This window comes from Pseudoalteromonas sp. 1CM17D (assembly GCF_023161805.1).
GTDB lineage: Bacteria > Pseudomonadota > Gammaproteobacteria > Enterobacterales > Alteromonadaceae > Pseudoalteromonas > Pseudoalteromonas atlantica.
Map to the genome: position 1 here is coordinate 1 of NZ_JALNTP010000019.1, position 40,779 is coordinate 40,779.

General features: G+C 41.1%; 35 protein-coding genes and 2 tRNA genes. 7 read left to right on the forward strand and 30 right to left on the reverse strand.

Going from position 1 to position 40,779, the window contains the following annotated elements; translation table 11 throughout:
- The 12 genes from MSC25_RS19700 to MSC25_RS19755 form a co-directional block, all read right to left on the reverse strand.
- Nucleotides 1–72: transfer RNA gene (locus MSC25_RS19700), tRNA-Lys, on the reverse strand.
- A 219-nt stretch (nucleotides 73–291) separates the two neighbouring features.
- Entirely contained in the window at nucleotides 292–1,041 is a 750-nt protein-coding gene (gene ybgF / locus MSC25_RS19705) for a tol-pal system protein YbgF (RefSeq protein WP_004587278.1), read from the reverse strand.
- Between the two features lie 13 nt (nucleotides 1,042–1,054).
- The gene (pal, locus tag MSC25_RS19710; protein WP_004587277.1) at nucleotides 1,055–1,597 is read right to left on the reverse strand and encodes a peptidoglycan-associated lipoprotein Pal; all 543 of its coding nucleotides are present in this window, start codon (nucleotides 1,595–1,597) and stop codon (nucleotides 1,055–1,057) included.
- Between the two features lie 36 nt (nucleotides 1,598–1,633).
- On the reverse strand, nucleotides 1,634–2,992 hold the full coding sequence (gene tolB / locus MSC25_RS19715; RefSeq protein WP_004587276.1) for a Tol-Pal system beta propeller repeat protein TolB: 1,359 nt from the start codon (nucleotides 2,990–2,992) through the stop codon (nucleotides 1,634–1,636).
- 9 nt (nucleotides 2,993–3,001) lie between these two features.
- A complete protein-coding gene (gene tolA, locus MSC25_RS19720; protein ID WP_248444402.1) occupies nucleotides 3,002–3,928 on the reverse strand; it encodes a cell envelope integrity protein TolA in 927 nt (308 codons plus the stop codon).
- Nucleotides 3,929–3,932: 4 nt separating this feature from the next.
- Nucleotides 3,933–4,364, reverse strand: a complete 432-nt coding sequence (gene tolR / locus MSC25_RS19725; protein WP_004587274.1) for a protein TolR — start codon at nucleotides 4,362–4,364, stop codon at nucleotides 3,933–3,935.
- On the reverse strand, nucleotides 4,351–5,055 hold the full coding sequence (gene tolQ, locus MSC25_RS19730) for a protein TolQ (RefSeq protein ID WP_004587273.1): 705 nt from the start codon (nucleotides 5,053–5,055) through the stop codon (nucleotides 4,351–4,353). The genes tolR and tolQ overlap by 14 nt, the downstream gene beginning before the upstream one ends.
- A gap of 1,278 nt (nucleotides 5,056–6,333) precedes the next feature.
- Nucleotides 6,334–7,341 carry a Holliday junction branch migration DNA helicase RuvB gene (ruvB, locus tag MSC25_RS19735; protein WP_004587272.1) on the reverse strand — a complete coding sequence of 336 codons (1,008 nt, stop codon included), beginning with the start codon at nucleotides 7,339–7,341 and terminating at the stop codon, nucleotides 6,334–6,336.
- A gap of 7 nt (nucleotides 7,342–7,348) precedes the next feature.
- A complete protein-coding gene (ruvA, locus tag MSC25_RS19740; protein ID WP_004587271.1) occupies nucleotides 7,349–7,966 on the reverse strand; it encodes a Holliday junction branch migration protein RuvA in 618 nt (205 codons plus the stop codon).
- A 2-nt stretch (nucleotides 7,967–7,968) separates the two neighbouring features.
- Complete coding sequence (ruvC, locus tag MSC25_RS19745) at nucleotides 7,969–8,493, reverse strand: crossover junction endodeoxyribonuclease RuvC (protein WP_004587270.1); 525 nt, start codon at nucleotides 8,491–8,493, stop codon at nucleotides 7,969–7,971.
- Nucleotides 8,494–8,621: 128 nt separating this feature from the next.
- Nucleotides 8,622–11,123, reverse strand: coding sequence for an FtsX-like permease family protein (locus tag MSC25_RS19750; protein WP_121637291.1), 2,502 nt, complete (start codon nucleotides 11,121–11,123; stop codon nucleotides 8,622–8,624).
- Entirely contained in the window at nucleotides 11,113–11,826 is a 714-nt protein-coding gene (locus tag MSC25_RS19755) for an ABC transporter ATP-binding protein (protein WP_248444418.1), read from the reverse strand. Before MSC25_RS19755 ends, MSC25_RS19750 begins: the two co-directional genes overlap by 11 nt.
- Here MSC25_RS19755 and MSC25_RS19760 point away from each other — a divergent pair, their 5' ends adjacent.
- The 3 genes from MSC25_RS19760 to MSC25_RS19770 all read left to right on the forward strand — a co-directional run bounded on the left by MSC25_RS19760 (nucleotide 11,827) and on the right by MSC25_RS19770 (nucleotide 13,102).
- Complete coding sequence (locus MSC25_RS19760; protein ID WP_024032180.1) at nucleotides 11,827–12,450, forward strand: arylesterase; 624 nt, start codon at nucleotides 11,827–11,829, stop codon at nucleotides 12,448–12,450. It abuts the gene before it with no gap.
- A gap of 161 nt (nucleotides 12,451–12,611) precedes the next feature.
- Nucleotides 12,612–12,688 (forward strand) — tRNA-Pro (locus MSC25_RS19765).
- A 90-nt stretch (nucleotides 12,689–12,778) separates the two neighbouring features.
- Nucleotides 12,779–13,102, forward strand: coding sequence for a DUF2845 domain-containing protein (locus tag MSC25_RS19770; RefSeq protein WP_054983647.1), 324 nt, complete (start codon nucleotides 12,779–12,781; stop codon nucleotides 13,100–13,102).
- Nucleotides 13,103–13,160: 58 nt separating this feature from the next.
- Here MSC25_RS19770 and MSC25_RS19775 read toward each other — a convergent pair whose 3' ends face one another.
- The 3 genes from MSC25_RS19775 to MSC25_RS19785 form a co-directional block, all read right to left on the reverse strand.
- Nucleotides 13,161–13,409, reverse strand: a complete 249-nt coding sequence (locus tag MSC25_RS19775) for a hypothetical protein (RefSeq protein WP_248444403.1) — start codon at nucleotides 13,407–13,409, stop codon at nucleotides 13,161–13,163.
- A gap of 165 nt (nucleotides 13,410–13,574) precedes the next feature.
- Nucleotides 13,575–14,957, reverse strand: a complete 1,383-nt coding sequence (locus MSC25_RS19780; RefSeq protein ID WP_248444404.1) for a cyanophycinase — start codon at nucleotides 14,955–14,957, stop codon at nucleotides 13,575–13,577.
- A gap of 360 nt (nucleotides 14,958–15,317) precedes the next feature.
- Nucleotides 15,318–17,825 carry a UvrD-helicase domain-containing protein gene (locus MSC25_RS19785; RefSeq protein WP_248444406.1) on the reverse strand — a complete coding sequence of 836 codons (2,508 nt, stop codon included), beginning with the start codon at nucleotides 17,823–17,825 and terminating at the stop codon, nucleotides 15,318–15,320.
- Nucleotides 17,826–18,122: 297 nt separating this feature from the next.
- Here MSC25_RS19785 and MSC25_RS19790 point away from each other — a divergent pair, with 297 nt between their 5' ends.
- The 3 genes from MSC25_RS19790 (at nucleotide 18,123) to MSC25_RS19800 (ending at nucleotide 20,348) form a co-directional block, all read left to right on the forward strand.
- Nucleotides 18,123–18,707, forward strand: a complete 585-nt coding sequence (locus tag MSC25_RS19790; RefSeq protein ID WP_096739826.1) for a hypothetical protein — start codon at nucleotides 18,123–18,125, stop codon at nucleotides 18,705–18,707.
- Nucleotides 18,708–18,771: 64 nt separating this feature from the next.
- A complete protein-coding gene (locus MSC25_RS19795) occupies nucleotides 18,772–19,686 on the forward strand; it encodes a M14 family metallocarboxypeptidase (protein ID WP_248444407.1) in 915 nt (304 codons plus the stop codon).
- A gap of 251 nt (nucleotides 19,687–19,937) precedes the next feature.
- On the forward strand, nucleotides 19,938–20,348 hold the full coding sequence (locus tag MSC25_RS19800; protein WP_064386531.1) for a hypothetical protein: 411 nt from the start codon (nucleotides 19,938–19,940) through the stop codon (nucleotides 20,346–20,348).
- A gap of 18 nt (nucleotides 20,349–20,366) precedes the next feature.
- Here the strand turns inward: MSC25_RS19800 and ccoG are convergent, their stop codons facing one another.
- From ccoG to MSC25_RS19850, 10 genes are all read right to left on the reverse strand, one after another.
- On the reverse strand, nucleotides 20,367–21,749 hold the full coding sequence (gene ccoG, locus MSC25_RS19805; RefSeq protein ID WP_248444409.1) for a cytochrome c oxidase accessory protein CcoG: 1,383 nt from the start codon (nucleotides 21,747–21,749) through the stop codon (nucleotides 20,367–20,369).
- A gap of 144 nt (nucleotides 21,750–21,893) precedes the next feature.
- Nucleotides 21,894–23,312: a sigma 54-interacting transcriptional regulator gene (locus MSC25_RS19810; protein ID WP_024032193.1), complete on the reverse strand. Its 1,419-nt coding sequence runs from the start codon at nucleotides 23,310–23,312 to the stop codon at nucleotides 21,894–21,896.
- A 57-nt stretch (nucleotides 23,313–23,369) separates the two neighbouring features.
- The gene (locus MSC25_RS19815; protein ID WP_248444411.1) at nucleotides 23,370–24,689 is read right to left on the reverse strand and encodes an AarF/ABC1/UbiB kinase family protein; all 1,320 of its coding nucleotides are present in this window, start codon (nucleotides 24,687–24,689) and stop codon (nucleotides 23,370–23,372) included.
- Nucleotides 24,690–24,804: 115 nt separating this feature from the next.
- Nucleotides 24,805–25,362: a DUF1439 domain-containing protein gene (locus MSC25_RS19820; RefSeq protein ID WP_248444413.1), complete on the reverse strand. Its 558-nt coding sequence runs from the start codon at nucleotides 25,360–25,362 to the stop codon at nucleotides 24,805–24,807.
- Nucleotides 25,363–25,455: 93 nt separating this feature from the next.
- Entirely contained in the window at nucleotides 25,456–28,137 is a 2,682-nt protein-coding gene (locus MSC25_RS19825; RefSeq protein ID WP_248444414.1) for a DUF349 domain-containing protein, read from the reverse strand.
- The gene (locus tag MSC25_RS19830) at nucleotides 28,127–28,408 is read right to left on the reverse strand and encodes a DUF1315 family protein (protein ID WP_004587239.1); all 282 of its coding nucleotides are present in this window, start codon (nucleotides 28,406–28,408) and stop codon (nucleotides 28,127–28,129) included. The genes MSC25_RS19825 and MSC25_RS19830 overlap by 11 nt, the downstream gene beginning before the upstream one ends.
- A gap of 1 nt (nucleotide 28,409) precedes the next feature.
- Nucleotides 28,410–28,736: a hypothetical protein gene (locus MSC25_RS19835; protein ID WP_004587238.1), complete on the reverse strand. Its 327-nt coding sequence runs from the start codon at nucleotides 28,734–28,736 to the stop codon at nucleotides 28,410–28,412.
- A 59-nt stretch (nucleotides 28,737–28,795) separates the two neighbouring features.
- Complete coding sequence (locus MSC25_RS19840) at nucleotides 28,796–30,463, reverse strand: AGCS family amino acid carrier protein (RefSeq protein ID WP_004587237.1); 1,668 nt, start codon at nucleotides 30,461–30,463, stop codon at nucleotides 28,796–28,798.
- A gap of 158 nt (nucleotides 30,464–30,621) precedes the next feature.
- Complete coding sequence (locus MSC25_RS19845; protein ID WP_248444415.1) at nucleotides 30,622–31,749, reverse strand: M14-type cytosolic carboxypeptidase; 1,128 nt, start codon at nucleotides 31,747–31,749, stop codon at nucleotides 30,622–30,624.
- 317 nt (nucleotides 31,750–32,066) lie between these two features.
- The gene (locus tag MSC25_RS19850) at nucleotides 32,067–33,509 is read right to left on the reverse strand and encodes a glyceraldehyde-3-phosphate dehydrogenase (RefSeq protein ID WP_248444416.1); all 1,443 of its coding nucleotides are present in this window, start codon (nucleotides 33,507–33,509) and stop codon (nucleotides 32,067–32,069) included.
- Nucleotides 33,510–33,683: 174 nt separating this feature from the next.
- Between MSC25_RS19850 and MSC25_RS19855 the strand changes: the two genes are divergently transcribed.
- Entirely contained in the window at nucleotides 33,684–34,484 is an 801-nt protein-coding gene (locus MSC25_RS19855) for a DUF2989 domain-containing protein (protein ID WP_004587234.1), read from the forward strand.
- A gap of 89 nt (nucleotides 34,485–34,573) precedes the next feature.
- Here MSC25_RS19855 and ihfA read toward each other — a convergent pair whose 3' ends face one another.
- The 5 genes from ihfA to MSC25_RS19880 form a co-directional block, all read right to left on the reverse strand.
- Complete coding sequence (gene ihfA / locus MSC25_RS19860) at nucleotides 34,574–34,873, reverse strand: integration host factor subunit alpha (protein WP_002960690.1); 300 nt, start codon at nucleotides 34,871–34,873, stop codon at nucleotides 34,574–34,576.
- Nucleotides 34,874–34,875: 2 nt separating this feature from the next.
- Nucleotides 34,876–37,263, reverse strand: a complete 2,388-nt coding sequence (gene pheT / locus MSC25_RS19865; RefSeq protein ID WP_248444417.1) for a phenylalanine--tRNA ligase subunit beta — start codon at nucleotides 37,261–37,263, stop codon at nucleotides 34,876–34,878.
- A 15-nt stretch (nucleotides 37,264–37,278) separates the two neighbouring features.
- Nucleotides 37,279–38,259, reverse strand: coding sequence for a phenylalanine--tRNA ligase subunit alpha (gene pheS, locus MSC25_RS19870; RefSeq protein ID WP_004587232.1), 981 nt, complete (start codon nucleotides 38,257–38,259; stop codon nucleotides 37,279–37,281).
- 82 nt (nucleotides 38,260–38,341) lie between these two features.
- On the reverse strand, nucleotides 38,342–39,052 hold the full coding sequence (gene hda, locus MSC25_RS19875; protein ID WP_004587231.1) for a DnaA regulatory inactivator Hda: 711 nt from the start codon (nucleotides 39,050–39,052) through the stop codon (nucleotides 38,342–38,344).
- Nucleotides 39,052–40,107, reverse strand: coding sequence for a DUF2066 domain-containing protein (locus tag MSC25_RS19880; RefSeq protein ID WP_024032198.1), 1,056 nt, complete (start codon nucleotides 40,105–40,107; stop codon nucleotides 39,052–39,054). Before MSC25_RS19880 ends, hda begins: the two co-directional genes overlap by 1 nt.
- Nucleotides 40,108–40,779 lie beyond the last annotated feature (672 nt).

Consider the following 40,779-nt stretch of genomic DNA (forward strand, 5'->3'; position numbering starts at 1 on the left):
GGGTCATGATGGACTTGAACCATCGACCAATGGATTAAAAGTCCACTGCTCTACCAACTGAGCTAATGACCCGCTCTTTTTGCCGCATTTTGAGTGGGGTAACCATTCGTTTGCTGCGGGCGCTTATAATACTTATTTATAAAATGAGTGCAACCGAAAATGTCTCTTTTTTTCAGTTTTTATGCCTAGGTGAGCAAAATTAAAGCGTTTGTGCTCAAACTACATGCAAATACAAGATTCGCCGAGTATTTCTATGTAGTTTGAGCTTTAAATACACCGCTTAAATGCGTCCTAATTAGCTAGACGCTCGGTTGCAAGTTTTGCAGCAGTTGTACTTGGATATTGGTTAATTAGATCACCCAATATTTTTTGTGCCTCTTGATTCAGGCCTTGCTCTTGTAAAAGCGTGCCTAACTTTAACATGGCATCTGGTCGTTTATTTGAGTTAGGAAACTCATTAACCACAACTTTAAAATGCTCACTTGCTTTTACACCATCATTTTTAATGGTCAGCAACTGCCCAAGCCAATAATGTGCATTAGAGGCATACACAGAATTAGGATAGGTTGTTAAAAATGTTTGAAACTCAGGAATAGCTTGGTCGTAGCGTTTATCTTTCATTATTAGCGCTACTGCACGCTCATACGCTTCGTTTTCAGATAAGTCACTGCTATAGGTTTGTGCGTCGCTCGATTGCGTGTAATCGGTTGCAGGCGCAGCAGCGGGTTGTGTATACGCTTGGCTTACGCGGTTTTCTATTTCTTGATAAAGCTCACGCTGGCGCTGAAGTACTTTTTCAAGTTTATAACTTTGCTCTTCAGTAACACCGCGAATTTGGCTTACTTCATCTTGAAGTAGATTAAGTTGTTGCTGTAATTCAACTTGTAATAAGTTTCGCGACTGCATCATGTTTTCTAGTGACGCTAAACGCTTCTCTATGCTCGACTGTGAACTTGCAGCTTCTGAAACAGGAGCGGGAGCAGCCAAAACTTGGGTGCTCCCGCTCAATATCATGGCTGCCAAAATAATTTTCGGCTTCATAATATCTCTTATCTTAGTAAACTAGTACCGCACGGCGGTTTTTAGCGAAAGCTGACTCAGTGCGAGATTTAACCATTGGTTTCTCTTCACCGTAGCTAACTACTGACATTTGGCTAGCAGAAACACCTAAGCTTTGTAGGTATTTTTCTACAGCTTGGCCACGGTGCTCACCTAGTGCAATGTTGTACTCAGGTGTACCGCGCTCATCAGCGTGACCTTCAATTAATACTTTTACTGAAGGGTTCTGAACTAAAAACTCAGCATGTGCACGAAGTAATTCTGCGTACTTGTTCTCAACAGTTGCTTTGTCAAAGTCAAAGTAAATAATTTGTTCTTGACGAAGCGCTTCATACTTTTGACGAAGTTGCTCTTCTGCTTGTTGTTCAGGTGAAATTGTTGCTACTTCAACTGTATCCGTGTTTGTTGATTGCTCAACTGCACTTTGATTTGATTGGTTAGCTGCGCCTTCATCAATATCTGAAGATGAGCTACAAGCGGCTAATGTCATTACTGGCACAGCGATTAGCAGGCCTTTAAGTACTTTGTTAAGTTGCATTGAGTAGATTCCTATTTTTGAGTAAACCAGCAAATATTACTGTAAATATGGCGACCAAGCTGGCGCCTTTACTTGTCCGTCTAGCACGGGTAAACGTGCTTTAAAGCGACCGTCCATCGATACCAGCGCGAGTACCTGTTTATTATTATGAAGCGTGCTATAAATGATCATCGAACCGTTTGGCGCTATGCTCGGTGATTCATCAAGGCGAGTTCGCGTTAATACTTGAAACGCGCCTGTAGCCAGCTCTTTCTTAGCAAGATGGTACTGCCCGTTGGTACGGTTAACCATCACTAATTCTTTACTGTCTGGCGTTATAGAACCCGCTAGGTTCATATCGCCGTCGAAGGTCAATCGTTGTGACCTACCAGTTCTTAAATTTAACTTATAAATCTGGGCATTACCACCCCTTTCAGATGTAAACACAATATCCTGGCCATTTGGATACCAAGATGGTTCAGTATCTATACTACGGTGGCGTGTAAGGCGTGTTTCTTTACGGGTTGCTAAATCTAAAACGTAAACTTCGGTTGCACCTGTTTTATCTTTAGAAAGCACCAATAACATTTTTTTGCCATCTGGTGAAAACTGCGGTGCACCGTTAATACCGCGGTAACTAGTGATCAGCTCACGCTTACCTGAGTATAGGTCTTGAATGTAAATTTGGCTTTGGCGGTTTTCAAACGTAACATACGCAAGCTTAGTACCATCTGGTGACCAAGCTGGCGACATTAACGGCTCTTTTGAGCGCAATAATACTTGCTCGTTAAAGCCATCGTAATCGGCAACCACTAATTGGTATGGCTTAGCTTGGTCTTCACGTACGATTACATAAGCAATTTTAGTTAAAAACGCGCCTTTTTCACCGGTTAGCTTTTCATATACTACATCGCTTATGCGGTGTGAATAACGGCGAAAGCCACTTTCACCAATTACGCTTTCGCGAGCTTCTAAAATATGATCTTGGCTTTTTACTAGTTTACCGCTGCTCATCATTTGAGTTTGGCCACCGGTAATTTGCCCACGAATAACATCAACTAATTCGTAGCGTACTAAGTAACGCCCATCAGTTTGCTGCTCTACCTCGCCTACTACAACCGCTTCTACACCTTGGTTTACCCATGCTGCGTAGTCAATGTCGCCATCTTTATTAGGAAGCTGTGGCATTTGTGCTACATCTACCGGTTTAAACTTACCACTGCGCATTAAATCGGCAGCAATTACATCGCTCAATTTTTGTGGAATTGGGCCAACACCGTTGTATTTAAAAGGCACGATGGCAATAGGACGTGCGCCGTCTACACCTTCAGTTATTACAATTTCAAGTGCCGCATTTGCTACACCCTGAAATCCTAATAATATAACTACAAAGGCTATTTTAATTTTGCTGAACATATCATTCCTTTAAAATTCTGGCTTGATTGTTAAATTAATATTCTTAAGTTGCTCGAATACGTCTTTGTCTTTAGATACAGGTAATGTATCGGCCATGCGCACAGCTCTAAGTGCAGCTTCACACACTAGCTTATCACCCCCTAACGATTTAACTTGCGTTACTAAACCATTAAACCCAAGACGAATATTTACTCGACACTGTTGGTTTTTCATTTTTTCATCAATCAGTAAGTTTTGCTGAATGCGCGCCATAATTAAAGCACGGTACTTATCAACTTCGCTTACTACTTGCTGTTGGCGTATTTTACTACGTGCAGCCTGCTCTTTAGCAAGTTGTTCTTGTAACATTTGCTCTTGCAGCGCTTGCTGACGTTTACGCTCAGCCTCTTTTGCACGCTCTTTAGCTTCTGCTTCACGCTTTATACGCTCTGCTTCGGCTTTTTTTAGTGCCTCTTCTTCTGCTTTGCGTTTATCTGCAGCAGCTTTAGCGGCGTTTTCAGCCTCTTGCTTTTGCTTTTCAGCTTGTTTTGCTTTAGCACGCTCTTTTTGTTCAATTTCGCGCGCTTTTTTAGCTTCAGCCTCAGCTTGTGCTTTTTCTTTCTCTTTTGCTTTGCGCTGTTGCTCTAGCTTTTTAATATTACGCGCTTCGGCTTCACGCTGTTTACGCGCATTGGCGGCTCTGCGTTCTAAGTCGCGAATGCGTTTATCTTCAGCGCGTTTTTTAGCATCTTCTTTTTTTTGTAGCTCAGCAATTTTTTGCTCAACTTGTTTTTGATCAACAGTGACCGCCGAAACCGCATTATCAGGCTCAGGAATAGCCGAATTAAGAGTCACTTCCATTACTTTAGGTGCCGGTGGGTGTATATTTGCAGTTGCCCACAAAAAGCCCCCTAAACCTAAATGTAAAAGTACTGACTTGATTATAGAACTATTCATGTTACTACTGTGTCCCCTCAAAGGATTCTGTCATTAAACCCACAGATGGTACGCCAGCATTCTTTAAAAAGTCCATTAATAACAACACTTCTTGGTAAGAAACCTTACCAGAGCCTTTAATCATTACTGGTACATCAGGGTTTTTCATTAGCTGAAGCTTAATAACCGCGGCCACATCAAGTGCTTCCATTGGCTCCTCTGGATCAGTGCCTATGCTTACATAGTACTTACCTGCCGAGTCAATTGAGGCAATAATAGGCGGCGTGTCTTTAGTATCAACTAAATCCGACTCTTCCATTTTTGGTAAATCAACTTTTACACCGTGAGTAATAAGCGGTGCTGTTGCCATAAATATAATTAGCAATACCAACATTACATCAATGTAAGGTACTACATTAATTTCTGCGACCGGACGGCGCTTCTTACGCTGATACATTCGCTTTAGCCTCTATTTGGGTAGCTGCTTGACGGTGTAAAATATTGGCAAATTCTTCCATAAAGTTGATGTAGTGTGATTCTAGTTTTTCAACTTTATTAGCAAAGCGGTTATACGCAATAACAGCCGGAATAGCCGCAAATAAGCCCATTGCCGTTGCAATAAGTGCCTCAGCAATACCTGGCGCTACCATTTGTAATGTTGCTTGCTTCACTTCACCAAGTGCAATAAAGGCATTCATAATACCCCACACCGTACCGAATAAGCCGATATATGGGCTAATTGAACCCACTGTCGCTAAAAACGATAAGCTCGATTCTAGTTTTTCAATTTCACGTGACAGTGCCACACGCATAGAGCGATGCGTACCTTCCATTACAATGCCAGCACTTTGAAAGGTGTTCTTTTTATGGCGTGCAAACTCTTTAAAGCCTGATGTAAATAACGCTTCAATACCATGAGATTGACCGCTACGTGATGAGATTTCGTTGTATAGTTTGCTTAAGTCGATACCTGACCAAAATTTTTGTTCGAATTTTTTTGCATCAGACAAGGCGTCGCTAATTGCTTTTTTGCGCTGAAAAATAATTGCCCATGACATAACAGACATTGCTACTAGCGCTAGCATTACTAACTGCACAAGCAAACTGGCTTCTAGAATTAGATCTAAAAAATTAAGCCCTGATCCCACGTTAAACTCCTAAATAATTTCAAAAAACGTCAATTTGGTTATTTTGTGTAAATAAGACCATTGTAACGGCCATAAGTTGCATCTAGTGTATCGAGTCAAGGGTTTACTGACAACGATATTGCTATGAATTGGCAACAAAAAACGTTAAACATACGCTTAATCGCTTGTTTGTTTCTAAAACGCGACTACCGCGTTTAGTAAAACACAACTTAATACTACAAAAGTGCGTAAATATACGCAGTAAACTTAATAAAACGCACCGTTTATTCATAAAAAGTGCATAAGCACGCAAAAGTAATTCAAGCCACTTTGCATGTACTAATATAACTAATACTGTAACAATACAGTTCAGACCAGTTATTTATTAATTTTCAGACACTTATAAAATTAACGAATAATTAACGTACAAGATTTGAACAACAAAAAAATTCATCAGATTAGTTTTTCTTATCTGAAATTTTAAATTTTCTAGTTTGAACAAAAAATACTTATTCCGTATTATTCTCCCATACCGAGCTTACGCACTGAATGAAACATTTTTCATTAAGCCAAGTTCTTAGTAATAGGATTTTTAATCGTATTACATTGTTTTACTCTTTTTGGATAAAACCTGATTAAGTAAAACGTAGTTCCCTGGATTACTTCCTTCAACTTGTTGTTTGCCCGCATTATATGCGGGCTTTTTTTTGCCTAAATTTTACCGCCAACTTGGCATATAACCGGTATAAATTACACAATCTGTTTAATTGCCAACGGTGTATTTACTATCTTTTTTTACCAATTCGTATTATTAAATTATCTACTTTCAGTAGAAAGCATGTTTATAACAAGGTAAAACTTATTAACACAATTAGCGCCACGTCTAATCTCTTATGTTGCTACTGCTTTAAAGCTAACTGGTTTTAATGGTACGCAGCATAGCCACGCCAGTCTTAACGTTAAGTGAATTACAAAACGATTTTAATTTATTGGTTACATTTGCAACAAAGTGGATGAAAGCTGAGTAAGTTTTAAAAAATTATACAAATTTTCTTAATTAAGTGAGCTATGTTGAGGCTGGAAAAACGTGTTGATAGCTAGGCAAAAAATTCGCTATTTCGTTGTTCTTGGCAATTGCTCCAGCATTGCTATACCTTCTACATGCAGTCGTAAATGAGAGTTTTTAACGCAGGTAGCGACACGTTTGCCTCGCAAAATGATTAAGTGTTATTGCAAATTGGTATTACATTTAACAGAGGAAGTAGCCCGCTACATTTACTGTAACAGGCTAAAGAGGGGTTAATCTTGTTTTGGGAGTAAACCAAAGTGATGATACGCATTGTCAGATACAATTCGCCCGCGCGGTGTGCGCTGTATAAAACCTTGCTGAATTAAAAAAGGCTCTATTACATCTTCAATGGTTTCTTTTTCTTCGCCTATGGCGGCGGCTAAATTATCTAGCCCTACAGGCCCACCCATAAATTTTTCGATAATGGCAAGTAAGTATTTACGGTCCATGTAATCAAACCCGCTTTTATCTACGTCAATCATATCAAGGGCAAGCTCGGCAACGGAGGCGTTTACTGTACCATCTGATTTTACTTGCGTGTAATCGCGCACACGGCGCAATAAGCGGTTAGCTATACGCGGTGTGCCTCGTGAGCGTTTTGCAATTTCGGTAGCGCCATCGTCGCACATTTGTAAATCTAGGTAATGTGCAGAGCGCCCCACTATATGCGATAAGTCAGCTACCGAGTAAAACTCTAAGCGCTGAACTATACCAAAACGGTCTCTAAGTGGTGAGGTAAGTGAGCCTGCGCGTGTTGTCGCGCCAATAAGCGTAAACGGCGGTAAGTCTAATTTAATAGAGCGTGCAGCGGGGCCTTCACCAATCATAATATCGAGTTGGTAATCTTCCATTGCGGGGTAAAGTATTTCTTCAACTTGTGGGCTGAGTCTGTGTATTTCATCAATAAACAGCACATCGCCTTCTTCAAGGTTGGTAAGTAATGCAGCAAGGTCGCCGGCTTTTTCAAGTACTGGGCCTGAAGTGGTTTTAATACTTACATTAAGCTCATTGGCAACAATATTAGCAAGCGTGGTTTTACCTAAGCCCGGCGGGCCAAATATTAATAGATGATCTAGCGCTTCACCGCGGCTGCGCGCTGCCTCTATAAATATTTCCATTTGCTGCTTAACATGCGGCTGACCTTTGTAGTCGGCTAAAAGCTTGGGCCTTATTGCGCGGTCTATGGTGTCTTCGTTGGTTTTTTCGCTCGCGTCAATTAAACGATCAGCTTCAATCATGGGTTACTCACAACATTGATTTTAAAGATTCTTTAATAAGAACCTCAGTAGACATATCGGGTTTACTTACCGATTTTACTGCTTTTTGCGCCTGTGGCAATTTATAACCAAGCGCGACAAGTGCCGATACGGCATCGTCTGCAGCATTATTGGCAATTGTTGCATCGCTAGGAGGCTCTATAACGGCATTATCGCTATATGGCGTAAATAAGTCGTTACCCCAATCTTTTAAGCGGTCTTTCATTTCAAGCACTAAACGCTCAGCGGTTTTTTTACCCACACCCGGTAATTTAACCAATGTTGTGGCATCTTCGTTGTTTACGCAACTAACAAATTGTTGCGCCGACATGCCCGACAAAATAGCTAGGCCTAGTTTAGGACCCACACCATTTGCTTTTAATAGTTCTCTAAAAAGCGCGCGCTCGGTTTTATTATTAAAGCCAAATAATAGTTGTGCGTCTTCGCGTACTACAAAGTGTGTGTACACTATGGCGTTTTCGCCAATATTGGGTAAGTCGTAAAAACAGGTCATGGGCATTTGTACTTCGTAGCCTACGCCGCTTACTTCTAATAAAATTTCAGGCGGTTGCTTTTCAACTAAAGTGCCATTTAAACGGCCAATCATATTTATTTCCTTAAACGTCCTCTAACGGTTTTGCTTGCGCTACCCGCTAGTTTTATTAAATTTTGTTCTGAGTGCGCATGGCAAATTGCAATGGCAAGCGCATCGGCCGCATCGGCTTGCGGTGTGCCAGGTAATTTTAAAATATTTTTTACCATGTGTTGCACTTGCGATTTATCGGCGCCGCCATTGCCTACCACGGCTTGTTTAATTTGCCGTGCTGAGTATTCAAATACGGGTAAGTCGGCCATAGAGGCTCCCACTATGGCGGCTCCTCGGGCTTGGCCAAGTTTTAGCGCGGCATCCGGGTTATGCGCCATAAATACTTTTTCTATGGCAAAGGTTTCGGGGGAGAACTGCTCTATTATTTGCGTGATCCCTTGGTAGATCATTTTTAATCGTATGGGGAACTCATGCTCGGCTAATTTAATACACCCGCTTCCTAAATAGGTAAATTTAGCGCCTTGATGCGCAACCACACCATAACCGGTTAAACGCGAACCTGGGTCTATCCCTAAAATAATGGCCAAACAGCACACTCATTATTGTTATTTTTCAATAACGGTAATAATGCCAGAGCACTGTATAAATTACCAGTGGCGAGTAAAAACAAAAACGCCCGCAACTTAGTGCGGGCGTTTAGCGTTAAAAGTATAGCTTAGGCTAAAGCACGTACTAAGCCTTGGGTATTTTGTTTAAGTTTACGGGCAATCATAAAGTAGCCAAGCGCGGCTACAAACACCCCGCCCGACACAGGCCCTATTAGCCAAATTGTTGGGTGCAACTTACCGGCTAAGTCAAACATTTGCTGCTGAACAATCAGCAAGGCTACATCACTAAATAATGCAGCTACAAACCCGGCTAAGCCACCTAATAGCAAAAACTCATAAAGCGTCGCATTTTTTATTAGCCGCCCTTTGGCGCCTAACGTTCGCAGTATTACTATTTCTTGCATTCGCTCGCCAAGGCTCGCTTGCACCTGAGATATAAGCACTAATGCGCCACACAAAACCACAATAGCAAGCACAAAGCCAATAGCTAACGACACCTGCTCAATGGTTGATTGTATTTGCTTAACAAAGTTATCTACATCGATGGCGGTAATGGTTGGATAAGTGCGCAGTAACTGGCTAAACGCTTTCTTTTGCTCTGGCTCTATACGCACAGATGAAATATACGTTGCCGGAAAATCTTTTAGCACATCGGGGCTTAAAATAATAAAAAAGTTAGGTTTTAGCGTCGCCCAATTTACTTTACGCACACTGGTAATTTTGGCATCAAATGATTGCGCACCAATTAAAAATGTTAAGGTGTCGCCTATTTCTACGTCTAGGCGCTCCAACATAGACTCCTCAACCGATGCCTCACCCACTGCGCCTTCGCCAAACCACTGCCCTTGCACAATTTCGTTTTGGGCTGGCACATTTTCAAGCCAGGTTAGATTAAGCTCACGGCCAATGCCTGAACGCGCTTCTTCATCTTTTTTCTCGTTATCTTGCAACGACACTTTACGCGCCACAAGCTCGCCATTTACCGCATTTACTCGCCCACGAATGGTTGGATAAAAATCCGAAACTAAAATATCGTTCTCTGCTAGGTAATTATTTACAGGCTCAAGTTCGTTTTGCGTAATATTAACTAAAAATGCATTAGGCGCATCGGCGGGTAATTGAGACTGCCAATCTGAGATCATGTCATTTTTAAGCACAATCAAAAACAATAGCAATTTTATCGCCAAAGAAAAGCTAATAAGCTGCACCGCATTTACGTTGGCACGCTTTTGTATAGAAGCAATAGCTAACGACCAACTGTTGCCTGGTTTTAAGCCTAATTTACGGCCACCCCCAAATATTAGTTTTGAAATAACAAACAAAACCGCAATCAAAGCAAGCGTGGAGACAAATAAAATAAGCGTTATTTTAATGTTGTTACTAAATAACCACATTAATAAAAACACCGTAAGCGCGCTTAAACCTAAGTGCACACGGCTTACCGCTAGTCTGTCGCCTAAATTACGGCGCAATACTCTAAGCGGTGGAATATCAAATAAATCAAGCAGTGGCTTAATAGAGAACATAACTGCACATATAACGCCTGTGCTAATGGCCACCAGCCAAGGTTTAAATCCGGCGGCAGGTAAGCTCATATCCATGCTTTTTGCTAAATAACCAGTGGCTATTTCTTGTAAGCCGTAGCCTATGGCTAAACCCACAATAACCGCTAAAGCACACACCATGAGTAAGTGCATAAAATATATTTTACGAATTAATGCACGGCTTCCGCCAAGTGTTTTCATCATTGCTACAGGGTCGTATTGGCGCTCACAATAACGCTTTGCCGACACAGCAATAGCAACCGTAGCCAAAATAATGCCCAGCAAACCGGCCAGTAATAAAAAGCTTTCTGCACGGTTTAAGCTATTTGATATAGGCGACTGCCTATCTTTTACGCCATACCAACGTTGGTTTTCCGCCATTTGCGGCTTTAACCATTCATAAAACCGCGTTATATCTGATTCATCGCCTGCATAGAGTTGGCGATAATTTACTCGGCTGCCAGGTTGAATAACCTCAGTTTTTGCAACATCAGCAATATTTATAAGCACTCTGCGGCTGCTCGAAAATACATTAAACGGCGCATCTGGCTCTTCAACCACCACTTTTTCTACATTAAATACTGCTGCGCCCAGCTCTACTTGGCTGCCAATATCAATATTTAAGCTGTAAAAAACCGATTCACTTAGCCACACATTGCCAGGCTTCGGGCCGCCCTGCGCTACTTGTGTTTCGCCAAGCAATGATGATTTAACTTTTAACTCGCCTTTTAACGGGTATTCGTTAGACGCCGCTTTTACCGAGGTAAATTGCATCTCGTCGTTGGCAAATAACATAGTGTCAAAGTAGATCATTTGCGCAGTTTGTAAGTTTTCTTGTTTGGCCTTGCTAATAAACGCCGTATCTAGCTCATGGGCGCTTGCCAATACTCTATCTGCAGCAATAAACGCGCTACTTTTTTGCGCTATGCTTTGTGCTATTCGCTCAGTGACCATAGACAGTGTAAGCACCGTTAATACCGCCAGCGCAATGGCGGCACTAATTACCGTTAGTTCGCCGCGGCGAAATTCACGCGCAAATAATTTAAGTGCTAACTTAGCCCACATTCGCTACGTCCTCTTTTGAGTTTTTAACTAAGCAGCCCGCTTCAATTTGTACAATATGCTGGCACTTTTGCGCGAGTGCTTCATCGTGAGTTACTAAAATTAGCGTTGTGCCGTGCTGCTGGTTTAAATCAAATAATAGTGACTCCACCATTTTGCCGTTTTTACTGTCTAAATTTGCAGAAGGCTCATCGGCAAATAAAATTTTAGGTGTGCCTATAAAGGCACGGGCAATGGCTACACGTTGCTGCTCACCACCAGAGAGTTGCGATGGGTAATGGTCAATACGATGGCTCAGCCCCACTTTTTCTAATAGGGCAAGAGCTTGCTCTTTGGCATCGCTTTCGCCAGCAAGCTCTGCCGGCAGCATCACGTTTTCAAGTGCCGTTAAGCTTTGTACCAACATAAAAGATTGAAATACAAAACCTACTTTTTCTGCACGCAATGCCGCGCGTTGCTCTTCATCTAATTTATGTAGCGGCTCGCCATCAAGGGTAATTTCACCACTGCTGGCGGTATCTAGCCCCGCTAATAAACTTAATAACGTGGATTTTCCTGAGCCAGAGGTGCCAACAATAGCTACTGACTCGCCATGCTTGACATTAAAGCTGATGTCGCTGAGGATGGGCAACTGACCTTCGAAGGTAGAAACTACTTTAGACAAACCATTTACTTGAATAATATTTAATTGAGAAAGCGCTGACATATGACTCATTCAATCCTACGTTTTGTATTCGTTTTATTTTTAGTTATCAAACCACTTAGTGCGGCGGCCGACAACACGATTTTAATACTTGGAGACAGTTTAAGTGCAGCCTATGGGCTTAAACAAGAGCAAGGCTGGGTTAAATTGTTACAAGATAAATACGATGCAGAGCAGCGTAATATAGAGCTAATTAATGCCAGTATTAGTGGCGAAACTACCGGTGGCGCTTTACGCAGGCTAGATGCCTTACTAGCGCAATACCAACCAAGCCATGTACTTATTGAGCTTGGTGCTAATGATGGTTTACGTGGTTTTCCGGTAACAAAAATGCAGGCCAACTTAACGGATTTAATCGAAAAAAGCCAAGCTGAAAATGCCATGGTCGCGTTAATGGAAATTTACATTCCCCCTAATTACGGGCCGCGTTACAGTAAAATGTTCACTGACAGTTTTACACAAGTAAGTGAAAAAACAAATGCTCATTTACTTAACTTTTTTATGCTTAATGTGGCAGATAAGCCAAACTTAATGCAAAGAGATCAATTACATCCAAATAAAGAAGCACAACCGCTGATACGCGATGAAATGTATGACTCGATCAACCAATGGTTAAATAAAGATTAGCCCGCCTTGTTTGGTGGCTTAACATGCGCTGCACGGCATGTGCTTACTAAGGGCGATACGCCCTTAGCTTAAAGTTTTTTAGCTCATTTGCACAATAAACACGCAAACAAACAATCACTTATTGATTTTTAATAAAATATACGTACTATTGCAAACAACGTCGGTATGTAGCGCAGCTTGGTAGCGCACTGTCATGGGGTGTCAGGGGTCGCAGGTTCAAATCCTGCCATACCGACCATTTAACCTCCTCTTTATTTCTTTTTCACTGTCATTTTTCTGTATTACCTTGTATACCTAGCATTAAATACTATGTGTTTAAGGATGACTTATGAAAAAACGTATTGTGTTTCCTCTGCTTTTATCTCTTTTTATTTCAAGCTTTGCGTTTGCTCAGGGTAGTTTTCGACTTAAAAACGGAAATCTATTAAGTGTGGGTAAAACTAAATCTGACATTGTAGCTGTAGTGGGCGCACCACTTTATAAAGATGTGCTTAATGAAGCTGTTGATATTGGTAATGGCGACAAATTAGTTAAAACAGAAGAGTTTACTTATAAACTAAAAGGCTCAATTGGTGGGATGTATATTGTATTGATCCGTTTTGAAAATAATATTGTGACCAGTATTAGTTCAAAACAAGTCGACAGGCTTTAAATATTTTAGAGTTAGTTTTAAGCAGTTAAAAGCGCCATACGGCGCTTTTTAGTTTTTATTAGTGTGTACGCCCTACGGCGTTACGCACCATGTCTTTACCGTTTTCAAATACCTCGGCTGTTATGCCACGCGCCAGTAATAACTGTTGTTTGTCGTCAAATACTGCAACAAAATGGCTGCCGTCTTTATTGCTTGTAGCCATACCTACACCCGATACACCTTTTAAGCCTAAGCCGCCGTTTTCTACCATTACTAAAAAGTTTTCTACCTCTGCTAGGTTGTCGATTATGTCGTGCTCGTTATTCATAAATTGCTCTTTGTAAAATCTGCTTGGTTAATGCCTATTCGCAAAACGTAACCACTAAATTAAGCGAATAGGTATAAATTACTTGGGCGCTATTTTATAGCCCATTAAAATAAACATAAACCTTTGTATCGGGTTATTAAGTACATTTAGTACTAGCGCTTAAGGTTAAAAGCGCTCTACATTCAGTGACAAATTACTTAACGCGCAACCATACGGCAGGGTATTAACGCGGTAATAATGCGTATTTTTTGTAGCAGTTAAATTTATCAAAAGGTCATCTTGTTGCCCTACCGCACTTTGCTCTTGGCTTAGGCACATAGCTTGCGTAAGCGAGCGAAGTTTTGAATCGGTTAAAATATTGGCAAAACGCTGCACCGGTAAAGGTGGTATTTTAATAGGCGCTAATGCTTGGCTAATGGTGCGCTCGCTAAGTTCAAACCCGGCATTAGTAATATCTATTACACTGCGAGCAGGCCAGTACGAGTAGTTATAGCTGTTTGCTTTTTGCTGTGTACTTAAATGCGCAACGCCACTTTGCCCTATTACGGTCATTAAATTTCCTTTGTTGGATTTAATAACAACGAGGGCTGTGTTTTCATCAATACCAAAACCGTGCTTAATATCACCGTTTTTTTGCTTAACGATGTTTAATGTACTGGCTAGGTTTAGCGTTTGATTTTGCTCACTAAAGCGGGTACTCAGTGGCCCATAGGTAAACGTGTTTAACCCGTTAAGTGCATTAGGCTGTGGGGCAAGCTTTGCTTTTAATACCGCTTCGCTTTGGTGCCGTGAGAGATAGACGTTTTCGCTTTGTATTTTGCTTCCTGCACCTAGCCCTACAATAACAGGGCGAGTTTTAAGCGCGTTAGTCCAAGGGTAGGCAGTATTATTTTCATCATACAGTGCTTTTAAAGCATTTTTAGCCGTGCCGTCGCTAAATAAAACACCGGTGCTGGTGTTTATTAAATTAACTAACGCCTCAACCCCATTATTACAAAGTGTTTGCTCAGCCTTTATGAGCTCAGGGTATACATTGCTGCGATTATACAGGTTCATTTGTGAGTGACGCAGCGCCGGTAAATCACTACAGGTATTGTTAGTAATTGCTTTAGCAAGTGCAGGTGTAAGCGGCAACCATTGGCTGGTTACACCTTTTGGTAAAAGTGTTTTAAGCGCCTCTACCTGTGCGTATGGGTCGCGCTGGGCTGCGCTAATAATTAATAAGGTAGGTGTTGGGTTAGCAACCTTTAAGCTCCCCGCTATAAATTGCAATATGCCGTTGCTTTGTGGCTCAGCTTTTGGGGTGGTGTTTGCATGAGGTTGTTCGAGCATATCAAACACAAAGTTAAACTCTTGCTTTGTTAGGTTATTGAGTTGCTCGTTGTTTATATCTCGCCATTGCCAAAGCAGCTCACTTTTAGAGACTGCGTTTGCATTTTTGCTACTAAGAGCACGTAAGGTATTTAAAACATTTGCTTGGTTATTTGTATTGTTAGTCGGCCAATTTAATTTTATTTGCTCAAGGTTAGCATTGGTTACCTTAAACACGCTTTGTGACTTTGAGTTATTTTGCGTATTGCAACTTTGCGCTGCATTAGCACTGCAACTATTAATTGTACTACCGGCTAAAATAAGGGTTTGATCTTACTGCTGGGCAGCCCCTTTAAATGAAAATAAAGTAAATAATACGAGCATAAAGCTCACTCGCTTAGTAAAAAAAGCACGGGTACGCATAACGCTCTCAAAAATGATCTAAATAGGCGTTAAGTTTAACAGCATGTAATGGCAGGCTAAATAGTAAATGTAAATCGTCAATGTTTGCGACACATGGCATTAGTGTATAAAGCTAGTTACAAAAGCGCGATGTGCGTTTTACGCAGCCAATACTCTTACATTTAATCATTAACCTTACTTATTGTGCTTACTCTGTTTTACAAACAAATTAGAGGCTATATCAATAGGGTAATTATCGTTTATTAGCTCGCTAATAAATTCAGAACACGCAGATGGCGGAGCAATTAAATAGCTTTTATGCTTAGCGCGCGTGATCCCTACGTACAATAAACGTCGCTCCTCTGAATGATTAAAGGTATCTGGTGCGGGCAATAATGCCTCAACAAGTAAATTGCCAGGGTTATTGCTTGGAAAACCTAACTTGCCCTGCTCAAAACCTATAATAATACAGTAATCGGCCTCCAGTCCTTTAGAGCCATGCAGTGTCCAAAAGTGCAGTGGGTTAGCAAAGTTGTTACCTGCTAAGTGCTGCTCGACCTCATTAAGCATAAACCGATAACGGCTCAAGACGGCAATACTGGCTGTGTTATTATTTTTATTAATTGTGGCTATAGTTTGCTGCACTTTTAGTGCTACTGACTTTTTACCTTGGTGTAAATCGTCAAGTAACACAACTTGAGGGGTGCTTACTTGCGTATGTGTGGTGATGTGCTTTTTATATTGTTCAGGGTTTTGCATTACAAAGCGCCCCGCTACCTCACTAATACTGTTGTTATATCTAAACGTTTTTTGCAATAACGTGAGTGAGTGACTGCCTATTAAATCGTTAAACTGCGTGGTGAGCGCCAAATTACCGCCTGAAAACCGATAAATAGCCTGCCAATCATCGCCAACCGCAGTAAAACAAGGTTGCGGACCACTCTTTATTAACGTATTTAAAAACGCCATGCGTGCGCATGAAATGTCTTGAAATTCATCAACTAAAATATGGTGCCAAGGCAAACTTACCTCCCCCGATTTAACCGCCTGAGCTGCGCTTGCAATCATGTCGTCAAAATCAATAGCATCTTGCTCTTTTAATTTTTCGTAGTATGCACGCTGCATTGCCACCAATAATGTTGCATAACTTTTATGATTTATAATGCCACTTTTAGCTATTCGCGCTGCTATTTGAGTGTTTGATAACTGCTCACCCCGTATTGCGCTTAGGCAGTTTAAGTACTTATTTATATTTTGCTTTAACAGCCCTGTTGCAGATAAGCGGTCGTACACTGCCTGGTTATCTACGGGGTTAATGTTCACTTTATGTTTTTGTAGTTGTGCTTTTAAACGCTGCTCAAGCTGAGCTTCTTGCCAGTTATAATGAAATGTTTGCACCAACGCATGCCCATGTTTTTTATGGTGCGCGCGTACATATTTAATATGCTCGCTATTGTGCAAGTTAGCCGCGTGCTGCACTGAATTACCTTGCCTATCTGTCACAAAATGTGCCAAGTAAACCTGGTGCTGTGGCAAGTAAAAATCGGCGGTGTCATCATTTTGGTAAGTGTGTTCAATACCATACATATAAAGCCAGTTGGCAATTAATAAGTGCTGATAACTGCTTACTTTTAGCCCCGATAAGGTGTGATAGGTTTGTGCTTTTAAGGCGGTTTTAGTTGCGGTTCTAGTTTCGGTATTGAGGCTATCAGTAGGTTCGTACAGGGTATCAACAAAAGTTTCACAAAAACGTGAGTCTGTTTTTAGGGTATTACTAAGCCACTGTGTAAACCATTTATTAAGCGCCATAGCATCGTTTGCAAAAGGCGATAAGCTACGTGTTTTATTAGCGCTTTGCAGTAACTTAAGCCCCAGCGCATGAAAGGTTAAAATAGTAGGCGGCGTAACGTTTAAATTTGCTTGCAGCGCCCTTAAATTAAAGCGTTGATTTAATTCGTTTGCCGCATTTTTATTATAAGCAAGTATCAATATTTGCTCGGGCTTTACACCACCGTGGGCAATTAAATCCAGGGCCTTTGCAACCATTACTGAGGTTTTGCCAGTGCCTGCGGCCGCTAGCACTAAATTTTTGTCGTTATTGCGTATAACAGCAAGGCGTTGATCGTGTGTAAGCGGGTTTGATTCAACCACATTATAGAAGTCGGCTCTTGCCGTTAGTGTTTTTTGCTCATAACTTTTACGTAGCTGCTCTGTGGCATGCGCTACTGTTGGTGAGCTACTTAAAATAGTCAAAAACTTAATATTAATGGCCGATAAATGCTGCTGCCATAGTGCAGGTATTGCGCCGTACTGCTGTGCCAGTGAAAACACCGCCGATTTTAATAACGGCACGTTTGAGTCGCGAAGATACTCGTTTGTTGCATAACGTTTTACAAGCGTTTTTGCTGTATTCACTTTTTCTTCTAGGTGATTGGCAAAAACGCTGTTTAGCTGCTCACTAAGCGTTTGAGCCTGCTGTTTATTTAAAAAGCTAATTACCGTTTTTTTATTATGGTTGAGGGTTATTTTCCCGCTAAACAGGCCTTTTTTAAATTGTGTAAAATTAGTAAAGTCGCTAATTAAATAGGCGCGTGAAGTAGTATTTTTAAAATGTATAACGAGTGAACTTTGCTTAATAGTAACGGTGTTAATACGCGTAAAAAAACGTCCTAACCAGCTTGGAGTGGCAATAAACTGCGCCATAAAACCTTGAATAAACTAAAATTAAAAATAAATTTTATCACAGTTTAAACGCCAAGGCGCGCCGCGCCTTAAAAGTGGCAGCCTGGTTAACCAAAGCATGTACAAGCAGGCCTCATAAATAGCCCAAAGGCTGTGTACATTGGGTGTTTAAACTGCGGTAAACTCCTCCTAAAACAATCAACAGGCCTTAAGTATTTACTCTAAACAGGTGTTTAAATTTGCTTAAACTTTACGTTTGAATATTGAACAAATTGCACTATTGGTTTAATGTGAAGCTTTTATTAAACGAGAAATAATATGGATTTAACTAAGGAAGAGTTAAGTTTTATTTCGTCTGTTGTAGGCAGTAACAAGGACAATACAAACGATAACTCGCAGCTTAGCTTAAAAACGGCTTTGCCAGATACACTAAAAGGTTTGTTGTCTCACGCTAAATTAACCATGTTAGCTGAGGTGGGCCATTATCAGTTGTGGTTTCCGCTTGAGTTTAAGCTCAACGATGACGGCTACTTAAACCCCGTACTGAGTGCGCCTGAGGTAATTGATACCGAAGGTGTAGACAGAAGCTGGCGTTATTCAGACCTGCATTTACAAAGCGAGCGCTTTTATGTGCTTTCGCTCTCTAGCAGTGGCGTGCTATTAAAGCCGCGCGATCATCGCTATAGCCTTACCCACGCGCAACATATCACGTTTAAGCTACCCAATAAGAAAAAAGTCACTCTACTTATAGATTTAGTCCGTAAAACTAATTTAGGCTATGCCGCTAAAATTATCAGTATCAAAAGTGGTAAAGAGGCATTACGTGAGTATTTATTTGAAAAACATAAACGCGAAAACGCCACCTTGTACGAAAACACGGCTAGTGTAACTGAGCATTTCTAGTTGCAGGCTGTTAATTGCAGCGATAAGCTAACGCCTTTATAAAGCGACAAGTTAAAGGCACACAATGAGCGACACTTTATACCCAATTGGTACCCCTAATAAACCATGGAACGACAGTGATAAAGCAGCATGGTTACAACTTCAACAAAAAAAGCGCGATTATAACCAGCTCGTAGTAAGTAAAATTACCCAGCCTAATGAGTTCTTAGATGTAGAGCAGTACGGCGAATTAAATTATTCGCCGCTTAGCTTTGCACTTTATTTATTTAAAAGTAAAAATTGGCAAAGTGATCGCCCTACCGTGTTAATTACTGGGGGTGTGCACGGCTACGAAACAAGTGGCGTTATGGGTGCGCTGGCATTTGCTCAAAGCGCTGTTGCACCTTATACAACGCGTTTTAACTTTATTATTGCACCTTGTATTAGCCCGTGGGGTTTTGAAACCATAAATCGCTGGAACCCAGAAGCAATTGATCCAAATCGCTCTTTTTACGATAACAGCCCTGCCCAAGAATCTGCATCTATAATGAAATATGTAGCCTCGCTTAACACTGAGTTAGTTGCGCATATTGATCTGCACGAAACCACAGACACAGACAACAGTGAATTTAGACCCGCTTTGGCGGCGCGCGATGGTAAAATTAACACCAACTGGAACATACCAGATGGTTTTTATTTAGTGGCTGATAGCAAAAAACCAGCACCTGATTTTCAAAAAGCCATTTTAAATAGTGTTGAGAAGGTAACGCACATTGCCCCCAGTGACGAAAACAATCAATTAATTGGTGTACCACAGGAGCAATTTGGCGTTATAAATTACGCCGCTCGCGAATTGGGCTTATGCATGGGCTTTACTAATGCCCCTTATGTAACTACAACCGAAGTATACCCAGATAGCCCAAGTGCCTCAGATGAGCAGTGTACTCAAGCGCAAGTTGCTGTTATTACCGGCGCGTTAGATTATTTAAAGTCACTTTAGTGGCTTTTAATACCCATGTGCAATAATACTTAATCATTTTGCGGGGCTAAACGTGTCGCTACCTTCGTTACAAAATGCTCATTTACGACTGTATGGATGCAGAAGGTAGAGCAATGCAGGAGCAATTACCTAGAACAACTAAATAGCGGATTTTTTGCCAAGCTATCAACATGTTTTTCTAGCCTCAAGAAAGCTAACTTAATTAAGCAAATTGGTATAAGTTATAAACTAATTTAAATTAGGAACCTACGATGAAGTATAAAAATAAGCATGCCGAGGTAACTTTATCCGTTGAGGGCAATATAATTATTGCCCAATTTAGCGGAAATTTAGACCTAGAGCTATTGGCCAACTTTAAAACCGCCCTTTTTGATAAAGTGGCTGAATTTGAAGGTAAGCAATGGGGTTACATAAGCGACTCATCGTGTGTACTTGCAGCTACGCCCGATGCAGAGCAAGAAATGGTAGCCATAAGCACACATATGCAGCACACTAACTGCTTGATAAGTGCATTTGTCCTCACCTCCCCTATTGCTATAAGCCAAATGCAGCGAATAATGCAAAACGCTAAACGCGATGTAGATTTTAACCAATGTTTATTTGATAACCTAGATGCTGCAAAACGTTTTATTTCATCGCAATTAAATAATGGCGTGAGCTAACTTTAGCCCAAGCCATTGCTAGTTTTTATAAAACTGACTTGTTTTAGTAATCCCTATGTCAGGGTTTTCTACGGCGGTAATCACAAAGCTAACTGGGGTCACTTTTGTTGCTATGTCGTAGCCATCGGCGGTGACTGTCAGCGGAACTTTTTTCATCACTCCTGGCAATACCAAAATAGAGCTTGGCGCACTAAGTGTGGCCACAGGTAGGCCTTCAATGGCTACGCCGTAGTGCAATGGCTGCTGGGTTTTATTAATAATAGTGAGTGTGTATGGGTTTTCTACCAAGCCTTCATAATTTACACGGTATAAAGCGTTTCTGTCGCGCAGTACCGATGCCTCTATTGGCGTACGTTGTAATACCCACGCAACCATAGAAATAATTAATACCCCTGTTAATACACCATACCCCACTAATTTAAGCCTAAATGGATTGGTTTTTTTACCTTCTAGCTGTTTTTCGCTGGCGTATTTAATTAACCCTTTTTGATAGCCAAATTTATCCATAGTGTCGTCACAGGCATCAATACATAAGCCACAATTTATACACTCGTATTGCAAGCCGTTACGAATATCTATGCCCGCGGGGCATACCTCTACACATAAATTACAATCAACGCAGTCGCCTAAATTAAGGGCTTTAGGATCAGCTTTGCGTTTACGAGGGCCTCGGTTTTCGCCGCGCTTTGCATCGTAGCTCACTACCAATGTATCTTTATCAAACATCACCGATTGAAAGCGAGAATACGGACACGCCACGTTACACATTTTTTCGCGTAAAAAGCCGGCATTTCCATAAGTACAAAATGCAAATAAAAACACCCAAAAGCTGGTAATGCCCGACCACTGTAAGGTAAACATTTCAAGGTATAAACTTTTAGCGGGTATAAAATACGCCATAAACGACGTTGCAGTAAGCAGCGATATAACAAGCCACGCAGCATGTTTTGTTATTTTTTTACGCCACTTTAATGCACTCCATGGCGATTTATCTAACTTTATACGCTGATTACGAGTACCTTCTATACGTTGCTCAACCCAACTAAACATTAACATCCAGATTGTTTGGGGGCAGGTATAGCCACACCACACGCGGCCAAGCCAATTCGTGACAAAAAACAAAGCAAACGCGCCTACCATAAATAACAGCGCTAAAATCATAAAGTCTTGCGGCAGCAAGGTTAAACCAAAAATAGTAAACTTTTGCGTGGCTACATCAAGTAGTACGGCTTGCTCACCTTTGTATTGAATCCAAGGAATGGCAATAAACATAAGCATAAGTAACCAACCAAGGTTACGCCGTATTTGTTGGTAAAAGCCTTTTTGCTCACGAATATAAATAGGCCCTGGTGTGTTATAGGGCTTGATGATCATATCTTCTTCTTTAATATCAAACTTCATAGTAGCTACTTAATAGTGACGGTATTAATGCTGCTTTTGCAACTTTCAGACCAAGCTGAAACTTTAATTAAGTAATTGATATTAAATATATTTATAAATTAGCAATAAAATTCATTCGCGATATTTAACGAATACCGCGATATATCACGTATTTTTGCTTATTCCTAGTTTGCGCATTTTTGAGCGCAAAGTGCTCTCGGGCAAGCCTAATTTGCAAGCAGCGCCTTTATCGCCAGATATTTGCCACTGTGACAATTCAAGCACCGCAATAATGTGCTGTTTTTGCGCCTCTGCAAGCGTAAGTGATGTATTTACAGCTGTGCTTGCATCGCCATGCAATGGCTGACTCAGTTTAAGGACAGTATGTTTAGTTAAAATAGCTTCGCGCTCTAGTACGTTTTGTAACTCGCGAATATTACCAGGCCAATCATAAGCTTGTAGTTGGCTAATCGCTTTTTTACTCACCCCTTTTATTTGCTTTGCTAAGCGTTTATTTAGTTGAGTAATTAAATTGGTGCATAAATAAGGAATGTCTTCTTTGCGCTCTTTAAGCGCTGGCACTTTAATAGGAAACACATTAAGGCGGTAATATAAATCAATTCGAAAGGTGCCCTTTTGCACCATTTGCCATAAGTCGCGATTGGTTGCTGCCAATACTCTAATATTTACCTTAAGCGTAGTACTACCGCCAACCCGTTCAAACTCTTGCTCTTGTAATACCCGTAGCAATTTACTTTGCGCTTCTAATGGCAGCTCAGCAACTTCGTCTAAAAACAGTGTGCCTTTGTCGGCCAGTTCAAAGCGGCCTTTACGTCGCTCGTTTGCACCGGTAAACGCACCGCGCTCGTGGCCAAATAATTCAGACTCTAACAAGCTTGGCGTAAACGCTGCGCAGTTCACTTTTATAAAAGCTTGATTACTGCGTTTACTTAACCGGTGTAAGTTACGCGCCACCAGCTCTTTGCCTGTTCCATTTTCACCTAAAATTAATACTGTGCTGTCGGTTTCGCTAACGAGTTTAATTTGCGCCAACATAGCTTGAAAAACATGGCTTTGGCCAACTAAACCTGAGTCTTGCCAGTCTTCGTTAAGCTCTGCAATTAGGTAGTTATTTTCATCTTGCAGCTGCTCACTTAAATGCTTAACTTGCTCAAGCGCTTGCTTAAGTTCGTTTTGGGTTTGCTGCTGCGCCGATATATCGCGAAATACCGCGACCGCACCAATTAACTCACCTTGCCTGTAAACGGGGGTTGATGTGTATTCTACTGCAAACGAGGTGCCGTCTTTACGCCAAAATACTTCGTTTTTAACCTCGCGGCGTTTGCCATCAAACATGGTGCAATATATTTGGCATTCATCGGCTGGATAAGGAGAGCCGTCGGCGTGGCTGTGATGATGATACTGGTGTATTTTTTTGCCCAACAATTCTTGGGCTTTCCAGCCTGTCATACGTTCAGCGGCTGGATTAACAAACACCGCATTGCCCGATAAATCAAAGCCGTAAATGCCCTCTCCTACTGCATTAAGTAAAAGTTTGGGGTCATTTAAAAATTGTTTTATCATTGCATCATCCTCGCGAAATATCACGATTATTATGCCATAAAGTGACGCGCTAAACAGTTAAATAAAGTGGCCTTTAATATAAGGCTTAAATAAAGCGTTAATATCTATTTTTGCATTTAACTTTGCCGCAATTAAATAAAGCCCAGCTAGCTTACGATGTATAAACAACGCATCAACGGGCGGTGTATGCCATTGCTGCGACTGTGCGCTCAGCTCTAGCCCTGCATTTTTAATATTCGTTGCTAAGGGACTGTTTTTAAAATCAAACTCGCCAGTGGTTCTTAGCGGCTCACACGCCATTAAAAACAAATCAATAACATGGCTTTTGTAAGAATCTAGTAGGGTATCTTTAAAATAACCTATTTCTCGTGCTGCGCTTAACACGCCCGCCCTATTGTTTTCAGTGCCTGCAATAAATAGTGACAGGTAAGCCTTGCTCAATTTACTCGAGATCTCTCGGGTTGCCCCAAAGTCAAATAACACAATTTGCTTACTCTGGGTCTGATAATGAAAATTAGCAAAGTTAGGATCGGTTTGAATTAGCTTAAACTCAAACATTTCTTTAAAAAATAAATCTATGAGCCTAGCTGCAATGTTATTTTGCTCACCTTGAGGTAAATTACTAAGCGCTTCTATAGGCGTTGCTTGCACATACTCCATTGCCAAAATGCGTTTAGTGTTGTGAACGCCATATACTTTAGGCACTTTAAAATTAACGTGCTGGCTTAGCAACTCACCGTATCTTTTAAGGTAATGTGCCTCGCGTTCATAATCAGCCTCGGCAAGTAGCTGCGCTTTAGCCTCATTTATGAGTGGCTGTATATCAAGCTCTTTAGGGATTAACCGCGCAATGTTTAATAGTGCAATAACATTGTCTACATCGCTATGTACACTTTGCGCTATACCTGGGTATTGAATTTTTACCGCCAGCTTTTCACCATTTTCTTGATAAGCTAAGTGCACTTGGCCAATAGACGCCGCTGCAAATGGCCTAAGTTCAATATGCGAAAAACGATTAAGCCAGTCTTCACCCCATTCACTTTTAAGTACCTTAACTAATTGATTGTGCGGCATTGGGTTTGCATCAGCGCGAAGCAATGCGAGTAATTGAGTAAGTTCAGGACTTAATAGCTCGCCAGCATCCATAGACAGTAATTGCCCTAGTTTCATGGCAGCACCACGAAGATGTGCTAGCTGAACAGCTAGTTTTTCTATGTTTTTAGGTTGTAAGAGTAAAGCTTTATTATTCCAACCTTTACCCGAGAGCGCACTTTTAGTGCCATCTATAAGCATGTTGGTTGCAACACCACCGGCTAAGGAGCCAAGCTTTGCAAATCGAGAGAGTCTTGAGGTAGGTATGCTGCGTGAAGCTGCCATTATAAAAACCTAATTAGCCTGAGAAACAGGCTAATTAATACGTACATTTTACTGGGCTCGATCTAATTAACCAAACGTTTGGGTAATAAAACTATCGCAAGCAGTGTGCTGTACATTAAAGGCGCGGTACTAATTTAATTGCCCCTTCAACCACTTTCATATCAAGGGGTAATTTGCTTAGCAGCATCATTTTAGGGTCATTCATATTTAACGTATAAACAGGGTTGAGGGCTAAAAAAGCATTAATTACTTCCATCGCTTCATTATCAAGCGCCGCTAAATTACCTTTAAAGCCACCTGCATCCACACTCGAATCTAGTAGTTTAACATTGCGTAAAAACACGGCTTTTTTTTCACTGTCGTAAAACGGGCTACCTTCAATTTGCAGCTTTAAGCGTACTGGGTATTTTAGTGCAAATGCATTTATTTCTGCACTGGAGTCTGCACCAAGTACTACTACATCACGGTTATCTGGACCAATATTTACACTTAAATCGTTTACATCAAACTGCACTGGCAGCCCCATTAAGCTCACCTTTTCGCTTAACTTAGGCAACTGTTTACCTAGCACACTTTCTACTTCTGAGCTGGTAAATGAGTAAACAGACACGCCTTGTGTAGAATTACATGCGCTTAAAAATAGTGTGGTTAAAAACAGTAATAAAATTCTCATGCTAACCTTTATCCTCGTTGTAATTATAAAAAAGCCGCTTAAACAGCGGCTTTTATTATGCAATACCTGTATTTAATACAAGTTAATTACATATTATGCTGTAAAAATAGTTTTAATTTTAGCTAGTGTGTCAGGCTCAACTGAACCCTTACTGAGCGCTAATAGCTGCTTTAAATAATAGTTTAAATCAGCATGCTCACCACGGTGTTTATCATCAAGCATGGCGACTTGCTCTGCCATTCTAAGCGCTGCGTTTTGCGAGCTTACATTGGCAAGAATTTCCATTCTTGTAATAAGTTGTTCACTACTAAGCGATGTCGCTAACGGTGCTTGAAATTGGCTTGGCACTACATCGTTGTTTTCAAGTGCAGTGATCAGCGCTTCAAATTGCGCATGCTGCGCTTGGCTTGTAAGTAAAGCTAGCTTTTCGTCAATAGCACTTAATAATGCTGCCACTTTTGACGCAAGCGATTTATATTGTGCGTAGCCTTTTACTTTGGTTTCTAGGTCATGTAATTGGGCTTTTTGATTAACTTGCTCAAGGGCACTTTCTAGCTCAGCCAGTTCTATTGCAGCTTGTTTATCTGTTTCGTTTTGAGCCTGCTTTTGCTGCTCAAACTCACTGCTACGTTTGCTAAAGGTTTCATCGTTATACTGGCGAAACTTTTGCCACAGCGCATTTTCGGCTTTTAAACCTGCAAAACCTATACTTTGCCATTGCTGTTGTAATTGCTTTAACTCTTGGCATGCTGCAGCTAAATCTTCACTTTGCGAAAGCGCTGAGGCGCGCTCCACTAAGGCATTTTTTTGTGCTGCGTTACCTTTATGGTATGCATTTAATATAGCAAGTACGCTCTGTTGCTGTGTTTTAAAGCTTTCGTTTAATACGCGGTATGTTTTAGGGTCAACTTTACCCACGCTACGCCACGCTTTATTTAAACGGTTGTATTGGCTTTCAAACTGCTTCCAATCAAAGCTTTCAATAGCGGTGTCTTGCTCGCTTAGTGCTTGCATATCGTTTATCAGTACTTCACGCTGGGCTTTTGCAGCTTCGCGCGCCACTTCTTGCTCGGCAAAGTAACTACGACACGGTGCAAACAACAGCTCTATGTTGCTATCAAACTGCTCACCTTGTTGCTTTTCTTGCTCTGTATCTAAACGGCCAAGCTCGTTCCAACGCTTACGAAACGCTTTAACTTGCTCAGCACGCTGTTGTGGGTCGTCACACGGTTGGTCGACTAACCCTGCCACTTCTTCAAGTAAGGCTTCGCGTTTTGGCGCAGCTGCGTATTTTTGCCAATCTTTTGCTTCTGCAAGTTGTGCTTCTAAATCGGCTTTTAAGTTTACTAGTGGCTGCTGAAATTGCGGTGTTAACTTATCAAACAACTCTTCAAAGCCTTTAAATACACCAAAAGCAACATTAAAGCGGCCTTGCTCAATAAGGCGTTTTACATCGCGTGCTTTACGTTTGGCTGTGCTTTGGTTTTTTTCAAGCGGTTTTGTCAGCTCACTCATTTGCCCTAAAAACTGCTTTTTATGCGTATTTAATTGCGATTTAAAGTTTTGCTGCAATGCCCCATCAACCACATTTAAATGGCTACGAGTTTGTTTAAATGCGTTATTAAAACGAGTTAAAACATCATCGTAATCAGCTAGCTGCTGCGCAGGCTCAATTTCTTTAAGCTGTTCAAAAGCAATTTTATACTGTGCAATTGCGCTACTAAGCTCTGGTAGTTTAGCCACCTGATTGAATAGTTTTTCAAGCTTTGTAATAACTTGCTTAGTTTGTGCATTATCGCCGTGTTGGGCATCGGTTAACGTTTGCTTAGCTTGCGCTACTTTAGCCTCTAACCAATCTTGCTGAATTTGCTCTGGGGTTTCTAAGCCTAATTGCAACGCGTTTTCTATTTCTTCGCTCAATGCCTCAAGTGTTGCCAGAGCTAATAATTGGCGTTGTTGCTCGGCTAAACGCTGCTGTTGTTGCTCGTGCTGAGCTTTTAACGTAGCAATATGCGCATCGAGTTTATCAGTAATGCTGATGTATTTTTTATCTAGCTCTTTAACGTGCTCTTCGCTTAACCATTTAAGTTCAAGTGCTTGCCACTGCGCCATTAATTCGCCGGCTTGTGGGTTTACTATGGCGTAATCGTTTTTATCTCGCAGGGCATTTAGCTTTGCTAAAATAACGCGTGTTGCGCTCTCTACCTGAGCGGGCATTTCAATCGCTAAGCGTTCGTTTTCAATGTGTTGCTCAAGCTGCTGCTTAGCATCGCCTTTAGCGTGCTTTACTAATGGCTTAATAAGTTGATGCGTTATAACGAGCTCTACAAGTTGGCTTTGAAGCTCTTCGCTGCCCTCTTTAAACGCTTTTTCAATTAATTTAGGATTAGCTAAGCGCTTTAAAAGTTTAACGCGTACTTGTAGTTCTTTCTCTGCAAAGGCGAGTTTTTCTAGTGTTTTAACCGGTGCAAAACGGTCTATATACTCACTTTTAATTTGCGTGCTCAGTGCACTTTCGTTGTTTAACACTGCGTTTGAAATTTGTATTTCGGCTACATCTTTTAGCGCGTGATCTTGTTTATAGGCTTTCCACCACAGTGGTAAGTTATTTACTTTTTGTAATGCTTTGCGGCGTATTTCGGCTGAGTTATCTTCCAGCGCTAATGTGCTTAAAATTGATGCGTCGCGCTCTACATCAAGTTTTTCAATTGCGTCTAGACGAACTTGCTGCTTTGGGTGTTTCCACTTAGGTGTAAAAAGGTGTTTAAAGATCATGTTCACTAAACCTAGCTATTTCGTTTTCTGATTTAAATTCTTTTTGTAGTTGTGCTTTTGTCTTTTGGATCATTTCGCCATTAGCGCCAATGGTAAATTGCTCGTTTGATTGCGCTATTTTAGCTTGGTAAAGCATAACAAGTTGCACCGTTTGTTGCTTTTGCTCATCAGAGAGCGGCGTGCCATCGGGCCATTTACCGGTTGAAGCACCGTACTGTAAACGCTCAAATAATTCTGGGGTTATATTTTGTACAAGGTTGTCAATATTCATGTCATCTTTTCTTTTTTAGAGTCACTAAAATAACGCGGTTTACTAAGTACCAAATACAGCCGACACCAATCGCTACTGTATACGCGTACCATTGCAGGGTTTCTTTTGCGGGTTGTAAAAAGTATAAGCAAAAAAAGCCACCTAAAAATAGTATGAGCGCCAAGAAAGAATGGTTCATAAACATTTGCTGTTTTTTAATTCGCTGTTCGCGCTGAAGCTGTTGTACCTGCTCAGAGTTAAGCGCGCCAATGTTACTATTGCAATGCGGACACTGCTGATGTTTATCTGAAATTGATTTTGCACATTTGGGGCAATGAATAATCGCCATACTACTCTCCATACTACGCATAAAAAAAGCGCCTTGCGGCGCCTTTTATTGTACTTGTTTTATTGCTCGTTGTCTTTTTTGAATTTAACCCAGTAGTCATCTACGGATTGTTTCATTTCTTTGCGCAATAACATAATGCCAAATAAGTTAGGCAAGGTCATAACGACAATTGCAACGGCTGCTAATTTCCATACTAAAGTGGTATCGGCAAACGAAGCCCAAAAGAACGCAGCAACATAAAATACGCGATACGGCATAACTGAGCGATTACCAAGTAAATAAATCATGGCACGGTCACCGTAGTACGACCACGCAATGGCAGTAGAAAACGCGAATAACAATAAGCCTATCGATACTATGTATTGGCCGCTATCGCCAAAAAAGCCTCGGGTAAACGCTTTGGTTGTCAGCTCTGCTGAGTGCACTAACGATTTACCAATTAAACTAATGCTGTCGTCGGTTGGCATGCCGTTTTTAACTTCAACAATCCCTGTGTACTTATGTTTGTCGGTAATACCAAAACGTATGTCTTCACCAATTGAGCGTGAATGTAATACGGTAAAGCCATTACTTGTTGGCTCGCCATTAACTACATCAATGTTGCCGTTGAATAGCTCTACCTTGCTATCGTTACCGTTTAGGTAATTGTATAGCTCTTGGCGCTGCGCTTCGTTGGTTTCAGAGTAGTCACCTTTAATAATGCTCATTGACGATCGTTCAAAATGTGTTTCGAATTTTTCATTCCACACACCCGACGATAAAATAACTAAGCCTGTTAATGTACAAATAATAATGGTATCGATAAACGGCTCTAAAATTGACACCATGCCTTCAGACACGGGTTCATCCGCTTTTGCCGATGCGTGGGCAATGGGTGCAGAACCTTGACCGGCCTCATTTGAGAACAAGCCACGGTTAACACCTCTGTTAAATGCATACGCAAAAGAGGCACCTAAAAAGCCACCGGCTGCAGCAGAGCCTGTAAATGCATCAACAAATATTGACGCAAACGAAGGGCCGATGTTTTCAATGTTATAAAAAATAACACCTAACGCACCTATGATATAAATCACGGCCATAATGGGCACAACACGTGATGTAATAGCAGCAATACGACGAATACCACCTAAAATAACCAACGCAAGTAAAATAGATAACACCGCGCCGGTTGCCATAGGTGCAAAACCAAATGTGGCTTCCATACCCTGCGCTATGTTGTTAATTTGTGGCAAACTGCCCGTACCAAAAGAGCTAATTACAGTGGCAACAGCAAACAAAATAGCAAGCCACTTCATGTTTAGGCGTTTATCCATGTAATACATAGGGCCACCCGCCATGGTGCCATCTTGGGTTTTTTCGCGGTATTTATGCGAAAGCGTAACTTCTACAAATTTGGTGGTCATACCAAAAAATGCCGTCATCCACATCCAAAATAATGCCGCGGGGCCACCAATAGAAATAGCCAAGGCTACCCCACCAATGTTACCTGTACCTACCGTACCAGAGAGCGCAGTAGCCAGTGCTTGAAAATGTGTTGTGTCACCCTCGGTGCCTTTTTTATCAAATTTGCCTGTAACTACTTTACACGCATGTTTGAAATAACGAATTTGTGGGAACTTTAAATAAATAGTAAAAAATAGACCGACTCCTAGCAGCACGTAGGGAAACCAAACTGCGCCCCCTAACATGCCATCTAGGCTATCTAAAAGTTGTCCGAATGCATCCACGCTAAATACCTCTTATTATTTTATTTGAGACTGTTGATTGTTTATTACTTACTCAGAGCTAGGTAATACGATAACTAAGCTATTGCGCACTTTTATTATTTGTTAATTTTGTAATAAAAAAGGGCAACATTTTAATGTTGCCCTTACCTTATACTAATTTATCTTAATTTATCAACGACATTTACGATTGCCGCTAAAGTATCTTGACCAAATTGATACGAGCGTCGGTCTGACCAGCCGTAATCTGGGTCTGGTAAGTCGTTATTGTCTTTAAAAGGCATCTCAATTGTGTAAGTAAGTGCTTTAAATTCTTCTGCCGTTGCAGATGAGCCAACTGTTAAATTAGCTTTGCCCGGCTCGTCTTTATCGTAACCGTGCTCATCTTGAAACTCTGGCGTTATAGTAAGTAGCGCTGCTTTAAAGCTATCTTCTAAGTCTTTTAAGCGGTCATCGTAGCTTGGAATACCTTCACTGCCTGCCACAAAGTTATAAGGAATAGCTTCATCACCGTGTATATCTAAATGCATATCGAGGCCAGTTTCGCGCATTTTATTCAGGACTAAATACACTTCTGGGCTATTTTCCATGCTAGGCGTTTGCCATTCACGATTTAAGTTAACGCCTTTTGCGTTAGTACGAAGGTGACCACGTACGCTGCCATCTGGGTTCATGTTTGGTACTACATAAAATACAGCTTTTGATAAAAGAGCAGCGGCATGCGGGTCTTCATCATCTAGTAGTTTGTGTAATAGCCCTTCTACAAACCATTCTGCCATAGTTTCGCCTGGGTGTTGGCGCGCGGTGATCCAGATTGTTTTTTTATCTTCACTAGGCTGACCAATTTTAAGCACGCTCATATCACGGCCATCAAGTGTTTCACCTAATGTTTGTAATTGGCAAAGCTCTTCGCTTTGCGCCCAAGCTAATAAATCTAAATGACGGTCGTAGCTATATGGCGCAAAGTAAGCAAAATATACACTGGGGCATTCAGGCTCTAGTTCAAAGGTAAGCTTGCCATTTTCGTAATTTGAAGGCACACGGAACCATGTTTGACGGTCGTATGAGGCAACAGCTTGGTAGCCTTCCCATCCATCTGGGTAGGCAGAGTTTTCTAAATTATTAATGTTTAACTTATGCAGTTGATAAGGCGTTGTTTCTAGGCGAAAGTGAAACCACTGGTAAAATTCAGACTGGTGATCGTTGTTTATCTCTAATTGAATATTTAACGGATCGTTGGCTTCGATAACCTTTATGTTACCACTATCAAAATTGCTGCTGATTTTCATGAAAAAACCTTAAGGTAGAATAAGTTTATCTGCTTTGTTAGGCACGTTGATATTTTGGATTAAATTGACTCTATTTTTGGGTCACTAAATTACAAAAAAGAGCGGCCTAAAAGTGCAGAACTGACACTATTTAAAACCTGTACTGTGGATGATTAAGCTATCCCAAGCAGATTGCAGGTTAAATAGTAAAATGCATTATTGAATGAAATCAAATAAGCATTTCAATAATTAAAGCCTACCACACAGGGTACACTTTAAAAATATAACGCGACTAAAAAAGCCAGCAAAAAAGCTGGCTTAGTATAATTGCGTTTAAATTAGCGAGGTAAGCTTGGGAAAGCAACTTCAGCCATATCACGCATACAACGAACTACTTGGCAGCTGTAGCCAAATTCATTGTCGTACCATACGTATAAAACAACGCGGTTACCTTCAACAATTGTTGCTTGCGAGTCTACAACACCTGCGTAGCGGCTACCGACTAAATCGGTAGATACGATTTCGGTTGATGCGGTGTAATCAATTTGGTCACGCAGTTCTGAATGCAGTGCTGTTTCGCGTAAAAACGCATTTAGCTCTTCAACAGAGGTGCTGCTATTAAGGTTTAAGTTTAATATAGCAAGCGACACATTAGGTGTAGGCACACGAATCGCATTACCTGTTAGCTTACCTTCAAGCTCAGGAAGCGCTTTAGATACCGCTTTAGCTGCGCCTGTTTCGGTAATTACCATATTAAGTGCAGCAGCACGTCCACGACGCTCTGCTTTGTGGTAGTTATCAATAAGGTTTTGATCGTTTGTGTATGAGTGTACGGTTTCTACGTGGCCGTTATTAATACCAAACTTATCGTTTAATGCTTTAAGGGTTGGCGTAATCGCATTGGTGGTACAGCTTGCTGCACACACGATTTTATCTTCAGGCTTAATGTCTTGGTTATTTACACCATAAACAATGTTTTTAATGTTGCCTTTAGCCGGTGCTGTTAATAGTACTTTTGCAGCCCCTTTAGACTCTAAGTGCTGACCAAGGCCTGCTTCGTCTTTCCAAATACCAGTGTTATCAACTACGAGTGCATTTTCGATACCGTAAGCGGTGTAATCAACTTCACTTGGCGAGTTAGCATAAATCACTTGGATGTAGCTGCCATTCGCTTTAATTGCATTACGCTGCGTGTCAATTGTGATTGAGCCATTAAATGGACCATGAATTGAATCGCGACGCAGTAAGCTTGCACGTTTCTCAAGGTCGCCTTCTTTACCGCCACGTACCACAATTGCGCGTAAACGTAAGTCGGCATAAGGGCCTGATTTTTCGATTAGTAAACGTGCTAACAAACGCCCTATACGACCAAAGCCATACAATACAACATCACGCGGCTCTTTGGCTGGTGAGTCTGCAATTTCGGCTAATTCGCCTTTAACAAATTCATCAACTGTGCGGCCATTAGCAGCATCGCTGTACAAATAGCTATAAGCAAGTTTACCAATATCAATACGTGCTGAGTTTAGCTCCATTTTACTAATGGCTTCTAAAAACGGAAAGCTTTCGCGTAAACGTAATTTAGTGCCTTCAAATTGCGCTACAGTTTTGTGTGATTTGATAATATCGATAGTACTGGCATTAACGAGAGGACGGCCATATACAGCGATTTCTATGCCACGGTTACGATAAAGCTTACCAATGATAGGTTGCATGCTTTCAGCGTAATCTTGGCGTTCTTGCCAACTATTTGTATATTCTAATTCGTGAGATGAGGTCATTTTATTTACCTAATTTAATCATTTTGAACGGATAGCCTTTAAAAATGCATTAGATTTTGAGAGTAATGCACTTCAGGCAGGGCTATTCTAAGTTAATCTAAAGTTATTCTCTACTGTTAGCGCACAAATGATTGCGCTAGAATAGTAATGTATATATTCATTTGAGGTTAAGGGATGGTTTTAAGAGCAAGCGCAATACTAACAATGCTAGCGTTAACAGGATGCGAAGAACCACTGACTCTCGCTCAGGTATGTAAAGAAACACCTGGCTTTTGTAGTGATTTAAATAAAGATAGCCATTGTAAAAATGAGCGCTCAGAGGTTATTTTAAAACGCTATATAGAATATAAAAAACCCACAGATGAAAACAAATACCAATTGCTTAAGGGATTTGAGTCGTATAATCAATGTATTACTTTAGCCGCAAAAATAGAACATATTAAACTAAAGTCTAAAACAACATCGCGTATTGAAGGTCAGCTTACTAGCATTAAAGAGATGACCCGACTTTATCAAGACACAAAAAACACTAACCACCCAGGTTTGCTTTACTATCATTGGTCACGTAACAATGAGCAAAGTGCGCTGACTCGTTTACTTGCAATGGAAAATGATGAAAGCGTAACCAATAGTGCAGAAATGCAGTTTTATCTAGCCTCTTATTACATTAAGTTTGACGATGAAAAAACAATTGATTTGCTATATAAAACGCTTGAGCTAAATAAACAAGGTCAACAGCCAAACCCTGAAGTGTATACCTCGTTAATCAGCTTGTTTTATAAACATGATAAATATAAGCACGCTTACATTTTTTCGAAAGTGGCGCAAAGCGCTGGCATTGAGAATATAGATTTACTACCCATTGAGCACCAACTGATGAGCGATGGTAAAAATTTAGATGCGCTCGATGCCCTTGCTCAACAAACGTATGAACAAATACAAAACGGTGAGTTTGTATCGCCGCGAGAATTTTAGGTAAGCAAAACCCCTGGCATTTAATGTGTTTTAAAACATGATGCCAGATGGTTTTCTTAAATAAAAAAGGCAGCTTACGCTGCCCTTTTTTATTTTGCTTTGCTTGTGCCCACTTCTACACGGGTTTTAAGCTTTTGACCTGGTCTAAAGGTCACCACGCGGCGCGCCGAAATAGGAATGTCTTCTCCTGTTTTCGGGTTACGGCCTGGTCTTTCTTTTTTATCACGAAGATCAAAGTTACCAAATCCAGAGAGCTTAACCTGCTCGCCTTTTTCAAGCGCTGAGCGGATTTCTTCAAAAAACGCTTCAACTAAATCTTTGGCATCTTTTTTATTGATCCCGAGCTTTTCAAATAGGTGTTCAGCTATGTCGGCTTTAGTAAGCGCCATATCTAGTCCCTCAACGATGCATTAAACTTTTCGGCCAATGTGGCCACCACGTTATCAACTACCAGATTGATATCTTTCTCTTCGAGTGTTCTATCAACCGCCTGCAGTGTTAGAGCAATCGCCAAACTCTTATAATTTGGCTCAATACCTTTGCCCTTATACACATCGAATAAGTTTAGGTCAACCAATTGATTTCCGCCAACTTTTTCTATTGTGCTTAAAATATCACCTGAATTAACGCTGTCAGCCACTAAAATCGCGATGTCGCGGCGATTTGAAGGGAATTTTGAAACCCCTACAGCTTGCGGTAAATTTCTTTTTTCTATTGCAGACATTTCTATTTCAAATACAAAAGTTGCGTTATTGATATCTAACGATTTTTGCACTTGAGGATGAAGAGCACCAAAAAATCCTACCTTTTTACCTTCAACATAAATAACTGCTGATTGGCCTGGGTGTAAACCGTCTGACTGCTCTGCTTTAATTTCAAAACGGCTTGTATCGTTGGTGATTGCTAATAAGGCTTCAACATCACCTTTTAGGTCGTAAAAATCAACGTTGCGTTTTTGCTCAACCCAATGCTCGCCGTGTGCAAGGCCAGTGATCACACCGCCAATGACAGGGACTTGCTGCAGGCCATTTTCTGCACTGTCGTCGCTGATAAATTTAAGACCATGCTCAAATAAACGAATACGTGGTTGTTGACGGTTTTGATTATACGCAACCGATGCTAAAAGCCCTGGCATTAAGCTTACACGCATAGCCGACATTTCAATTGAAATTGGGTGCGGCAGTATAAGCGGATTACTTTGTGGGTGTATAATAGCTTGTGCTTTAGGGTCTACAAAGCTGTACGTAATTGCTTCTTGGTAGCCACGTGTCACTAACGTATTACGAAACTTACTTAACGCAATTGTTGACTCGTCATGTGTAGTCATTTTTAATTTTGCGGTTGGCGCAACATTTGGAATACTGTTGTAACCATAAACACGAGCAACTTCTTCAATTAAGTCTTCTTCAATACGAATATCGAAGCGGTAGCTTGGAATATCAGCGCTCCAGCTGTCGTTTTCAAACTTAACGTCTAACCCTAAACGAGTCAGAATATCAGTCACTTTCGCATCGTCAATATGATGACCAATTACACGGTCTAAACGCGCACGACGTAGGCGTACTTCTGTCACTTTTGGCAGTTTATCAGCAGCCACAGCTTCTACAACAGGGCCTGCTTCACCGCCAACAATATCAAGTAATAAAGCGGTTGCGCGCTCCATTGCATCGTGTTGCAGGGTAAAATCTACGCCACGCTCATAGCGGTGTGATGCATCGGTATGTAAGCCGTAACTACGGGCTTGACCTGCAATTGCGACTGGGTTAAAAAACGCGCTTTCTAATAAAATATCAGACGTTTTTTCTGTTACACCTGATTGCTCGCCGCCAAAAATACCGGCAATCGCAAGGGCTTTATTATGATCGGCTATCACAAGTGTTGATTCGTTCAGTTTTGCAGTATTACCATCAAGCAATACTAACTCTTCGCCTGCATTGGCACTGCGAACCTTAATGCCGCCTTCAATTGCATTTAAATCAAATGCATGCATTGGGTGGCCAAGTTCTAGTAATACATAGTTAGTAACATCAACAACAGGGTCAATTGAGCGAATACCACTACGGCGAAGCTTTTCAACCATCCAAAGCGGTGTTTCTGCATCAAGGCTAATGCCTTTGATTACACGGCCTAAGTAACGCGGACACGCATCAGCATTAACAAGCTCGATAGATACTTCATCGTCAATAGTGCCGCTAACTGCTGGAATTTGTAGCTCGTTTACATCAACGCTGTTTAATACACCTACTTCGCGTGCAAGGCCTTTTATACCCAAGCAATCACCACGGTTTGGCGTTAAGTCCACATCAATTATGTTGTCATCAAGGCCTAAGTATTCGCGCAGGTCTTTACCAATTGGCGCATCGCTTGGCAATTCCATGATGCCGTCGCCTTCTTCGCTAATACCTAGCTCAACAAAAGCACACAGCATACCGTGTGATGGCTGACCGCGTAATTTGGCTTTTTTAATTTTAAAGTCGCCCGGTAAAACAGCGCCCACTGTTGCAACAGCTACTTTAATGCCTTGGCGACAATTTGGCGCACCACACACAATATCAAGTAGCTCATCGCCACCTACATTGATTTTAGTAACGCGAAGTTTATCTGCATCTGGGTGCTGTGCGCACTCAACCACTTCACCAACCACTACGCCGTTAAAATCCGCTGCCGCGCTCTCAACTGCATCAACCTCAAGGCCAGCCATAGAAAGCTGTTCCGAAAGAGCTTGCGTATCAATAGCAGGATTTACCCACTCTCTTAACCACTTTTCACTAAATTTCATTTTATATTTTCACTCTTAACGGAACTGGTTTAGGAATTTTAAGTCATTTTCAAAAAATGCACGTAAGTCGTTTACGCCATAGCGCAGCATGGTTAAGCGCTCTACGCCCATACCAAAAGCAAAACCAGTGTATTTTTCTGGGTCAATACCTACTGACTTAAGTACGTTAGGGTGAACCATGCCACAACCTAATACTTCAAGCCATTTACCGTCTTTACCCATAACATCTACTTCAGCTGAAGGCTCTGTAAATGGGAAGAATGAAGGGCGGAAACGAATTTCCATGTCTTCTTCAAAAAAGTTACGTAAGAAGTCGTGTAAAATACCCTTAAGCTCTGTGAAGCTTACATCAGTATCAACCATTAAACCTTCTACCTGATGAAACATTGGAGTATGCGTTTGGTCGTAGTCGTTACGATATACTCGACCTGGCGAAATAATTCGCAGTGGCGGTTGCTCTGTTTCCATAGTACGAATTTGCACACCACTTGTTTGGGTGCGCAGTACTAACTTAGGATTAAAATAAAAGGTATCGTGATCAGCACGCGCTGGGTGATGCTCAGGAATATTTAGCGCATCAAAGTTATGAAAATCATCTTCTACTTCTGGGCCTGATTTAACTTCAAAACCTAGCTCGCCAAAAAAGCTTTCTATACGCTCGATTGTGCGTGTTACCGGATGAAGGCCACCCGTAGGCATTACGCGCCCTGGTAAAGTTACATCAATTGTTTCAGCTGCTAGCTTTTCTTCAAGCGCTTTACTTGCTAAAAGCTCACGCTTTTCGTTAATGGCAGCTTGTACATCTTGCTTAGCTTGGTTAATTACTTGGCCTGCTTCTTTGCGTTCTTCAGGAGCAATTTTACCCAGTGTTTTAAGTAAGCTTGTGATTTCGCCTTTTTTACCAAGGTAATTAACCCTGATCTCTTCTAGTTGCGCGATTTCACTGGCACTGGCAACTGCCTCAAGTGCTTGCGCTAAAATATTTTCTAAGTTCATTCGATACCTGATCTTTCACAGAAGGTGATTACAATTTTGTTGACTAATGATAACTGAAAGCAGGGTCTAGATTCTAGACCTACTACAGCTTTAACGTTGATTTTATGAAGGGAATTGTTAATTTTCGTTGAGCGGCCATTGATGCGTGATCTAATTTGTCTAATACGTCTAATAAAGCACGCATATCACGACTCAAGCGAGTCAATAAAAAGCGCGCGCATTCATCGCTTAGTTCAAGCCCACGCATATGCGCTCGCTTAACCAGTGCTTGTGCTTTATCATCATCACTCATTGATCGAATTTGAAAGGTGGTCCCCCACTTTAGCCGAGACTCTAAGTCGGGCAAGGTGATATTAAGCATGTCAGGGAGCAAATCGGCCGTAACCACTAACATTTTTCCGGGCTCGTTAAAGCGATTAAAAAAGTTAAAAAGGGCTTTTTCCCATGCGTCATTGCCAGCGACTAAGTGCACATCATCAATACATAATACGTCAAGTGCTTCTAAACCATCTAACACCATAGGGCCAAAGTCGATAACTTCACGCATAGACAACAGCATGTTTGACAAACCACGCTCTTGGGCTTGTATGCAGGTTGCGTACAATAAGTGGGATTTACCAGAATCGCCTAAGCCGCACAAATAAGTGTACTGAAATTTGTTGGCAAGCTTTGAAAAGCTCGCTTTAAGGTGGTTTACCTCTAAAGAGTCTTCCCCACCAAAATAAGAAGCAAATGTTTCATCGTCAGGCAAGGTGACTGGAAGTGCCATTTGCATAGGCTCAGCACTTAGCATTACTCACCGACCCACTGATACTCAAGACTGTTTTTATCTACAACATGGTAAAATGCGCGAGGGTCAACATAATCTCTAAAGGCACTATCAAGGCCAAGGCCTTTTTTAAGATCGCCCACACTGCCGGTGTGGTTAAGCTTAAACTCAACAAATTCTGGGGTTTTGCGCATTATTGTTGCTTGCGTCACTACACTCAAACTTTGTAGACGACGCTTTGCAAGTTCAATATCGACAAAGCTTTGAGTGCCTTTTAAGGTGAGCGTAGCCGCAGCCTGTTCATAATACGCGTTAGGGTCGATAGCGTATTCATTGGCTAATCCCAACGCTAAGCTGTCTATCATCTGGCCTACTATTTGTTGTTTATCACCTTCAAGACGGTTTGAATCAAATAAATCGTCATTAGTAAAACGCCAGTCTAAAATCCAGGTTTCGCTGTCGGGCTCTTGATACATTCTTGCTGTAATGCTTCGCTCTGCACTATAACGGCGCGACGCCTCTTCAACAGGCTCTGAAAAATTACCCCATACTTCAGGAATGCCAACCAAACGTCTGTCTTGTAAATCTAATAGTGGCACTACAACGGGTAAACCACGTCGACCCGCTTTGTCATATATAAGCTGCTCTAACTGAGGATAGCTTTCTTGTGTAACAAGCTCTCTACGCCAGTTATCTTCAATACCTAACCAAATAGCAACTAATGGGCGCTGGACGCCCCAAAGAGGTAAATTTAATTCTTTAATTAATTCATTTATTTTACGCGCTTCAAATTTTACAACTAGATTAAGCTGTCCATTTGCTTTTTCGTCGTATTCAAACTTGAGCATGTAATCTGAAATGTTTTTGGTGCGTTGTTGAGCAAGCTTATTTTGATCAGCAGATTCATCCCCGCTTACCTTTACTAAAACATTGAGTAATGCTTTGCGGCTAGCGGCTAAACGCGTGTCTCGACTTTTATCATCGACTTTTAATATATCTTGATACAGATCAGTTACTTCAACTGCCGATACAGAGAAACAAAATATAAATGATATGGCACTAATTAATAATCTATACACTGGCTATTAGTTCTTGGTTTTAAACTATTTTGATCCTAAATCAAAGCCAGTAACAAAGCAAAATTATATTTGTAATCTAGCTATGTTGAATAAATATTGTTTATCTTAAAGCTTAAAACAGAAACAAATAGCTACTTAGCTATATGTTAAATGGGTTGTGATTGGTGGGGCGAATAAACAGCACGCCCTCAATAAACTTTAAAATAAATATTATGGTTATGTAGTGTGCTTAATCCGCGGGTTTCGTGATAGTCAGCCCACGCTACGGAGTTGGTGGAGGCTTTATCAATAATGTTTGGTAATGCAACTCGTGAGATAAGAACACTATAATTATAATCGATGGTTTTAGCGTCGGGTGTCGCTTCGCTCGCCCGACCTACGTGGTAGATTTAGAAGAGAATGCATTACGTGTACGGACTAAGGTACGCATATATAAAAACACTATATTTACCATACAAAGGTGTGTAGCGAGCCTTATCCGCGGGTTTCGTGATACTCAACCCACGCTACGGAAGTGGTGCTATTACATAAAGGCCTGTATTTCACTTTCCTGCAGACGTAAAAAAGCCCGGCTCTTTCGAGTCGGGCTTTCTTCTATTTGGAGCCTGGCAATGTCCTACTTTCACATAGCAAATGCTACACTATCATCGGCGCTGTTTCGTTTCACTACTG

Bases quoted from the DNA above. Each gene is read 5' to 3' on its own strand.
- MSC25_RS19800 (WP_064386531.1), top strand. From the start codon at position 19,938: ATGAAGTATAAAAATAAGCATGCCGAGGTAACTTTATCCGTTGAGGGC.
- pal (WP_004587277.1), bottom strand. From the start codon at position 1,597: ATGCAACTTAACAAAGTACTTAAAGGCCTGCTAATCGCTGTGCCAGTA.
- MSC25_RS19775 (WP_248444403.1), bottom strand. From the start codon at position 13,409: ATGAATAACGAGCACGACATAATCGACAACCTAGCAGAGGTAGAAAAC.
- hda (WP_004587231.1), bottom strand. From the start codon at position 39,052: ATGCTAAGTGCTGAGCCTATGCAAATGGCACTTCCAGTCACCTTGCCT.
- MSC25_RS19830 (WP_004587239.1), bottom strand. From the start codon at position 28,408: ATGAATATTGACAACCTTGTACAAAATATAACCCCAGAATTATTTGAG.
- MSC25_RS19755 (WP_248444418.1), bottom strand. From the start codon at position 11,826: ATGTCAGCGCTTTCTCAATTAAATATTATTCAAGTAAATGGTTTGTCT.
- pheS (WP_004587232.1), bottom strand. From the start codon at position 38,259: ATGAACTTAGAAAATATTTTAGCGCAAGCACTTGAGGCAGTTGCCAGT.
- MSC25_RS19815 (WP_248444411.1), bottom strand. From the start codon at position 24,689: ATGGCAGCTTCACGCAGCATACCTACCTCAAGACTCTCTCGATTTGCA.
- ybgF (WP_004587278.1), bottom strand. From the start codon at position 1,041: ATGAAGCCGAAAATTATTTTGGCAGCCATGATATTGAGCGGGAGCACC.
- ruvB (WP_004587272.1), bottom strand. From the start codon at position 7,341: ATGATTGAAGCTGATCGTTTAATTGACGCGAGCGAAAAAACCAACGAA.
- ccoG (WP_248444409.1), bottom strand. From the start codon at position 21,749: ATGAAGTTTGATATTAAAGAAGAAGATATGATCATCAAGCCCTATAAC.
- pheT (WP_248444417.1), bottom strand. From the start codon at position 37,263: ATGAAATTTAGTGAAAAGTGGTTAAGAGAGTGGGTAAATCCTGCTATT.
- MSC25_RS19820 (WP_248444413.1), bottom strand. From the start codon at position 25,362: ATGAGAATTTTATTACTGTTTTTAACCACACTATTTTTAAGCGCATGT.
- MSC25_RS19855 (WP_004587234.1), top strand. From the start codon at position 33,684: ATGGTTTTAAGAGCAAGCGCAATACTAACAATGCTAGCGTTAACAGGA.
- tolR (WP_004587274.1), bottom strand. From the start codon at position 4,364: ATGTATCAGCGTAAGAAGCGCCGTCCGGTCGCAGAAATTAATGTAGTA.
- tolB (WP_004587276.1), bottom strand. From the start codon at position 2,992: ATGTTCAGCAAAATTAAAATAGCCTTTGTAGTTATATTATTAGGATTT.
- MSC25_RS19850 (WP_248444416.1), bottom strand. From the start codon at position 33,509: ATGACCTCATCTCACGAATTAGAATATACAAATAGTTGGCAAGAACGC.
- ruvA (WP_004587271.1), bottom strand. From the start codon at position 7,966: ATGATTGGCCGTTTAAATGGCACTTTAGTTGAAAAGCAACCGCCTGAA.
- ihfA (WP_002960690.1), bottom strand. From the start codon at position 34,873: ATGGCGCTTACTAAAGCCGACATAGCTGAACACCTATTTGAAAAGCTC.
- MSC25_RS19760 (WP_024032180.1), top strand. From the start codon at position 11,827: ATGACTCATTCAATCCTACGTTTTGTATTCGTTTTATTTTTAGTTATC.
- MSC25_RS19845 (WP_248444415.1), bottom strand. From the start codon at position 31,749: ATGAAAATCAGCAGCAATTTTGATAGTGGTAACATAAAGGTTATCGAA.
- MSC25_RS19825 (WP_248444414.1), bottom strand. From the start codon at position 28,137: ATGATCTTTAAACACCTTTTTACACCTAAGTGGAAACACCCAAAGCAG.
- tolA (WP_248444402.1), bottom strand. From the start codon at position 3,928: ATGAATAGTTCTATAATCAAGTCAGTACTTTTACATTTAGGTTTAGGG.
- MSC25_RS19795 (WP_248444407.1), top strand. From the start codon at position 18,772: ATGAGCGACACTTTATACCCAATTGGTACCCCTAATAAACCATGGAAC.
- MSC25_RS19785 (WP_248444406.1), bottom strand. From the start codon at position 17,825: ATGGCGCAGTTTATTGCCACTCCAAGCTGGTTAGGACGTTTTTTTACG.
- MSC25_RS19770 (WP_054983647.1), top strand. From the start codon at position 12,779: ATGAAAAAACGTATTGTGTTTCCTCTGCTTTTATCTCTTTTTATTTCA.
- MSC25_RS19790 (WP_096739826.1), top strand. From the start codon at position 18,123: ATGGATTTAACTAAGGAAGAGTTAAGTTTTATTTCGTCTGTTGTAGGC.
- MSC25_RS19810 (WP_024032193.1), bottom strand. From the start codon at position 23,312: ATGATAAAACAATTTTTAAATGACCCCAAACTTTTACTTAATGCAGTA.
- MSC25_RS19750 (WP_121637291.1), bottom strand. From the start codon at position 11,123: ATGTGGGCTAAGTTAGCACTTAAATTATTTGCGCGTGAATTTCGCCGC.
- MSC25_RS19835 (WP_004587238.1), bottom strand. From the start codon at position 28,736: ATGGCGATTATTCATTGCCCCAAATGTGCAAAATCAATTTCAGATAAA.